Annotated in this window: 56 protein-coding genes, 1 tRNA gene and 3 pseudogenes (2 of these 60 running past the window's edge); 32 read left to right on the forward strand and 28 right to left on the reverse strand. The window is 67.7% G+C overall.

What is annotated here, in order from left to right; translation table 11 throughout:
• Positions 1–320 carry the 5' portion of an Lrp/AsnC family transcriptional regulator gene (locus V5F63_RS17625; protein WP_209484442.1) on the reverse strand. 157 nt of this gene lie to the left of the window's left edge, so only the first 320 of its 477 coding nucleotides appear in the window; its start codon is at positions 318–320; its stop codon lies beyond the left edge, outside the window.
• Between the two features lie 128 nt (positions 321–448).
• On the opposite strand from V5F63_RS17625, the gene alr reads away from it, so the two are divergent.
• From alr to V5F63_RS17655, 6 genes are all read left to right on the forward strand, one after another.
• Entirely contained in the window at positions 449–1,588 is a 1,140-nt protein-coding gene (alr, locus tag V5F63_RS17630) for an alanine racemase (RefSeq protein WP_394100735.1), read from the forward strand.
• A complete protein-coding gene (locus tag V5F63_RS17635) occupies positions 1,506–2,885 on the forward strand; it encodes a D-amino acid dehydrogenase (RefSeq protein ID WP_394100734.1) in 1,380 nt (459 codons plus the stop codon). The genes alr and V5F63_RS17635 overlap by 83 nt, the downstream gene beginning before the upstream one ends.
• Positions 2,886–3,094: 209 nt before the next feature.
• Complete coding sequence (locus V5F63_RS17640; RefSeq protein ID WP_394100733.1) at positions 3,095–3,457, forward strand: thiol-disulfide oxidoreductase DCC family protein; 363 nt, start codon at positions 3,095–3,097, stop codon at positions 3,455–3,457.
• A complete protein-coding gene (locus V5F63_RS17645) occupies positions 3,454–4,137 on the forward strand; it encodes an SDR family NAD(P)-dependent oxidoreductase (RefSeq protein WP_394100732.1) in 684 nt (227 codons plus the stop codon). Before V5F63_RS17640 ends, V5F63_RS17645 begins: the two co-directional genes overlap by 4 nt.
• Positions 4,138–4,165: 28 nt before the next feature.
• Positions 4,166–4,333, forward strand: a complete 168-nt coding sequence (locus V5F63_RS17650; RefSeq protein ID WP_209484450.1) for a DUF2256 domain-containing protein — start codon at positions 4,166–4,168, stop codon at positions 4,331–4,333.
• Positions 4,330–5,868: a cryptochrome/photolyase family protein gene (locus V5F63_RS17655; RefSeq protein WP_394100731.1), complete on the forward strand. Its 1,539-nt coding sequence runs from the start codon at positions 4,330–4,332 to the stop codon at positions 5,866–5,868. The genes V5F63_RS17650 and V5F63_RS17655 overlap by 4 nt, the downstream gene beginning before the upstream one ends.
• Before the next feature lie 2 nt (positions 5,869–5,870).
• Here V5F63_RS17655 and V5F63_RS17660 read toward each other — a convergent pair whose 3' ends face one another.
• Both V5F63_RS17660 and V5F63_RS17665 read right to left on the reverse strand, forming a co-directional pair.
• On the reverse strand, positions 5,871–7,283 hold the full coding sequence (locus V5F63_RS17660; protein ID WP_394027976.1) for a sensor histidine kinase N-terminal domain-containing protein: 1,413 nt from the start codon (positions 7,281–7,283) through the stop codon (positions 5,871–5,873).
• Entirely contained in the window at positions 7,283–7,948 is a 666-nt protein-coding gene (locus V5F63_RS17665) for a response regulator (RefSeq protein WP_209484458.1), read from the reverse strand. The genes V5F63_RS17660 and V5F63_RS17665 overlap by 1 nt, the downstream gene beginning before the upstream one ends.
• Positions 7,949–8,153: 205 nt before the next feature.
• Here V5F63_RS17665 and V5F63_RS17670 point away from each other — a divergent pair, with 205 nt between their 5' ends.
• From V5F63_RS17670 to V5F63_RS17700, 7 genes and pseudogenes are all read left to right on the forward strand, one after another.
• A complete protein-coding gene (locus V5F63_RS17670; RefSeq protein WP_394100730.1) occupies positions 8,154–9,275 on the forward strand; it encodes an ABC transporter substrate-binding protein in 1,122 nt (373 codons plus the stop codon).
• A 206-nt stretch (positions 9,276–9,481) separates the two neighbouring features.
• The gene (locus V5F63_RS17675) at positions 9,482–10,804 is read left to right on the forward strand and encodes an MFS transporter (RefSeq protein WP_245327205.1); all 1,323 of its coding nucleotides are present in this window, start codon (positions 9,482–9,484) and stop codon (positions 10,802–10,804) included.
• 380 nt (positions 10,805–11,184) lie between these two features.
• Positions 11,185–11,811, forward strand: a pseudogene (locus tag V5F63_RS17680) (extracellular solute-binding protein); the annotation flags it as partial.
• A 2-nt stretch (positions 11,812–11,813) separates the two neighbouring features.
• A pseudogene (locus V5F63_RS17685) lies at positions 11,814–12,035 on the forward strand (cupin domain-containing protein); the annotation flags it as partial.
• Positions 12,036–12,063: 28 nt separating this feature from the next.
• The gene (locus V5F63_RS17690; RefSeq protein WP_394100729.1) at positions 12,064–12,990 is read left to right on the forward strand and encodes a 2-hydroxyacid dehydrogenase; all 927 of its coding nucleotides are present in this window, start codon (positions 12,064–12,066) and stop codon (positions 12,988–12,990) included.
• Positions 12,991–13,001: 11 nt separating this feature from the next.
• Positions 13,002–14,043 (forward strand): annotated as a pseudogene (locus V5F63_RS17695) (aldehyde dehydrogenase family protein).
• 34 nt (positions 14,044–14,077) lie between these two features.
• Complete coding sequence (locus tag V5F63_RS17700) at positions 14,078–15,151, forward strand: tartrate dehydrogenase (protein ID WP_394100728.1); 1,074 nt, start codon at positions 14,078–14,080, stop codon at positions 15,149–15,151.
• 122 nt (positions 15,152–15,273) lie between these two features.
• Here V5F63_RS17700 and V5F63_RS17705 read toward each other — a convergent pair whose 3' ends face one another.
• The 8 genes from V5F63_RS17705 to V5F63_RS17740 form a co-directional block, all read right to left on the reverse strand.
• Positions 15,274–16,026, reverse strand: coding sequence for a TetR family transcriptional regulator (locus V5F63_RS17705; protein ID WP_394100727.1), 753 nt, complete (start codon positions 16,024–16,026; stop codon positions 15,274–15,276).
• Between the two features lie 162 nt (positions 16,027–16,188).
• Positions 16,189–16,671 (reverse strand): GAF domain-containing protein, encoded by a 483-nt coding sequence (locus V5F63_RS17710; protein ID WP_394100726.1) that lies wholly within the window; start codon positions 16,669–16,671, stop codon positions 16,189–16,191.
• Complete coding sequence (locus V5F63_RS17715; protein WP_394100725.1) at positions 16,668–18,164, reverse strand: amidohydrolase family protein; 1,497 nt, start codon at positions 18,162–18,164, stop codon at positions 16,668–16,670. Before V5F63_RS17715 ends, V5F63_RS17710 begins: the two co-directional genes overlap by 4 nt.
• Complete coding sequence (locus V5F63_RS17720; protein ID WP_209484474.1) at positions 18,161–19,237, reverse strand: ABC transporter ATP-binding protein; 1,077 nt, start codon at positions 19,235–19,237, stop codon at positions 18,161–18,163. The genes V5F63_RS17715 and V5F63_RS17720 overlap by 4 nt, the downstream gene beginning before the upstream one ends.
• A gap of 2 nt (positions 19,238–19,239) precedes the next feature.
• The gene (locus tag V5F63_RS17725; RefSeq protein WP_394100724.1) at positions 19,240–20,094 is read right to left on the reverse strand and encodes an ABC transporter permease; all 855 of its coding nucleotides are present in this window, start codon (positions 20,092–20,094) and stop codon (positions 19,240–19,242) included.
• On the reverse strand, positions 20,091–20,933 hold the full coding sequence (locus V5F63_RS17730) for an ABC transporter permease (RefSeq protein ID WP_209484479.1): 843 nt from the start codon (positions 20,931–20,933) through the stop codon (positions 20,091–20,093). The genes V5F63_RS17725 and V5F63_RS17730 overlap by 4 nt, the downstream gene beginning before the upstream one ends.
• Before the next feature lie 67 nt (positions 20,934–21,000).
• Entirely contained in the window at positions 21,001–22,095 is a 1,095-nt protein-coding gene (locus V5F63_RS17735; protein WP_209484481.1) for an extracellular solute-binding protein, read from the reverse strand.
• Between the two features lie 284 nt (positions 22,096–22,379).
• Entirely contained in the window at positions 22,380–22,880 is a 501-nt protein-coding gene (locus V5F63_RS17740; RefSeq protein WP_394027968.1) for a dehydroquinate synthase/iron-containing alcohol dehydrogenase family protein, read from the reverse strand.
• Here V5F63_RS17740 and V5F63_RS17745 point away from each other — a divergent pair.
• Positions 22,870–23,040 (forward strand): hypothetical protein, encoded by a 171-nt coding sequence (locus V5F63_RS17745; protein WP_245327207.1) that lies wholly within the window; start codon positions 22,870–22,872, stop codon positions 23,038–23,040. The genes V5F63_RS17740 and V5F63_RS17745 overlap by 11 nt on opposite strands.
• Before the next feature lie 95 nt (positions 23,041–23,135).
• Here V5F63_RS17745 and V5F63_RS17750 read toward each other — a convergent pair whose 3' ends face one another.
• From V5F63_RS17750 to V5F63_RS17775, 6 genes are all read right to left on the reverse strand, one after another.
• A complete protein-coding gene (locus V5F63_RS17750; RefSeq protein WP_394100723.1) occupies positions 23,136–24,014 on the reverse strand; it encodes a manganese catalase in 879 nt (292 codons plus the stop codon).
• A gap of 28 nt (positions 24,015–24,042) precedes the next feature.
• Positions 24,043–24,555: a ferritin-like domain-containing protein gene (locus V5F63_RS17755; protein ID WP_209484487.1), complete on the reverse strand. Its 513-nt coding sequence runs from the start codon at positions 24,553–24,555 to the stop codon at positions 24,043–24,045.
• A gap of 163 nt (positions 24,556–24,718) precedes the next feature.
• Positions 24,719–25,537, reverse strand: a complete 819-nt coding sequence (locus tag V5F63_RS17760) for an SDR family NAD(P)-dependent oxidoreductase (RefSeq protein WP_394100722.1) — start codon at positions 25,535–25,537, stop codon at positions 24,719–24,721.
• 11 nt (positions 25,538–25,548) lie between these two features.
• Positions 25,549–26,718, reverse strand: coding sequence for a zinc-dependent alcohol dehydrogenase (locus V5F63_RS17765; RefSeq protein WP_209484491.1), 1,170 nt, complete (start codon positions 26,716–26,718; stop codon positions 25,549–25,551).
• A 373-nt stretch (positions 26,719–27,091) separates the two neighbouring features.
• Positions 27,092–27,310 carry a hypothetical protein gene (locus tag V5F63_RS17770; protein ID WP_209484493.1) on the reverse strand — a complete coding sequence of 73 codons (219 nt, stop codon included), beginning with the start codon at positions 27,308–27,310 and terminating at the stop codon, positions 27,092–27,094.
• 207 nt (positions 27,311–27,517) lie between these two features.
• Positions 27,518–28,423: a LysR family transcriptional regulator gene (locus V5F63_RS17775; protein ID WP_394100721.1), complete on the reverse strand. Its 906-nt coding sequence runs from the start codon at positions 28,421–28,423 to the stop codon at positions 27,518–27,520.
• 143 nt (positions 28,424–28,566) lie between these two features.
• On the opposite strand from V5F63_RS17775, the gene mmsB reads away from it, so the two are divergent.
• The 3 genes from mmsB to V5F63_RS17790 all read left to right on the forward strand — a co-directional run bounded on the left by mmsB (position 28,567) and on the right by V5F63_RS17790 (position 31,321).
• Positions 28,567–29,445, forward strand: a complete 879-nt coding sequence (gene mmsB, locus V5F63_RS17780; protein ID WP_394100720.1) for a 3-hydroxyisobutyrate dehydrogenase — start codon at positions 28,567–28,569, stop codon at positions 29,443–29,445.
• A gap of 79 nt (positions 29,446–29,524) precedes the next feature.
• A complete protein-coding gene (locus V5F63_RS17785; protein ID WP_394027964.1) occupies positions 29,525–30,733 on the forward strand; it encodes an ABC transporter substrate-binding protein in 1,209 nt (402 codons plus the stop codon).
• A gap of 39 nt (positions 30,734–30,772) precedes the next feature.
• On the forward strand, positions 30,773–31,321 hold the full coding sequence (locus V5F63_RS17790) for an amino acid synthesis family protein (protein ID WP_209484501.1): 549 nt from the start codon (positions 30,773–30,775) through the stop codon (positions 31,319–31,321).
• A 182-nt stretch (positions 31,322–31,503) separates the two neighbouring features.
• Here V5F63_RS17790 and V5F63_RS17795 read toward each other — a convergent pair whose 3' ends face one another.
• A complete protein-coding gene (locus V5F63_RS17795) occupies positions 31,504–32,394 on the reverse strand; it encodes an AraC family transcriptional regulator (RefSeq protein ID WP_394100719.1) in 891 nt (296 codons plus the stop codon).
• A 132-nt stretch (positions 32,395–32,526) separates the two neighbouring features.
• On the opposite strand from V5F63_RS17795, the gene V5F63_RS17800 reads away from it, so the two are divergent.
• Positions 32,527–33,282, forward strand: coding sequence for an SDR family oxidoreductase (locus V5F63_RS17800; RefSeq protein WP_209484505.1), 756 nt, complete (start codon positions 32,527–32,529; stop codon positions 33,280–33,282).
• Between the two features lie 94 nt (positions 33,283–33,376).
• Here V5F63_RS17800 and V5F63_RS17805 read toward each other — a convergent pair.
• The 3 genes from V5F63_RS17805 to V5F63_RS17815 form a co-directional block, all read right to left on the reverse strand.
• Positions 33,377–33,452: transfer RNA gene (locus tag V5F63_RS17805), tRNA-Thr, on the reverse strand.
• Positions 33,453–33,605: 153 nt separating this feature from the next.
• Positions 33,606–34,013 (reverse strand): DUF4332 domain-containing protein, encoded by a 408-nt coding sequence (locus V5F63_RS17810; protein ID WP_209484507.1) that lies wholly within the window; start codon positions 34,011–34,013, stop codon positions 33,606–33,608.
• An 89-nt stretch (positions 34,014–34,102) separates the two neighbouring features.
• Positions 34,103–34,483, reverse strand: a complete 381-nt coding sequence (locus V5F63_RS17815; protein WP_394100718.1) for a hypothetical protein — start codon at positions 34,481–34,483, stop codon at positions 34,103–34,105.
• 190 nt (positions 34,484–34,673) lie between these two features.
• On the opposite strand from V5F63_RS17815, the gene V5F63_RS17820 reads away from it, so the two are divergent.
• From V5F63_RS17820 to V5F63_RS17840, 5 genes are all read left to right on the forward strand, one after another.
• Positions 34,674–36,485: a helicase HerA-like domain-containing protein gene (locus V5F63_RS17820; protein WP_394100717.1), complete on the forward strand. Its 1,812-nt coding sequence runs from the start codon at positions 34,674–34,676 to the stop codon at positions 36,483–36,485.
• A gap of 279 nt (positions 36,486–36,764) precedes the next feature.
• Positions 36,765–37,196, forward strand: coding sequence for an ANTAR domain-containing protein (locus tag V5F63_RS17825; protein WP_209484511.1), 432 nt, complete (start codon positions 36,765–36,767; stop codon positions 37,194–37,196).
• A 111-nt stretch (positions 37,197–37,307) separates the two neighbouring features.
• Complete coding sequence (locus V5F63_RS17830) at positions 37,308–38,723, forward strand: M20/M25/M40 family metallo-hydrolase (protein WP_394100716.1); 1,416 nt, start codon at positions 37,308–37,310, stop codon at positions 38,721–38,723.
• Between the two features lie 104 nt (positions 38,724–38,827).
• A complete protein-coding gene (locus tag V5F63_RS17835; protein WP_209484515.1) occupies positions 38,828–39,823 on the forward strand; it encodes a zinc transporter ZntB in 996 nt (331 codons plus the stop codon).
• 127 nt (positions 39,824–39,950) lie between these two features.
• Entirely contained in the window at positions 39,951–41,360 is a 1,410-nt protein-coding gene (locus V5F63_RS17840; RefSeq protein WP_394100715.1) for an esterase-like activity of phytase family protein, read from the forward strand.
• A gap of 86 nt (positions 41,361–41,446) precedes the next feature.
• Here the strand turns inward: V5F63_RS17840 and V5F63_RS17845 are convergent, their stop codons facing one another.
• Positions 41,447–43,075, reverse strand: coding sequence for an ArnT family glycosyltransferase (locus V5F63_RS17845; RefSeq protein ID WP_394100714.1), 1,629 nt, complete (start codon positions 43,073–43,075; stop codon positions 41,447–41,449).
• Positions 43,076–43,433: 358 nt separating this feature from the next.
• Entirely contained in the window at positions 43,434–44,030 is a 597-nt protein-coding gene (locus tag V5F63_RS17850; protein WP_209484521.1) for a superoxide dismutase, read from the reverse strand.
• A gap of 203 nt (positions 44,031–44,233) precedes the next feature.
• Between V5F63_RS17850 and V5F63_RS17855 the strand changes: the two genes are divergently transcribed.
• Both V5F63_RS17855 and cobT read left to right on the forward strand, forming a co-directional pair.
• The gene (locus tag V5F63_RS17855) at positions 44,234–45,088 is read left to right on the forward strand and encodes a hypothetical protein (protein WP_394100713.1); all 855 of its coding nucleotides are present in this window, start codon (positions 44,234–44,236) and stop codon (positions 45,086–45,088) included.
• A 230-nt stretch (positions 45,089–45,318) separates the two neighbouring features.
• Complete coding sequence (gene cobT / locus V5F63_RS17860) at positions 45,319–46,341, forward strand: nicotinate-nucleotide--dimethylbenzimidazole phosphoribosyltransferase (RefSeq protein ID WP_394100712.1); 1,023 nt, start codon at positions 45,319–45,321, stop codon at positions 46,339–46,341.
• A gap of 1 nt (position 46,342) precedes the next feature.
• Here the strand turns inward: cobT and V5F63_RS17865 are convergent, their stop codons facing one another.
• Positions 46,343–47,422: a sensor histidine kinase gene (locus tag V5F63_RS17865; protein WP_394100711.1), complete on the reverse strand. Its 1,080-nt coding sequence runs from the start codon at positions 47,420–47,422 to the stop codon at positions 46,343–46,345.
• A gap of 114 nt (positions 47,423–47,536) precedes the next feature.
• Between V5F63_RS17865 and V5F63_RS17870 the strand changes: the two genes are divergently transcribed.
• The 4 genes from V5F63_RS17870 to V5F63_RS17885 all read left to right on the forward strand — a co-directional run bounded on the left by V5F63_RS17870 (position 47,537) and on the right by V5F63_RS17885 (position 50,132).
• On the forward strand, positions 47,537–48,028 hold the full coding sequence (locus tag V5F63_RS17870) for a thermonuclease family protein (protein WP_394100710.1): 492 nt from the start codon (positions 47,537–47,539) through the stop codon (positions 48,026–48,028).
• Positions 48,029–48,126: 98 nt separating this feature from the next.
• A complete protein-coding gene (locus V5F63_RS17875) occupies positions 48,127–48,738 on the forward strand; it encodes a glutathione S-transferase family protein (RefSeq protein ID WP_394100709.1) in 612 nt (203 codons plus the stop codon).
• Positions 48,739–48,742: 4 nt separating this feature from the next.
• Entirely contained in the window at positions 48,743–49,486 is a 744-nt protein-coding gene (locus V5F63_RS17880) for an MBL fold metallo-hydrolase (protein WP_209484532.1), read from the forward strand.
• Positions 49,437–50,132: a uracil-DNA glycosylase family protein gene (locus V5F63_RS17885; RefSeq protein WP_394100708.1), complete on the forward strand. Its 696-nt coding sequence runs from the start codon at positions 49,437–49,439 to the stop codon at positions 50,130–50,132. The genes V5F63_RS17880 and V5F63_RS17885 overlap by 50 nt, the downstream gene beginning before the upstream one ends.
• Before the next feature lie 232 nt (positions 50,133–50,364).
• On the opposite strand, the gene V5F63_RS17890 is transcribed toward V5F63_RS17885, so the two are convergent.
• Both V5F63_RS17890 and V5F63_RS17895 read right to left on the reverse strand, forming a co-directional pair.
• The gene (locus V5F63_RS17890; protein ID WP_209484536.1) at positions 50,365–50,907 is read right to left on the reverse strand and encodes a hypothetical protein; all 543 of its coding nucleotides are present in this window, start codon (positions 50,905–50,907) and stop codon (positions 50,365–50,367) included.
• 92 nt (positions 50,908–50,999) lie between these two features.
• Complete coding sequence (locus V5F63_RS17895; RefSeq protein ID WP_209484538.1) at positions 51,000–51,458, reverse strand: carboxymuconolactone decarboxylase family protein; 459 nt, start codon at positions 51,456–51,458, stop codon at positions 51,000–51,002.
• A 136-nt stretch (positions 51,459–51,594) separates the two neighbouring features.
• Here V5F63_RS17895 and V5F63_RS17900 point away from each other — a divergent pair, with 136 nt between their 5' ends.
• From V5F63_RS17900 to V5F63_RS17910, 3 genes are all read left to right on the forward strand, one after another.
• Entirely contained in the window at positions 51,595–52,089 is a 495-nt protein-coding gene (locus V5F63_RS17900; protein WP_209484540.1) for an RrF2 family transcriptional regulator, read from the forward strand.
• 223 nt (positions 52,090–52,312) lie between these two features.
• On the forward strand, positions 52,313–52,804 hold the full coding sequence (locus V5F63_RS17905; protein ID WP_209484542.1) for a YciE/YciF ferroxidase family protein: 492 nt from the start codon (positions 52,313–52,315) through the stop codon (positions 52,802–52,804).
• 56 nt (positions 52,805–52,860) lie between these two features.
• A complete protein-coding gene (locus tag V5F63_RS17910) occupies positions 52,861–53,502 on the forward strand; it encodes a UdgX family uracil-DNA binding protein (protein WP_394100707.1) in 642 nt (213 codons plus the stop codon).
• On the opposite strand, the gene V5F63_RS17915 is transcribed toward V5F63_RS17910, so the two are convergent.
• Together V5F63_RS17915 and V5F63_RS17920 are read right to left on the reverse strand one after the other, a co-directional pair.
• Positions 53,465–53,623 (reverse strand): hypothetical protein, encoded by a 159-nt coding sequence (locus tag V5F63_RS17915; RefSeq protein WP_209484545.1) that lies wholly within the window; start codon positions 53,621–53,623, stop codon positions 53,465–53,467. The genes V5F63_RS17910 and V5F63_RS17915 overlap by 38 nt on opposite strands.
• 13 nt (positions 53,624–53,636) lie before the next feature.
• Positions 53,637–54,084, reverse strand: partial view of a hypothetical protein gene (locus V5F63_RS17920; protein ID WP_394100706.1) — the 3' portion only. 38 nt of this gene lie beyond the right edge of the window; only the last 448 of its 486 coding nucleotides appear in the window; its start codon lies off the right edge, out of view — the gene reads right to left on this strand; its stop codon occupies positions 53,637–53,639.

Below are 54,084 nucleotides of genomic sequence, written 5' to 3' on the forward strand. Positions count from 1 at the left end.
TAGTCCGCGCCGCCCGTCATCAGGTAGCACTCGCGGACTTCCGGATACTTGCGCACGGCGTTCTCGAACCGGCGGAGGAAGTCCTCGGTCTGCCGTTCGAGGGTGATGTCCACCATCACCGACATGCCGGCTTCCGCGGCGCCGCGATCGACGATGGCCGTGTAGCCCTTGATGGCCCCACTGGTTTCCAGAATGCGAATGCGTCGCAGGCAGGAGGATGGGGACAGGCCGACCTCGGCCGCGAGATCGGTGGTGCTGATGCGCGCGTTCAGCAGCAGCTGGCGAAGGATGGCTTGGTCGATGGCGTCCAGGCTGCGCATGCGCGATTCTTTCAAACTCTGCCTGATTTTTTCATCCGGGCGATCATAACCAAGTTATCGCGCGCACAAAGCCCGGATTGTGCGCGGTCTTTGCGCTAGCTTTGCTGTCGGTCGCGAGAGGGCGGACGATGCACGGCACGATCTCACATATCGACACCGGCGAGGCGGCGGGTGGCGTGCTCACCATCGATTGCGGCGCGCTGACCGATAATTACCGCCTGCTGCGCGCGCAAGTCGCGCCCGCCCGCGCCGCGGCGGTGGTGAAGGCGAATGCCTACGGCCTTGGTGCGCTGGATGTGGTGCCCGAGCTGATCGCCGCCGGCTGTCGGGATTTCTTCGTCGCCCATCTCGGCGAAGCGCTGGAGCTGCTGCCGACGCTGCGCGAAGCGCATGGTACTCCGGGCGAAGCCGAGCCCCACCTCTACGTGCTGAACGGCCTCATGCCCGGTTCGGAGGCGACATGCGCGGCGGCCGGCATCATCCCGGTCATCAATAGCCTTAGCCAGTTGGCGCGCTGGGCGGGCACGGCGGCTGCGCGGGGCGAGAAGCTACCTGCCGTGCTGCAGTTCGACAGTGGCATGTCCCGGCTCGGCATGGCGCCCGCCGATGCGGAGGCCATCATCCGCGACGGCCTCGCCGACACCCTCGACATCCGCGCCATCATGAGCCATCTCGCCAGCGCGGACGAGCCGGACAATCCCCAGAACGACGATCAGCTGCGCGTCCTGCGCGCCATCGCGGCGGCGTTTCCCGATGCCCTGGTGTCCTTCGCCAATTCCGGCGGCGCTTTCCTCGGCGCGGACTATCACGGCGCGCTGGCGCGGCCGGGCATCGCGCTTTACGGCGGCGCACCGACGGCGGCCCGCGAGAACCCCATGCGTCCCGTGGTGCGGCTCGATGTGCGGGTGATCCAGACGCGGAGCGTGCCGGCCGGTGCCCGCATCGGCTACGGCGGCGCTTTCGTGGCGACCTCCCCGATGCGCCTCGCCACCCTGGCCGTCGGTTATGCGGATGGCCTGCCGCGCTGCCTGGGCAACCGGGGCGCGGCGTGGTTCGAGGGGGTGCGCCTGCCCATGGTCGGCCGCGTCTCCATGGACAGCCTCATCGTCGATGCCAGCGCTTTGCCCGAAGGCGCGCTCGTCGAAGGCGCGCTCGTGGAACTGATCGGGCCCCATCAGAGCCTCGATGAACTCGCGACCGCCGCCGGGACCATTTCCTACGAATTGCTCACCCAGCTCGGCCGCCGCTACCACCGCCGCTACCGTTGAGGCGCGCCACCGCATTGCAAAGAGAAGCCCCATGAACATCGTCGTGCTCGGAGCCGGCGTCATCGGCGTCACCTCCGCATATTATCTCGCGAAAGCCGGCCACACCGTCACCGTCATCGACCGTCAGCCCGGGCCGGCGCTGGAGACCAGCTTCGCGAACGCTGGCGAGGTCTCGCCCGGCTATTCCTCGCCCTGGGCCGCGCCCGGTGTGCCGATGAAGGCGCTGAAGTGGCTGTTCATGAAGCACGCGCCGCTGATCCTGCATCCCACGGCGGATGCCGCCACCTGGCGCTGGATGCTGGCCCTGCTGCGCAACTGCACGAGCGAGCGCTACAAGGTGAACAAGGGCCGCATGGTGCGCCTTGCGGAATACAGCCGCGACCGCCTCGCCGACCTGCGCGCCGAAACCGGCATTGCCTATGACGAGCGGATGCAGGGCACTTTGCAGGTGTTCCGCACGCAGAAGCAGCTCGACGCCATCGCCAAGGACATCGAGGTGCTGCGCGCCGATGGCGTGCCGTTCGAAGTGCTGGACCGCGCCGGCTGCGTCGCCGCCGAGCCGGGGCTGGCGCAGGCGGCGGAGCGCATCGTCGGCGGCCTGCGCCTGCCCGGTGACGAGACCGGCGACTGCTTCAAGTTCACCGAGGCGCTGGCGGAGCTGTGCCGGGGGATGGGCGTCACCTTCCGCTTCGGCGTGAACATTCGGGGACTGAAGCAGGCGGGCGGCCAGAGGACCGGCCGGGTCACGGCGGTGGAGACCGCCACGGGCGACGTTGTCGGCGATCTCTTCATCGCCGCGCTCGGCAGCTACACGCCGGCGCTGCTGGGGCCGCTCGGGCTGCGGCTGCCCATCTATCCGGTGAAGGGCTATTCCATCACCATGGCGGTGATGGACGAGGCCCGCGCGCCGGTCTCTACCGTGATGGACGAAACCTTCAAGGTCGCCATCACCCGCCTCGGCTCGCGCATCCGCGTGGGCGGCATGGCGGAAATCGCCGGCTTCAACCGGGATCTCAACGACGCCCGCCGCAGCACCCTCCTGCACTCGGTGGGCGACTTGTTCGCCGGAGCAGCAGACACCCGGGAGGTCAATTTCTGGACCGGCCTTCGGCCCATGACGCCGGATGGCACGCCCATCATCGGCGCCACCTCCTGCCCGAACCTCTACATCAACGCCGGTCACGGCACGCTCGGCTGGACCATGGCCTGCGGATCGGGCGCGGTGCTGGCGGATCTGGTCAACGGCCGCCGGCCCGCCATTGAGGCCGCCGACCTCGCCCTTTTGCGCTACGGCTGAGGGCGGGGAGCGTCCCATCGGGACCACGGCCGCCATGCCCGGCTTGTCGCCGGCTCGGTCGCTTACGGCGGCACGAAAATCGTCGCCCGGACGATCCGCCCGCCGCAGCCGGTCGTACCATTTGCGATGTCCACGCTGCGTCCCGATCGAGTTGACCGCATGATCCGCGCCTTCCCGGCGAACGCTGCCTGTCGCGAGGGAGCCACGCCATGTCCGCGGTGACGGTCTGGTACGATTCCGCCTGTCCGCTCTGTCGGCGCGAGATCGCCCTCATGCGGCGACTGGACCGGGACGCGCGGATCACCTTCGTCGATCTGCATTCGGGAACGGGCTGCCCACTCGATCAAGGCGCCATGCTGGCGCGTTTCCATGCCAGCGAGGATGGCCAGCTTCTCTCCGGCGCGGCGGCCTTCGCCGCCATGTGGCGCCAGATCCCCCGGCTGCGCTGGCTTGGCCGGGCGGCGCGCAACCCCCGCATTCTGGCGCTGCTGGAACGGACCTACATCGCCTTCCTGCGCATCCGCCCGCGCCTCCAGGGCCTTGCCCGGCGCCTTGAGGGAGACCGCGCGTGAGGCTCGCCGTGGTGATCGGGGCGCGCGGCGGCATCGGCACCGCGCTGGCGCGGGCGCTAGACGCGACCGGCGCGTTCGATGCCGTGGTGGGGTTGTCGCGGCACTCGTCGCCATCGCTCGACCTGTGCGCGGAAGAGTCCATCGCCGCGGCCGCCGCGCAGGTGGCCGAGCTTGGCACACCCCATCTCGTGCTGGACGCCACCGGGCTTCTCTCCGATGCCGACCTCAAGCCGGAAAAGTCGCTGCGTGCCATCGACCCCGCCGCCATGGCCCGCGCCTTCGCCATCAATGCGATCGGCCCGGCGCTGCTGATGAAGCATTTCCTGCCCCGCCTGCCACGCGATGCGCCCGCTGTGTTTGCCACGCTGTCCGCCAAGGTCGGCAGCATCGGCGACAACCGGCTCGGGGGTTGGTACAGCTACCGCGCCTCAAAGGCGGCGCTGAACCAGCTGGTGCGCACCGCCGCCATTGAGCTGGCGCGGACCCATCCCCGGGCCATCTGCGTCGCCCTCCATCCTGGAACCGTGGACACGCGCCTGTCGCGCCCCTTCGCCAAGACGGGTCTCGACACGCTCACACCCGAGACGGCAGCGCGCGACATCCTCGCGGGTCTCGCGCGGCTGCGGCCGGACGACAGCGGCGGCTTCTTCGACCGCCACGGCCAGCCGCTTCCGTTCTGATCCACCCGCGCCGCCGAACAGGTCCGCCATGCCGCGCATGCGCAAGAAAGCCGAGCTGCCCACCCGCACCTGCCGCGCCTGCGGCCGGCCCTTCGCCTGGCGGCGCAAATGGGCGCGCGACTGGGACCGGGTGCTCTATTGCTCGGACCGCTGCCGCGTTGCCAAGAGCGGGCCGCAGACTGAGGGGCGAACATGAGCGGAAACCTGCGCTTCGTGCTGGGCGATCAGCTCACCCGCGACCTCTCGGCCCTCGCCGACATCGACCCCGCCCGCGACGCGGTGCTGATGGTGGAGGTGGAGGCCGAGGGGCGCGCCGTGCCGCACCACCGGCAGAAGATCGCCTTCCTCCTGTCCGCCATGCGCCATTTCGCCGAGGCCCTGCGCGCCGAGGGTATCCGCGTGGATTACGTGCGCCTCGACGATCCGGACAACACGCAGGACTTTACCGGTGAACTCGCCCGCGCCGTCGCCCGCCACGGGCCGAAGCGCGTCATCGTCACTGAGCCCGGGGAATGGCGGGTGGAGGAGATGATGCGGGGGTGGGCGCAGTCCCTGCCCGTCCCGGTCGAGATCCGCGCCGATGACCGTTTCTTCTGCTCCCGCGCCGATTTCGCCGCGCTGGTCCGGGCCCGCAAGACCGGGCGCATGGAGTTCTTCTACCGCGAGATGCGCCGCCGCACCGGCTACCTCATGGACGGCGACACGCCGGTGGGTGGCCAATGGAACTTCGATCCCGACAACCGCAAGGCCCTGCCCCGTGGCACGCGCGTGCCGGAGCGCCGGCGCTTCCCGCCGGATGCGATCACGCGGGAGGTGCTGGCGCTCACCGCATCGCGCTTCGGCACCCATTTCGGCGACCTTGAACCGTTCGGATGGGCCGTGACCCGCGCGGATGCCCTGCTGGCGCTGGACGATTTCATCGCCGTCGGCCTGCCCCGCTTCGGCGACTATCAGGATGCCATGAAGGCGGGCGAGGATTTCCTCTTCCACAGCCTGATCTCGCCCTATCTGAACTGCGGCCTCCTCACCGCCCGCGAGGCCTGCGACCGGGCGGTGGAGGCCTTGGGCGATGGCGCGGCGCCGATCAATGCGGTCGAGGGCTTCATCCGCCAGATCCTCGGCTGGCGGGAATTCGTGCGCGGCATCTACTGGGCCGAGATGCCCGGCTATGCCGACGGCAATCACCTCAATGCCACCCGCCCCCTGCCCGCGCTCTACTGGACCGGCGACACGCCGATGCGCTGCATGGCGGAATGCATCGGCACGACCCGCCGCCATGCCTATGCCCACCACATCCAGCGGCTGATGGTGACCGGCAATTTCGCCTTGCTGGCGGGGATCGAGCCGGCACAGATCGAGGCGTGGTACCTCGCCGTCTACGCCGATGCCTATGAATGGGTCGAGCTGCCCAACGTCCACGGCATGGTGATGCACGCGGACGGCGGGCGCCTCGGCTCCAAGCCCTATGCGGCCTCCGGCGCCTACATCCACCGCATGTCGGACTATTGCACCGGGTGCAGCTACGATCCGAAGGTGAAGCTCGGGCCGGGCGCCTGCCCGTTCAATTATCTCTACTGGAACTTCCTGATCGAGAACGCGGCCGTGCTTTCGCCCAATCCGCGCATGGCGATGCCCTACCGCACCCTCGCCCGCATGCCGGCGGCGCAGCGGGCCGAGATCGTCCAAGCGGCCCGCGTCTTCCTGGACGGCCTTCCGACAGACTGGGGGTGAGGTCAGACCGGGATGGGGGAGAGCGGTGCCAGCGGCGCGCGCAGGGTCACGCGCAGGCCACCGAGATCGGGGCTGCGGTCGAGGGCGATCGAAATATGAAGGAGGTCGGCGATGACCTTCACGATGGACATGCCGAGGCCGCTGCCGGGCACGTCCGGCCGGTCGGGCACGCGATAGAAGCGCTGGAACACGCGCTCCCGCTCGGCCTCCGGAATGCCCGGCCCGCTGTCCTCGATGGTCACGAGCGCCATGTCGTCCTCGCGCCGGGCGGAGAGGACCACCTGACCACCGGCGCCGGAATACTTCACCGCATTGTCCAGAAGGTTGCCCAGCAATTCGGATAGCAGCACGGTGTCCGACACCAGCGGCAGGGGCCGATGCCGGATGAGGCAGGAAATCTGCGTGTCGGCCGGAATGCCCGCAATGCGGTCGGCGATGACGTGCTCGATCACCTCGCCCATGTCACAGGGCGTGCCGCCCGCCGCCGCCACGGCGCTTTCGTCGGCACGGGCGAGGGTGAGCAACTGGGTGATGAGCCGCTCCAACCGTTCCGCCCCCTGATCCAGCTCGGCCAAGGCCGTGTCGCGCAGCTCGGGATCGGAACTCTCCCGGCGCAGGAGATCCACATGCACGCGCACGATCGCAAGCGGCGTGCGCATCTGGTGAGAGGCATCTGCGGTGAAGCGGCGGAGAAGCTCCGTCGCCGAGCGCAGGCGCTCGAACATGGCGTTGATGGCGGTGGCGGGCGCCACGGCCTCCTGCGGCACATCGGACAGATCGAGCGGCCGCAGGTCGCGCCAGTCGCTGACGGCGCGGTTGTCGATCTGCCGGCTGAGATCGACGAGCGGCATTAGTCCGCGCTCGACGGATACCCACGCCAGCACCGCGATGGCCAGGATGAGCGCGGCTTCCGCGAGGCCGAGGTTCCGCAGCATTTCGTTGCGCAGCTGGTTGCGGGCAAGCCGGGTCTCGGCGACGGCGACGATGACCGGCGCCTCGACGCCATAGACGTGACGGGACACCGCCGCGACCCGCACGGCATTGCCGCGATAGGTTTCGTCCCAATGGGCGGGCTGGCCGGGCTCCACCGCCGGCATCCGCCCGAGGGGCAGATCGGGATAGCCCGTCACCGGCCCGGCGTCGGTCGCGACGAGGTAATAGACATTGTCCTGCGTCTTGGTTTCGAGCATGCCCAGCGCGACCTGCGGCATGTCCACCACCACCTCGCCGCTCTCCACCGCGAGCCGCTCGGCGATGGCCATCAAGGAGCCGTCGAGCAGGCGATCGTGGGAGCTTTCCACCACCGAAGTGATGGTGAGGTAGCCGCCAGCCCCGATGGCCACCGCCAGCAGGAGCACCGGCGCCAGCAGGTTGAGGAGAACCGCGCGCTTCAGCGAGCGGCGGGTGGCGCGCATCAGTCCTTCTCCAGCATGTAGCCGAGGCCGCGCACGGTGCGGATTCGCAGCCCGCTTTCCCCAAGCTTCTTGCGCAGGCGGGCGATATACAGCTCCAGTGCGTTCGGGCCCACCGCATCGTCGAGCCCGAACACCTCCGAGATGAGCCTGGCCTTGGGCACGAGCTTGCCAGCCTGCAACAGCAGAAGGTGCAGCACCGCAAGCTCGCGGCGGCGCAGATCGAGCGGGTTTCCCTCGAGCCGCGCGACATGCTGCGCGGTGTCGAACTGCAGCGGCCCGAATTCCAGAACGGCGTCGCTGACACCGAAGCCCCGGCGCACCAGCGCCCGCACTCGCGCCTCGAACTCGGCGAGGGCGAACGGCTTATTCACGTAATCGTCTGCGCCGAGGTCCAGCGCCTTCACCTTCTCGCTCACATGGTCGCGGGCGGTGAGGATCATTACCGGCGTCTTGAGGCCCGCGCGGCGGATCGCTCGCAGCACGTCATATCCGCTGCCGTTGGGCAGGCCGAGATCGAGCACCACCAGATTGTAGGCCTCGCGCGTCGCCAACCCGACCGCATCGGCCGCATCGGCCTCGTGATCGACCGCATAGCCGAGGGATGCGAGGGAGCGCTTCAGTCCGCTCGCCAGCGCCCGGTCGTCTTCTACGATGAGGATACGCATCAGGACGTCTCCCGGCCGGATTGCAGATGGCCGCAAGGCGTGAACGCCCCCGTCTCGGAGCGGGAAGGATGCCCCATACGTGACCACACCCGTCGCATCGCATAATGTAGACCGGCGAACGGAAGCAAGTTCAAGAGACGGGGCGGACGTGCGTGCGGGAGGCGGGTGGATGGCCCCGGTGAGCGGCGATGGGGAGCGGAGCGCCATGTCTGTCGCGCGGCGCAGTCCCGCAGCGCGGCGGCGGAAGGCCCGGACCTTCGCGGCGGGACTTTTCCGTGCGGCGTTGCTGGCCGCAACCCTCGTTGCAGCGGCGGCCGGCCCGGCCCGAGCACAACCCCTGCGCTCGGACGAGGTTTCGGTGGGTACCGGAACCGCCGGCGCGCTCACCGTCCTGTCCTCCATCGATCCGGTGGAGATGGGTGAACTGCTGGAACACTGGCGGGCACGCTATCCGGACATCAAGCTGACCTACCGGCACAAGAACTCGCTGGACATCTATTCCGACGTGGTCGAGTGCAACGAGGCGCGGCCCTGTCCCGATCTCGCCTGGAGTTCCGCCATGGATCTCCAGATCAAGCTCGTCAACGACGGCTACGCCGCCCGCCACGAACCCGCCGCCGCGGCCGTCCTGCCCCCATGGGCGGTATGGCGCAACGAGGCCTTTGGGGTCACGGCGGAGCCCATCGTCCTCGTCTACAACAAGATGCGTGTTCCACCGGAAGACGTGCCGCGCACCCATGCCGATTTCATCCGTCTCCTGCGCGAGAAGGGCGCCGCCTACCGGGGGAAGATCGCGGCTTACGACCCCGAGCGCAGCGGAACCGGCTATCTGTTCTGGAACAGCGACGTGCGCATCACCGCCGACACCTGGCAACTGGTGCGGGCGCTGGGCCGGACCGCGCCGAAACTCTATTCCTTCGCCCACACCATGCTCGATCGCGTGTCGGACGGCGACCAGTTGTTCGCCTACAACACCATCTCCTCCTATGCGCGGGCACGGGCACGGGAGGAGCCCGCCATCGGCGTCGTGGCCTTCGAGGACTACACGCTGGTGATGACGCGCATCGCGCTCATTCCCAAGCAGGCGCCGCACCCCGAACAGGCCCATCTTTTCCTGGACTTCCTGTTGTCCCGCGAAGGCCAGGAGGATCTCGCGCGCCGGGCCTTCGGCACGGTGCGGCTCGACATGCCACCGCCCGCCGAAGGGGGCGCCGATCCCGCCCGGCTGCGTCCCATCCACGTGGGGCCGGAGCTTCTGGCCTACCAGGACCAGTCGAGGCGCCGCATCTTCTTCCGCGAATGGCGCAAGGCCCTGGAAGGGCAATGATCGACCGCCGCGCGCGCCGGACGATCGTCGCGCGGGACGTGACAGGTTCTTGACAGGTTCTCCCCCCTAGGCTCCCGCCGATGCCGCCATGCGATGGGCTGCGCTATGTCTCCGCCAGAGACTGGCGGGCTGCAGGCGGCCGGACGAAGCAACAACAAGCAGCGCAGAAACGCCGCGAGCGGCTGCGCCGGCATGGGAGACAACGCATGGTCGGGCCTTCGGCAGCCGCCGTTCCACCCACCGCGACCGCAGGCGTGCCTGCGATCAAGTCGAGGACCGCAGCCATCCTGCGCTCGACGAGCGGCAATTTCCTCGAGCAGTTCGATTTCTTCCTGTTCGGCTTCTACGCGACGTCCATTTCCAAGGCGTTCTTCCCCACCGGAAATGAAGTCACCGAACTGCTGCTCACCTTCACCACCTTCTGGCTCGGCGCGCTGATGCGGCCCGTCGGCGCCATCGTCCTCGGCGCCTATCTCGATCACATCGGCCGCCGCAAGGGCCTGATCGTGACCCTCGGCATCATGGCCGCCGGCACGGTGCTGATCGCGGTTTGCCCCACTTATGCGCAGATTGGCATCGCGGCGCCGCTCATCGTGCTGTTCGGCCGCCTGCTGCAGGGCTTCTCGGCGGGCGTGGAACTGGGCGGCGTCTCGATCTACCTGTTCGAGATCGCGACGCCGGGAAACAAGGGCTTCTACACCTCGTTTCAGTCGGCCAGCCAGCAGGTCGCCATCTTCTTCGCCGCCATCATCGGCTTCTCGCTGAGCCAGCTGATGCCGCCCGAGACCATCTCCGCCTGGGGCTGGCGCATTCCCTTCTTCATCGGCTGCGCGATCATCCCCTTCATCTTCTTCATCCGCCGCACGCTGGAGGAAACCCCCGAGTTCCTCAAGCAGAAGAAGCACCCGACCCAGCGCGAAGTCTTCGCCGCGATACTGGCCAACTGGCGGATCGTGCTGCTGGGCATGATGCTGACGGCCATGACCACGGTGACCTTCTATTTCATCACCGTCTACACCCCCACCTTCGGCAGGAACGTGCTGAAGCTGTCCATCACCGACAGCCTTCTCGTCACGCTGCTGGTGGCCACCACCAACTTCATCTGGCTGCCCATCGGCGGCGCCATCTCGGACCGCGTGGGCCGTCGTCCGGTGCTGCTGGCCATTGCCATCCTGGCGCTGGTGACGGCCTATCCCGCCCTCGCGTGGCTGGTGGTGGAGCCGACCTTCAACAAGATGCTGATGGTGGAGCTGTGGTTCTCCCTGTGCTTCGGCGTGTACAACGGCGCCATGGTGGCGGCATTGTCCGAAGAGGTGCCAGCGCATGTGCGCACCACCTGCTTCTCGCTCGCCTTCGCCCTCGCCGCCGCTCTCTTCGGCACGTTCACGCCCCTGGTCTCCACCTGGCTGATCGACATGACCGGCAACCGTGCGGCGCCCGGCTTCTGGCTTATGGCGGCGGCCGCCTCGGGCCTCATCGCCACCATCCTCATCTATCGCGGTCGCAGCACGCCGCTCGTGCGACATTAAGCGGAAGGACGCGACGCTCCCGAGCGTCGCGCCCACCTATCGGTTCAAGGCGCCCGCAATCCGCCCGCCCCCCGAATGCCGATTCAGGCTGCGTTACGCCAAGCGCCTTGAACATGGCTCCGGCCCGGTCGACGGGCCGGATCAAATCGATAAAATCACATCGGAGGAAAGAACATCGCGACACGCGGGGTTTGCACGCTTCTGGTCGGCCTTGCACTGGCCCTGCCTGCTTCGGCGCAGGCCGATGAGGTGCGGGTGATAATCTCGGGCGGCCTCTCCGCCGCCTACAAGCAGTTGGTGCCGCAGTTCGAGCGCGAGACCGAGCTCAAGGTTTGACCGCTTATGGGCCGTCCATCGGCACCACCGAGAACGCGATTCCGGTGCGTCTCAACCGGGGTGAGTCGGTGGACGTGCTCATCATGGTGGGCGAAGCGCTCACCGGCCTGACCGAGCAGGGCAAGTTGGACAAGGTGTCGCGCGTCGATCTCGTCCGCTCGCCCATCGGCGTTGCCTTGCGCGCCGGCACGCAGAAGCCCGACATCTCCACCGTAGATGCGCTCCGCACCGCCTTGCTCAACGCGAAATCCGTCGCCTACTCGGACAGCGCGAGCGGCATCTATGTGGAGAATGAGCTATTCAAGCGCCTTGGCATCGAGGCCCAGACCAAGGCCATCCTCAATCCGGCGGCCAAGCTGCTCGGCATCACCATCAACCAGGACAGCGCGCCCGATGCGTGGCCGGTTCTGAAGACCCGGGCCGCCACCGGCAAGGCCATCTGGGACGTCATCGATTCACCGACCACCATCTGCATCCGCGGCGGCGAGCAGGGCATGGTCGAGAAGCTCGACTTCTCGAAGATTCCCAACGCCGCATCCATGCCGGCGCAGTACAAGACCCCCTATTCGGTGGCCTACGAGTTCTATTCCTCGGTGCTCGCCTACAACAAGAAGAAATTCGCCGCCAAAGCGCCGCAGACCTGGGCGGACTTCTGGGGGCCGGCCACAAGGACATCCGCACCGGCATCTGGGAGGCGACGCCCGGCGTCACGCGCTCCATCAAGGGCGGGACCTGGGAATATTGCACGATCCTGTCCGGCGTCGTGGAACTGACCGAGGATGGCGGCACCCCGCGCCGCTTCCGCGCGGGCGACACCTTCGTGCTGCGGCCGGGCTTCGTCGGCACCTGGGAAACGATCGAAACCGTCCGCAAGCTATGGGTCGCCGTTTCCTGATCTCTCACCATCCAGTTAGGTCCGTCCCATGGCACTGCTCTACATGGCCGATCCCGCCCGCGGCGAAGTCTGGCGCCGGCTGATCGGCGAAATGGCGCCCGACATCGACGTGCGCATCTGGCCGAACATCGGCAACCCCGCCGACATCCGCTGGGTCGCGGTGTGGGACGTGCATGTGGACCTGACCGCCACGTTCCCGAACCTCGAAGTGATCTTCTCCACCGGCGCCGGCGTGGATCACCTGGATTTCTCGCGCATCCCGGCGCGGATTCCCGTGGTGCGGATGGTGGAGCCGGGGATCGTCGAGGGCATGGTCGAGTATGTGACCATGGCCGTCCTCGCCCTCCACCGCGACCTGCCGACCTACATCGACCAGCAGAAAAAGCACGTCTGGGCGCAGCACTATGAAACGCCGGCGGCGCAACGGCGCGTCGGCATCATGGGGCTCGGCTCCCTGGGACAGGCGTCGCTCGCGGGCCTCGCGCCGTTCGGCTTTCCGCTTGCGGGCTGGAGCCGGTCGCCGCGGGCCATCCCGAACGTGGAGACCTTCGCCGGCGAGGCCGGGCTCGGAGCGTTCCTCGCCCGCACGGACATCCTCGTCTGCCTCCTGCCGCTCACCGCCGAAACGCGGGGCATTCTTGATGCCCGCCTGTTCGCCCGGATGCCGGCGGGCGCGCGCATCGTCAACGCGGGGCGCGGCGGCCATGTGGTGGCGGACGATCTGGTCGCCGCCCTCGATGCCGGCACCCTCTCGGGCGCGGTGCTCGATGTCACGGAGCCGGAGCCTCTGCCGCCGGAGCATCCGTTCTGGAGCCATCCGCGCATCCTGCTGACGCCCCACGTCGCGAGCCTCACCCGGCCGGAAACCGCCGTCATCAGCCTCCTCGAAAATCTCCGCCGCCATGCCGCGGGCGAGCCGATGATCGGCCTCGTGGATCGCAGCCGCGGCTATTGAAAGACCTCGCCATGTCCCCCGCCGCTGAAAACCCGCTCGCACTTGCCGATCCGAGCCTCCTCGTCGAGGCGGCCTTCATCGGCGGGCAGTGGTGCGCCGCCGATGACGGCGCGACGCTCGTCGTCGAGGACCCGGCAACCGGCCGGCCCGTAGGCACAGTGCCGGCCTGCGGTGCGGCCGAGACCCGGCGCGCCATCGCGGCGGCGGAGGCCGCCTTTCGCGCCTGGCGCACGGTGCCGGCCGCCGAACGGGCACGCCTTCTGGAGCGATGGAACGACCTGATCCTCGCCAACGCCGCCGATCTCGCGCGGATCATGACGGCGGAGCAGGGCAAGCCCCTCGCCGAGGCGGAGGGGGAAGTGCGCTACGGCGCGTCCTTCGTGAAGTGGTTCGCGGAAGAGGCCCGAGGGGGCCATGGCCTCCAAGTTTCGCAATGCCGGACAGACCTGCGTGCGCGCCAACCGCATTCTGGTGCAGGCCGGCATCCATGACGCCTTCGTCGCCCGCCTCGGCGCGCGCATCGCGGCACAGAAGGTCGGCCCCGGCACAGTGCCCGGCGTCGCCATCGGTCCGCTCATCAACCGCGCCGCGGCGGAGAAGGTGCACGCGCACGTCGCCGACGCGCTGGCGAAGGGCGCGTGCGTGGTGCAGCAGAGCGTGACCTCCAACGAAGACGGAAACTTCGTCGCCCCCCTCCTCCTCACCGGCGCCAGCACCGATATGCTGCTGGCCAATGAAGAAACATTCGGCCCGGTGGCCCCGGTGTTCCGCTTCGAGACCGAGGCAGAGGCGATCGCCCTCGCCAACGGCACCCCCTATGGCCTCGCCGCCTATTTCTTCACCGAGGACATGCACCGCGCCTGGCGGGTGGGAGAGGCGCTGGAATTCGGCATGGTCGGGCTGAACACCGGCGCCATCTCCATGGAGGTCGCGCCCTTCGGCGGCGTGAAGCAGTCCGGGCTCGGCCGCGAGGGCGGCTATCTCGGCATCGCCGAATATCTGGAGCCCAAGGCTTTCCACATGGGCGGCCTGCGCCTTACAGCGCCCGTCTGACCCCAACCACACACAAATCGCAGGAAACGTGACCATGGCCGCAAGACACCATCGCATCGCCGTCATCCCCGGGGACGGCATCGGCAAGGAAGTGATGCCCGAGGGCGTGCGCGTGCTGGAGACGGCGGCGGCGCTCTATGGTTTCAGCCTCGATCTCACCTGGCACGATTTCGCGTGCTGCGACTATTACGCCCGCCATGGCGAGATGATGCCGGCCGACTGGAAAGAGCGGGTCGGCACCTCGGACGCCATCCTGTTCGGCGCGGTGGGCTGGCCCGACACGGTGCCGGACCATGTCTCGCTCTGGGGCTCGCTGCTCCAGTTCCGGCGGGAGTTCGACCAGTATGTGAACCTGCGGCCCGTGCGGCTGATGCCGGGCGTGCCCTGCCCCCTCGTCGGCCGCAAGCCGGGCGACATCGACTTCTGGGTGGTGCGCGAGAACACCGAGGGCGAATACACCTCCATCGGCGGACGCATGTATCCCGGCACATCCCGCGAACTGGTGATCCAGGAAACGGTGATGTCGCGCCACGGCGTGGACCGCGTCTTGAAATTCGCCTTCGAGCTGGCCATGCGGCGGCCGAACCGCCACCTCACCTCGGCCACCAAGTCCAACGGCATCGCGATCACCATGCCCTATTGGGACGAGCGGGTGGAGGCGATGGCGGCGACCTACCCCGAGGTGCGCACGGACAAGTACCACATCGACATCCTCACCGCGCAGTTCGTACTGCATCCGGACCGGTTCGACGTGGTGGTCGCTTCCAACCTGTTCGGCGACATCCTCTCCGATCTTGGCCCGGCCTGCACCGGCACCATTGGCATCGCGCCCTCCGGCAACATCAACCCCGAGCGGACCTTCCCGTCCCTGTTCGAGCCGGTGCACGGCTCGGCGCCGGACATCGCCGGGCGTGGCATTGCGAACCCGGTGGGCCAGATCTGGTCCGCGGCCATGATGCTGGAGCATCTCGGGGAAGTGGACGCCGCCGCTGCCATCGAGCGCGCCATCGAGCGGGTGCTGGCCGATCCTGCGGGGCGCACGGCCGACATCGGCGGTTCAGCCGACACGCAGACCTGCGGCAAGGCCATCGCCGACGCTCTCGATTGACCGCTGGTCGCGAGAGACGTGCCTTTTTCATCCGGTCAAAGGCTCCGCGGCCATGAGGTCGCGGAGCCTCATCTGGCAGCCGGGAAGCGTCGATCCCACGAGAGTTTCGCGGGCTTCTCGCGCTACGGCGAAATCGATCCTGACTGACCTTCGATAGCCGAAACGAACGACAGTATCGTCTGCACAACGATCGATTTTCTCTGGTCGAGCCATTGGGGCTCTGAAAAGTCATGCTGGAACATGCTGCTCAGGGTATGCCGGTTTGACACATGGATGAAGCACAGACCTAAAATGGAAATGTATAGGCTTTCCGCGTCGACATTCTGTTTGAATATGTTCTGCTCCTGCCCAAGCGTGAGAATATTGCTGAGCGAGTCGAGCAGGGGCCGCGTCATGTGAGGGATCGTGGCTGAGCGCTGGGCCGTCCGGCCCATCATGAGATTCTCATTCATGATCAGACGCACGAAATGCGGATCGGTACTGAGAAAATCGAACGTCAGCTCGATCAGGGCCGCCAGCGCCGATCGTGGATCGGTGCCGGTGACATCGAGCGTCTGCTCGCGGTCGCGGATGATCTTGTAAGACGCTTCAAGCGCCGCGAGGTAGAGATCGTCCTTGTTGCCGAAGTAATGATAGATCATGCCGACATTGACATCGGCGGACGCCGTAATGCGTTCGATCCGGCTGCCGCTGTAGCCGTGCTGGGCGAACTCAGCCATCGCCGCTTCGAGAATGCGCTGGCGCGTGGCGGCGGCGTTGCGCTTTCCCGGCGAACGCTGCCGCGCATTTTTCGTCGCCTTGGCCGCGTCCGCCGGCTCTTCGTGTGCCGAATTCTTCCGGCGTTCTCCGGCTGGCTTGGATGAGGCGGTCGTCATCGGTTCTCCAGCCGAATGGCTCCGTCCGAGACGTTCCGCGCGGCGAAATCCCTCACGTCCATATCCTTGCGGCGCTGTCCCATGATCGAAAGTCCTTTCGGCGCATCATTGGCGATGCGGATGGGAGGAATGGCCCCCTGCGAGCCCTGCCGCGCGCTCCGTTCAGATGTCCAACGGCACCCCCGGCGTATCGCGCACGGCATCACGAGCGGCCTCCAGCGCGGCGATGATGGCGGGCTCGAACACGCGGGGTCCTTCGGCGAAATGGGCGGATACCCAGCCGAACAGATAGTCGTCGCGCCCGATCAGCGGCGCCACCATCTGCGAGCGGGTTCCGAAGATGCGGATCAGCGCCGGCGGCGGGGCAAGATCGGGATCGGCGAAGACGTCCCCCTGGATCAGGGCGCGCCGGTTCTTCTCGATCCAGCGGACACTCCGCGCCCGACGATGATCGACGGCGCTATTATCCATCATCGAGGCGGCGCCCAGCGCCAGCACCTCGGCGCAAGGTACGTTCACGCTGAGGCCGAGCGCGGGATAGTCGAGGCGCACGGTGCAGCGTATCGCGCCTGTCTGTTCCATCAGCGTGGCGAGGATGGGGGAGAAGGCTGCACGCAGTGCGGCAGCGTCGGTGGTGGCGATCATGGCGCGACACTCTCCGCGAGTTCAAGACGCCCCTGCGCAAGGCCGACGCAGAAATGCTTCACGAACGGCTCGATGGCGGCCAGCATCTCCTTGCGCGGAGCGTTGGCGGCAAAGATCTCGCGCGCGCGGTCGTTGAGCCGTGCGCGCAGCGCCGGATAGTCGATGGTGGTCAAACGTCCGTCCTCCACCACCGTGCGGCCGCCGACCATGACGCGGGTGATGCTGCGCCCCTCTTCGGCGAAGACGAGCTGGTAGAGCGGATCATTGAGCGGCGTGAAGTTGACGCTGCCGAGGTCGAGAAAGACAAGATCCGCCGCGAGACCCGGCCGGATGTCGCCGGTGATCTCATGCAGGCCAAGCGCCCGCGCGCTGCCGCAGGTCGCCATTTCGAACACATCGCGCGGCGAGAGCCAGTCGTCGGGATCGAACGAGGCGGTGCGGGAGAGATAGCAGGCGAGGCGCATGACCTCGAACAGGTTCTGGTGGTCCGAGCAACTGCAGGCGTCCGAGCCGAGGCCGACGCGCACGCCGGCCGCCACCATGGCCGGCACGTTCGCGATGCCGCTGCCGAGCCGGAAATTACTCGACGGATTGTGCGCGACCGAGCAGCCGCGCCGTGCCAGCAGTTCGAGATCGGCGTCATCGAGCCAGATGCCGTGGGCGGCGGTGAAATCGGGGCCGAGGATGCCGAGTGCATCGAGGTGAGCAGTGAGGCTCATGCCATAGCGGGCGCGTCCGGCGATGGCCTGGATCTTCGATTCCGCCAGATGAGCATGCATCGGCGCGCCGTGGGCATTGGCCAGCGCGCGTGCTCCCGTCCAGAACGCGTCCGAGCAGTGCAGCGGGATGGTGGGGGCGAGGCCCGGGCGCACCCCTAACCGATCATGCGGCCATTCCCTCAACATGCGCTCGCAGGCTTCGAGGTTGGCGTCGACGCCGGCCATGCGGATGGTGTCGATCTCGGCCCGCGCATGGTCCGGCAGCGCATCGCGCAGGCCGGGGATCGCCTGCCAGAAGGTGCGATCGGCCAGCATCGGGGCGACAACGGCGCGCATGCCGGCGTCGATATAGCCGGCGGCGGTGGCGAACATGCCGTCCGGCGAGGGCTGCGGAAGCTCCAACACCAGATCGTAACAGGCGGTGCAGCCCTTGAGCAGCATCTCGGCGGCCGAGGCCTGGGCCAGCAGATGGCGATCCGCAAGGTTCTGGCCGCCGCCGGTCCATGGGCCGTTGTGGAGATGCAGTTCCAGCGTCCAGGCGCGCGAGACGCCCTTGGCGATGGCGAGATGGCTGTGCGTGTGCGCGTTGACGAGGCCGGGCATGATCAGCCGGTCGTTCGCGCCGACCAGCTCGGCCTCCTCGGGCAGCGCGGCACCGGGCGCGACGATGGCGGCGATCCGCCCATCCTGGATCAGAAGATCGGCCGCGCGTACCTCCCCCTCCGAGGGAAACGCCACAAGGCCGCCGCGTATGGCGAGCGGGCGCTGTATCATGGCTCCTGCCTCCGCCCCGCAAGCACGATGCCGTCGACGATGCGCAGGCCGAGCCTGACGCGCGCGCCCGGTGCGGGAAGCTCGCGTCCGACATTCTTCTCCAGCGACTGGACCGACGTGCCATCGGCGAGGCGCGACCAGATGCGCAGATCCGCACCGATGGGATCGTGCCGCTCGACCAGCGCGTCGAGCATGATTTCGGCCTGGTCGGAGGAGTTGAGGAGGGCAAGGCGCTCGGGACGGATGCAGAGTGTCACCGGGCCGTCCGCAACGTCACGCGGAATGACCGGCAGAAGCCCAAGAGCCGTCTCCACGGTCGCCGCACCGCCGCCGCGGCGGGAAAGCGTGCCACCGATCCAGTTGGAATGGCCGATGAAGTCGGCGGCAAACAGCGTGCGCGGGCTTTGATAGAGCGCGTGCGGCGTGTCGATCTGCTCGATCCGCCCCTTGTTCATCAGCACGATGCGATCGGCGAGGCCCATCGCCTCTTCCTGATCGTGGGTCACGATGATCGACGTACAGCCGAACCTGCCGAGGATGGTGCGGATCTCCCGGCGGAGCTGGAGCCGCAGCTTGGCGTCCAGATTGGACAATGGCTCGTCGAGCAGCATGATATCCGGCCTGGTGACGAGCGCCCGGGCCAGCGCGACGCGCTGCTGCTGGCCGCCGCTGAGCGCGCTTGGCCGGCGCTCCTCGATGCCGGGCAGTTGCACCTGCTCCAGCACCTCGCGGATGCGTTGGCTGATCTCGGCCCGCTTCACGCCCCGGTTCTTCATGCCATAGGCAATGTTCTGCGCGACGCTCATATGCGGGAACAGCGCGTAGTCCTGAAACACAAGGCCGACATTGCGCTCGTAGGGCTGGCGTGTCGCCATGTCGGCGCCGCCGATGACGATGCGTCCCTCATCCGGCCACTCGAAGCCGGCGATCATGCGCAGCGTCGTCGTTTTCCCGCAGCCCGATGGACCGAGCAGCGCAACGATTTCGCCGCGATCGACGGAGAAGCTCACATTGTCGACGGCCGCAGTGGTGCCGAAACGCTTGGTGATGTTCTGGATGTCGAGAACAGACATGCTCAGCGCCCGTATACGCCGCGCCCGACCACCACATCGAGCCCCGCGACGCGGTCGAGCACGACGATGAGCAACACGGTGGCGACGATGAAGATGACCGACAGTGCCGCGATGGTCAGGTCGAGGTTCGCCCGCATCTGCGCGAGAAGCGCGACAGGCAGGGTGAAGGTGAAGGCGTCGGTCAGGAAGATGCTGATGCCCACATTGTCGAAGGAGGTGACGAAGCCGAACACGGCGCCGGCGATGATGCCGGTGCGGGCCAGCGGCAAGGTGATCTGCCACAGCGCCTTCCAGGGCGGCGAGCCCAGGCTGAGCGCCGCCTCGTAATAGCTCGCCTTGATGCCGACCAACGAAGCGGCGGTGGTACGCATGACATAGGGAAAGGTGATGAGGATGTGCCCCATGATCAGCCGTGTCATGCCATCGATGATGCCCAGCCGGCTGGCGAAGATCAGCATGCCGAAGCCAAGGACGACATTGGGCACCACCAGCGGCGACAGGAGCGCCGCCTGCAGCAAGGCGCGGCCGCGGAAGGTGGCCCGGCTGAGCGCGATGGCCGCCAGCGTGCCGACAACGGTCGCCACCAGCGTCGCCACGGTGGCGATGATCAGGCTGTTGACGAGGCCGTCCTGATAGTAATTGTCGGCGAGGAAGCGCTCATACCAGCGCAGGGAGAACGCGCTGGGCGGGAACGGGCCGATGAAGCTGCGCGCATCGAATGACAGCACGATCGCGACAAGGACCGGGATCAGCGAGAAGGCGATGAACAAGGTGACGAGCGAAAGGTAGGCGGCCTCGAACAGGGCATCCGCCATGCGCTTGCTGAGCAACCGTCCGTTCACATGGGGGTCGCTCATTTGCCCGCCTCCTGCCAATTGGCGCGTACGAGGTGCAGCAGCCCGTAGAACAGGGCGACGGAGACCACCATCATCACGATCGACAGCGCGGCGCCGCCGGGGAAATTGGCCACTTCCGAGAAGCGCGAGTAGATGAGGTTCGACACGAACAGGATAAAGCCGCGCCCCACCAGCATCGGCACCACCAGATTGCTGAGGCAGAAGGCATAGGCGATGATGCCCGCCGATAGAATGCCGGGCAGGCTCATCGCCACCGTGACCTGGAAGAAGGTTTTCCAGCGCGGCGCGCCAAGCGACATCGCCGCCTCCTCAAGCCGCGGATTGATGTTCTGCAGCGTTCCGACCAGCGTGAGGGCGACCAGCGGCAGCGTCGTGTTCATCAGGCTGAGCACCACCATCAGCTCCGCACCGTCCGGGCTGGCAGGGGCGATGCCGAACAGGCGTCCGAACCCCGAGAGCGGGCCGAGCGGGCCAAAGCTCACGGCGATGGCGTAAACCCGCACGATGATGCTGAGGAAGAGCGTTCCGACCAGGCCGCCCATCAGCACCCGGCGCATGAGCGGCCCAGCCCGCCGGGCGATGAAATGCGCCATGGGGAAGCCCAGCACCATGGCAAGGCCGGCGCTGATGAAGCTTATGCGGAACGTGTCGAGGAAATAGCGCGCGTATTCCGGCGCGGCGATCTGGGCGTAGTTGTCGAGGGTGAGCGCACCGGCATCGTCGCCGCCGATGCGCCCGCCCACGAACGGCTTCAGGCTCTCGTGACCGAGCACCAGAAGGGGGCCGAGCAGCAGCGGCGCCACGATGATGAGCGCCGGCCACAGGAGAAGCGCCGTCAAGCCGTCGCGCCGTTTGCCGCCCGCTCGTGCCATGTCGCCGTTCGCCCCGTTTCCCCTCCCCTCCCGATCAGCCGCGCCGCACCAGCGGCACGATCTCGCGCTCCCATCGGGCGTTCCACTCGTTCACCACCGAGCCGAGATAGGCGAAGTCTGCGAAGTAAGCGTATTTCTCCAGATCGCTCGGCGCGAAATACCAGTCCGCCAGCATCGGATTGGGCTTGGCGGAGGGCTGGGTCGGCCCGGAGCCGAGATTCATGTTGTAGAGCTCGTTCATCTTCGGCTCGGCAAAGAAATTGGCGAACTCGAAGGCGGCCTTCGCGGGCGAACCCTTCAGCACGCAGAAGCCTTCATTGTAGAGGAACACCTTGTTGCCCGGCATCCGGTTCTTCAACTTGACCGGAAAATTCTTGGCGGTGGCGAACCAGCCGCCGTTGTTCCAGAAGCCGACCGAGTACTGGCCGCTTGCCATCGCGTTGATATACTCGGAATTGTTGGTGGCGATCATGCCGATCTGGCCCTTCGACGCCAGTTCCTTGACCAGCTCCCAGCCCGGCTCGGCGTTCCGCTCATTGCCGCCGCGCTGGAGCGCGCAGCTCACGATGAAGAGCCCGGTCAGCCCGATGGGATAGGGCACGCACAGCTTGCCCTTGAACTCCGGACGCAGCAGGTCTTCAACCGAATTGAAGCCGCCCGGCAGCAGGTCCTCCCGATAGCCCCAGAACGCGCCGGCCGTGGAGAGCGGCACGCTCATCTTCTGGCCCTTGTCGTTCTTCTGGATGAACTGGTCGGGGATGGTGGCGAGGTTGGTGACGATGCTCTCGTCGATCGGAAGGAGCCAGTCTTCCTTGATCATCGCTCGGAAGACCGGATCCCACACCGAGAGTACATTGTATTGGGTGTTCGGCCAAACCGCCTTGATCTTGGCGACGACAGCCGCCGCGCCGCCGGAGTGAAGCTCCCAGGCGATCTGCGTGGGGTTCGTCTTGTTGAAATCGGCTGCGATCTGCTTTGAGACCTCGATCCACTGCGCGCCCCACTGCACCACGAGCAGCCGGTCGGCGGCGCGCGCGGGGGTGATCAGCCCGCCGGGAAAGGCGCCGGCGGCTGCGAGGCCGGCGCCGGTCAACAGGTTACGGCCGAAGGCGCGACGGGTCAGCGACATGTCCGAAATCTCCGGCTGTACGGCGGCGGCGGGGCGTGTAAACAAATTAAGTGCTTACTTAGTTTGTGCAGGCCGCCACGCCCGGTAAAGCTGATTGATTGGCCAGTCGTTACTCCATTAAATGATTGTTTTAAATCACTAAATATGGGGTATGCCGCTGTGCTGGGCGGTCACTTTCCGACCCGTGCCCAAATTTCGATCGTTCGTCGTCTGCGGGGCATTCGGGCGGCCGGCTGCCGCGCAAACATCCCTCGCGAGGTGGTGGAGCGTGGGGGTCCGAGCCGTCAGGCAACGTTGTCACGCGCCAATTGCCCCCCATCCCAGGCGATCTCGTAGAGACGGACGATCTCGTCTTCGGTGGGAATGCGCGGGTTGTTCCCCGGCGTGCCAGAGGCGAGGGCCTGGCTGGCCATTTCCGGGCGGAGGCGGAAATAAGTGTCCTCGTCCAGGCCATAGGCCTTGGGTGTGGGCACCTTCAAGCGGTCATTGAGATCGCGAAATCCCCGCACCAAGGCTCGCCCGGCCTCTTCGTCTCCCGTGGCGCCCGTCGCCCAGCCGAGTGCACGGGCGGCCGCCGCGTAGCCCGCAGGCGCGGCGGAGAGTGAGTATTCCGTCACCAGCGGCAGGAGCATGGCGTTCGAGAGGCCGTGCGGCACATGGAAGAAGGCGCCGATGGGCCGGCTCAGCCCGTGGATGAGTGCGGTGGACGTGTTCGACACCGCGAGCCCCGCATGGGTCGCGCCCAGCATCATGGCTTGGCGGGCGGCGCGCTCGATGACGATCAAGACGCCGGGCCGTGAGGTGGAAGGCCCCAAGCAGATGCAGCGGATCGTGGAAGCGATCCGCGCGGGCAAGGCCGAGGACGCGCATGCGGCCGCCCTCCAGCACGTGGCGAGTGCCTCCGTCATTGCGCAACGCCTGCTGCAGGAGCGGGCCGGCGGATAGTTCAATACTTGAGGCGCAAAACCGCATGCGCCGCCCGAAGGCGGCTTCGCACGGCCGGGGGGCCGTTCGGCACCCCGGCTTCATTCTAGAAGGTGTTACTCGGCGGCGGCCGGCGGCATCGGCACGGCCGCAGTGCCGTACATGCGGGGGTCGGCCTCGCCCAGGATTCCATCGTCTTCGGCAAGAGGGCGAATCTGCTCATAGCTCAGTTCGCCCTGACCGTCCGGCGAAGGCCCCTTGGCCCAGCGCCCGGCCTTGCTCGAGGTGCCTTCGGAGGCGTCGATGTAGAGGTAGGAGACATCCTGCATCTCCATCTCGCGCGGGAAGTTGGCCGGCACCGGCGTGCGGTCGAAGCCTTCCTCCTCCAGCTCCTTGATGGCGGCGAGCCATTGGTTCTGGTGCATGGTGTCCCGCGCGATGAGGAAGGACAGCATGTCGCGCACGCCGGTGTCGCTGGTGAGATTGTAGAGCCGCGCCACCTGAAGCCGGCCTTGGCTTTCCGCCGTGAGATTGAAGCGAAAGTCGGCGAGGAGATTGCCGCTCGCGGTCATGTAGCCCGCGGTCCAGGGATTGCCGGCACTGTCCACCGGACGCGGGCCGGAGCCGGCGACTATGGCATGCTGCGGGTTCATGCCCGCCATGATCGCGTCCTCAATACGCGCACCGCCGAGGATGGCGCCCACGGCGGAATCCTTTGCCGCGTTCTCCTGTGCCTCCACCGGTGAACTTTCGAGCAGGCGCGCGATCATGGTGGCGAGCATCTCCACATGGCCGATCTCTTCGGTCCCGATGTCAAGGATCATGTCGCGATACTTCTGGGGCCCCCGGCAGGACCAGCCCTGCCAGAGGTAGCTCATCATGACGCTGATCTCGCCCCACTGCCCGCCGAGCGGCTCCTGAAGAAGCTTGGCGAACAGAGGATCCGGCGCGTCGGGCTTCGCGTGATACTGCAGTTGCTTGCGATGGATGAACATGACGGTGTCTCCTTAGGAAATCGCTGCGTCAGCGGTTCGCCTTCTCGCCGGCGGACTCCAGCGCGATGTAACGCTGCGTGACCTGCGGCAGGTGCATTTCCAGCCATTCGGCCATGGCCTGCTCTTCTTCCAGCGAGGCCTTCAGCAGCGGCACCGCCGCAAGCGCGCCGCAGGTTTCGGCCATGGTGATGAGGGAGCGGTAAGCCGCGATCTCGTAATTCTCGAAGGCGTAGTCCGCGAAGGAGTTCTTCAAGATCTCGTCGCCCGCCATCGAATGGCCGAGGGCGGCCATGTTTCCCATGAACGACGCCGCGACATCTTTGAAAGTGGAGTTGTCCTCGCCAAGGCTCCCAAGGATATCGTCCAGCCGCTTGAGCTGGCCGTTGGTCTCTTCCACGTGCGTCCGCAGCCGCGCGGAAAGTTCGGGGTAGTTTTCCAGCCGGTCGATCTGCCGGTTCATGATGGAAAGCGCTTCGTTCTCCACGGCGTGGGCATTCCTTAGCCCCACGACGAAGAGATCTCGGGTCGGGCTCGTCGCCATTTCCGTCTCCACTTGTGTTCAGGTTTTCGGGACCGACTAATCGTGCCGCAGCCACCACATCGGGAAGGCTTGGGACCCGTTATTGTTCCTAACGTCAAGTTTGAAGTGAGCAAATACAGCTAATGCTGCGAATTATTCGGCGGTTATGAGGTATTGTTCCGCTTCAGCCCTCACCTGATCCCGGCTCGGCCATCTTGCGGTGCTGCTCGGCCAGTACCGCTGCCGGCGTGACATTGGCGATCGCGCTCTCGATGCGGTTCTTCCAGCCGGCGACCACATCGCCCTCGCCCGACATCATCGCCTTGTATCCGGCGCGCGCCACATCGGCGGGGTCGTCCTTCTCGGCCTGCCCGACCTGCGTGTCCATCAGGTCCGCACGCTGGAAGAATTCGGTCTCAGTCGGGCCCGGCATCAGGCAGGTGATAGTGATGCCGGTGTCCTTCAGTTCGTTGCGCAGGGCCCAGGCGAAGGAATCGATGAAGGCCTTGGTGCCGTTGTAGACCGCCTGGAAGCTGCCCGGCATGAAGCCCGCGATGGAGCCCGTGATGAGGATGCGGCCCGTCCCCTCCCGCCGCATGGCGTTGCCGATGCGATGGATGAGATAGATCGTGCCGGTGACGTTGGTGTCCACAACATGCCGCGCGGCATTGAAATCCTGATCGAGAAAGCCCTTCCCGAGTCCGTGGCCGGCGTTGGCACAGAGCACCTCCACAGGCCGTCCGAGGCGCTCGACCTCGCCGCAGAGCTTGTCCACACCCTCGGTGGTAGCGAGATCGGTCTGGAGCGAATGCACCTTCGCGCCCGCCGCGCTGAGGGCCTCCGATGCCGTCACGATGTCTGGCTGGTCGGCGGCGATGACGAGATCGAACCCGTCCTGCGCCAGCAGCAGCGCCAGTTCGTAGCCGATGCCCGACGACGCGCCGGTTACGACCGCAAGAGGCCGCGTCCCAGAAGCTCGGGTATGGGGAATGGCCTGGGCCATGGCATGTCCTTTCAGGGCTTGAGGACGACCTTGATGCAGCCGTCCTTCTTGTCGCGGAATTGGGCGTAAAGATCCGGACCGTCCTCGAGCCCGGCACGGTGGGTGATGACGAAGGACGGGTCGATGTCGCCGTTCTGGATGCGCTCCAGCAGGATTGGCAGGTAACGCTGGACCGGGGTCTGGGCCATCCGGAAGGTGAGGCCGCGATTTATGGCAGAACCCATCGGGATCTTGTCCAGAAAGCCGCCATAGACGCCGACGATGGAGACGACACCGAAGTTGCGGCAGCATTGGATGGCCTGCCGCAGCACATGGGGCCGATCGGTGCCCATGAAGGCCGCCACCTTGATGCGGTCGATGCGGGCGTAGAGGGACGATGAGGCATCCGCCTCCGTGCCCACGGCATCGATGCAGGCGTCGGCGCCACGGCCGTTCGTCATGTCGCGGATGCGCTCGTAGATGTCCTCGCCGAGGAAATCCAGCGTTTCCGCGCCGCCGGCCCGCGCCAGGGCAAGGCGCTCGGGCACTGTGTCGATGGCGATCACACGCTCCGCGCCCAGCAGGAAGGCGCTGCGGATGGCCATCTGACCCACCGGGCCGCAGCCCCACACCGCAACCGTCTCGCCACCCTTCAGCTCGCAGAATTCGGCGGCCATGTAGCCAGTCGGGAAAATATCGGAGAGGAAAAGCACCTGCTCGTCGGTGAGCCCGTCCGGCACCTTGATGGGGCCGACATCGGCATAGGGCACGCGCAGATATTCCGCCTGCCCGCCCGAGTATCCGCCCAGCATATGAGAGTATCCGAAGAGGCCGGCAGGCGAGTATCCCCACATCTCTTCGGCCATCTTGTGGTTGGGATTGGAACGCTCACAGCCCGAATAGAAGCCGCGCCGGCAGAAGAAGCATTCGCCGCAGGAAATGGTGAAGGGGACCACCACGCGGTCGCCCACCTTCAGGTTGGACGCGCCGCTGCCGACCTCCACCACCTCACCCATGGTCTCGTGCCCCAGCACGTCGCCATGCTCCATCGAGGGGATGACACCATCGTAGATGTGCACGTCCGAGCCGCAGATGGCGCAGGCCGTGACCTTGATGATTGCGTCCCGCGCATGCTGAATCTGCGGGTCCGGAACCTGCTCGCAGCGGATGTCGCCTTTGCCGTGGAAGGTCAGTGCCTTCATCAATTATCTCCTGATGCGTGGGCCGGAGCTTGATGAATGGCGGAAAGAGGTCGCGGCTCGCCGCTCGCTCAGGCCGGCTCCTGGAGGCCAACGGCGAGAGGAAGCACTTGTTCCTCCGGCAAGGCTTGTCTGTACAAGCGGCCGACCCATGTGTCACATAATAAACTGAACCGGCGCCATAGAATTTGCGATGAAAAAGCAAAGCTTCTTGAACAGATCTTTGCGGCAGACGGCGGCCGAGTGACCTGCGCGAGACGCACGTCGAAGAAGCGCGCGCAGAGCAATCAAATCGGCGCGTGCTCAAGAAAAGCTGAGCCTTCGCGTTCGCCGTTATCGCCGCGCATCACGGCAACTGCGGCGCCCCGGTTGGTCTTCAGGATTTCCGATCCGAGAGGGCGTAGCCGCGCTTGACGGCCTCCTCCAAGAGCTGCTCGACAGCGACAGGATCGCAGGCCAGCCGCTCGACGAACAAACCTCGGGGCTTTTCCCAGGTCGTCATCACCAAACACGGACGCATCTGAGGCGAATGGCTGGGCTCGGATGCAATCGAGACCATCAATCCATCCGACAATACGAGGTTGGCGGGATCCATTCGTGGGGATCAGTGGCAGACACCCCTGCGGCCATCGGGGCTGCCATTGCAGTGTGCGGCTCATGGTCAAACTCGGGGTTCTCGCGCTGGACGCCGTCCTGCGCAGGCGGCCGATGAAATGCTCATACGCAAGGCAGGACGCTCCGATCCCATCGGTCAAACGCGCAATCAGCCAAGGTCAACACTGATCTGCGGCGCCTCGCCGCCTTAAAGGTTCTGCGCGGCCGGCTGCATCAGCAGGGTGGCTTCGTTGGCAAGTTCCTGCGTGATGAAATCCGCGGTGATGCGCACGCGCGCGATGTTCTTCTGCTCCTCATGGACGATGATCCACCATGACCGCACGAGGCGCACGGCATCCGGCAGCACCAGCCTCAGGTCCGGACAACCAGACGCCAGGAAGTAGGGCAGGATGCAGACACCGAGCCCCGCCCGCGTCGCGTGCATCTGGGCAAAGAGGTTCGAGCTCTGGAAGGCGGCATCGATGCCGGTGGCGACCTCGCCGAGATAATCGAGCTCGCGGGTGAAGATGAGATCGTCGATGTAGCTGATGAAGCGATGGCGGCGCAGGTCGTCCACGCTGCGGATCGCTGGCTTCTCCGCGAGATAGGCGGCGCTGGCGAACACGCCGAGCCCATAGGTCGCCATCTTGCGGGTCACGAGACGACCGCGCTCCGGCATGGTCAGGGCAATGGCGATGTCGGCCTCGCGCTTGGTGAGGTTGAAGGAGCGCGGCGTGGCCACGAGCTGCACCTTCAACGCCGGGTTCTGGTCCAGGAGGCGGGTGAGGCGCGGCGACAGGAAATAGGCGCCGAAGGCATCCGGCGCGCCGATGCGCACCGTTCCGGAGATGGATACGTCGCGTCCCGATATCTCGTCCTGCGCGGTCTGGGCCTGAAGCTCCATGGCTTCCGCGGCCTCCAGCAGGCGCAGTCCAGCGTCGGTGAGCGTCAGCCCGCCCGGCGCGCGCACCACGAGGCGGGTCCGGATCTCGGCCTCCAGGCCGGCCAGGTGCCGGCTCACCGTGGAATGCTTCACACCGAGCATCTTCGCCGCCGCCGACAGCGTGCCGCCGCGCGCCACCGCAATGAGCGCCCGCAGATAGTCCCAGTTCATGCCGCGCTCCGCTGCCCATTTCTGCACAACTATGGCGGAAACATAAGCAGCGCCTGACCGCAGAGGAACAGCTAATCGTCGTTGCGGCACATTCGCGCGCGGCTCTTCAGAGGCGTCGGTCGCGTGAGAAGGGGATTTTCGGCGTGGCACATATCGTCTTCATCGGCCTCGGCAACATGGGCCGCCCCATGGCGGCCAACCTCCAGAAGGCCAATCATTCGGTCACCGGCTTCGACCTGTCGGCCGAGGCGCGCGCGGCAGCCGCCGCGGCGGGGCTGAAGGTCGCTGCGTCGGAGGACGGACTGTTCGACGGCGCTGACGTGGTCATCACAATGCTGCCGAGCGGTGCCGCGGTGCGCGCGGTGTGGTCGCGAGCGTTGCCGCAGATGGCGCCAGGCGCGCTGATGATCGATTCCTCCACCATCGACGTCACCAGCTCCCGCGCCGCCCATGATCTGGCCGCGGCGGCGGGACTGCTGTCCCTCGACGCGCCGGTCTCCGGCGGCACGGAGGGCGCGACCGCCGGCACGCTGACCTTCATGGCGGGCGGCACGGACGAGGCCTTCGCCGTCGGCCAGCCGCTGCTCGCGGCCATGGGGCGGCGCATCGTGCATTGCGGCGGGCCGGGCAATGGCGAGGTCGCGAAGATCTGCAACAACATGATCCTCGGCGTCTCGATGATCGCCGTCAGCGAGGCGTTCAACCTCGCCGAATCCCTCGGCCTCTCCCATCAAGCGCTGTTCGAGGTGGCTTCCACCTCCTCGGGCCAGTGCTACGCCCTCACCACCCATTGCCCGGTGCCTGGCCCGGTGCCCACCGCCTCCGCCAATCGCGGCTACACGCCGGGGTTCGCCACCGAGCTGATGGCGAAGGACCTTCGCCTCTCGCAGGAAGCCGCCGACGCCAGCGGCTCCCGCACTCCGCTCGGCGCGGCGGCGGAGGACATCTTCGGGCGCTACGCGGCCAATGGCGGGCGCGGCCGGGACTATTCCGCGGTCATCTCCTACCTGAAAACCCTCTGAACTTCGGCGCCAAACGAAGCTCAGGGACATAACGGGGAACCCGCAAGCAGAACGAACAAAAAATATGGGAGGAAACAAGATGAAATCACGCATCCTGATGGGACTTGCCATTCTACTTGCCGCAACCACCGCGGCCAGCGCGCAAGCCCCGAAGACGGTGAAGATCGGCGTCCTCAACGACCAGTCCGGCGCCTATGCCGACATGGGCGGTGTCGGTTCCGTCATCGCCGCGCAGCTCGCCATCGAGGATTCCGGCCTGAAGCAGAAGGGCTGGACCATCGACGTGCTTTCCGCCGACCACCAGAACAAGGCCGACATTGCCGCCAACGTCGCCCGCGGCTGGTTCGACGTGGACGGCGTCGACATGATCACCGACGTGACGAATTCGGCGGCGGCCCTCGCGGTGAACCAGATCACGCGGGACAAGAACAAGGTGATGCTGGCCTCGGGCCCGGCCACCTCCGATCTCACCGGCAAGGCCTGCTCGCCCAACACCGTGCACTGGACCTCCGACACCTGGGCCTTCGCCCACGGCACCGGACAGGCGATCGTGAAGACGGGCGGCGACACCTGGTTCTTCCTCACCGCCGACTATGCCTTCGGCCAGGCACTGGAGCGCGACACGGCCGACGTGGTGGAGAAGAACGGCGGCAAGGTGGTCGGCCGCGTGCGCGTTCCGCTCGGCACATCCGACTTCTCGTCCTTCCTCGTGCAGGCGCAGGGCTCGAAAGCAAAGATCGTCGGCCTCGCCAATTCAGGGGCGGACACCACGAACTCCATCAAGCAGGCAGCTGAATTCGGCATCGTGGCCGGCGGCCAGAACCTCGCCGGGCTGCTCATCTACATTTCCGACGTGAACTCGATGGGCCTGCCGGTCGCGCAGGGACTGATCCTCACCTCGCCCTTCTATTGGGACATGAACGACAAGACCCGCGCCTTCTCCCAGCGCTTCGCCGAGAAGATGCGGGGCGCCAAGCCCACCATGGTGCAGGCCGGCGTCTATTCCGCGACCCTCAACTATCTGAAGACGGTGGCGGATCTGGGCGATGCCAAGGATGGCCGCAAGGTCGTGGACGCCATGAAGGCCAAGCCCATCAAGGATCCTCTGTTCGGCGAGGGCCGCATCCGCGCGGACGGGCGCAAGATCCACGACATGTACCTGTTCGAGGTGAAAAAGCCCGCCGAATCCAAGGCGCCGTGGGACTACTACAAGCTGCGCGCCACCATTCCAGCCGAGGAGGCCTTCCGCCCGCTCTCCCAGAGCGAGTGCGCCCTGCTGAAGAGCTGACCGCGGTTTCGCCCGTCATCCAAGTCCGAAGGAAACATCATGTCATTGCTGAAAGTCCGCAAGCTCGTGGTGCAGGTGGAAGAGACCCACGAGGAAATGGGCCGCGAGGTTTCCCCGCCCAGCCGCAAGGTCACGGTGGCGGCCGTCATCGCCAACCCATACGCGGGAACGTATGTGGAGGATCTGACCCCGCTCTACGATCTGGGCGCGGAGGTCGGCGGCCTAATGGCGACCCGCGGCGTCGCGGCGTTGGGGATCGCGCCGGACGAGGTGGTGAGCTACGGCAAAGGCGCCGTGGTCGGGGTCAACGGGGAGCTGGAGCACTCCGCCGCCCTGCTGCATCCGCGGTTCGGCGCACCGGTCCGGGCCGCGGTCGGCACGGGCAAGGACATCATCCCCGGCACCAAGAAGATTGGCGGGCCGGGGTCGCCGCTCCTGATGCCGCTCACCAACAAGAACAACATCTGGAGCTTTGACGACATGGACTCGGCGGAGATCGCAATCCCTGACGCGCCGCGGCCGGACGAAATTCTTATCGCCTTGTGCCTCGGCGTCGGCGGGCGCCCGCTCCACCGCATCGGCAAATAGCTCTTCGTTGGTTGCGGCGGCGTCGGCGATGGGGAGGCGGTTCCCCACCCTTCCAGACGTCCCTGGCGCCCCCGCTTAACCGGGCCTGCGCGCGCAATTGCTCGCGCGCAGGCCCGTGTTTTTGCTTTGGGGCCCAGTAGCGTGGGCGGCGGACCGTACTCGCTCCGCCGAGGCTTTTGCCCTCAGGCCGCCACCGAGCCCCTGCGCCGCGCGGCCTCGATGTCGCGCACCGGCGGCGCGCCGAACATGCGACCATACTCCCGCGTGAACTGCGGCACGCTCTCGTAGCCGACGTCGAAAGCTGCGGAGCTCGCGCTCATGCCCTCCCACAACATGAGGCGCCGCGCCTCGATCAGCCTCAGCTGCTTCTGGAACTGGAGCGGCGAGAGCGAGGTCACCGCCCGAAAATGCTCGTGGAAGGAGGAGGTGCTCATCCCTGCCGCAGCGGCCAGACGCTCTACCGGGAGCCGCTGCCGGAATTCAGTTCGCAACACGGCCACCGCGCGGGCCACGCGATGCACATGGCTTTCGGGCCAGCCCAGGCGGCGGATCGCCGACCCGTGACGGCCCGCCAGGAGCCAATAGTGCATCTCCCGCACCAGTTGCACGCCCAACACCGGCAATGACGCCGGGCGCTCGAGCAGGCGCATCAGCCGAAGCGCCGCATCCGCCACCTCCGCGTCCGTGGGATCGATCCGGACCGGCGCATGGTCCACTTCCTCCGCCGCTGACATCTCCGCCACGAGCCCCGAGATCACGGCGGGGTCGAGTTCCAGCACCAGGGAGAGATAGGGCGCAGCCGGCGTTGCTCGGGTGATCTGGCTCACCGTCGGCACATCAGCCGTGATGAGGAGGGACTCGCCGGCGGAGAAGGCGAAGCCCTGATTGCCCTGGGCCACGTGCTTGCTTCCCTGCAGCACGAGGCAGACCAGGGGGCGCGAGATGTCCGCGATAAGGTCGCTCGGCGCGGTGGCCCGCACGGTGGCAAGCCCTAGAATGGGCGTTGCCGCGATTCCTTGGGCATTGGCATGCGCTTCCGAGAAGCGGCGAACAGCATCGAGCAAGCCGGTCATGGAGCAAACGTAACCCGGACTTCCCGCCAACGCACCCCTTTCGGAGGATTAGGCAAGGATCGCCGAGCATCCGGCAACTGCCGCCGCGTCGTCGGAGCGAAAACCGTCTCGTCCAACAGATGGAGACGGACCATGACCAAGATTGCCCTTGTCACTGGAGCCAGCCGCGGCCTGGGCCGCAACACCGCGCTCAGCATCGCCCGCCATGGCGGGGACGTGATCGTGACCTATCAGAGCCGCGCCGAAGATGCGCAGGCGGTGGTCAGCGAGATCGAGGCGCTGGGCCGCAAGGCCGTTGCGCTGAAGCTCGACACCGGCGATGTGACGACCTTCCCGGACTTCGCCGAGCACCTGCGCGCCGCCCTCGCCGAGACGTGGCAGCGCCAAATCTTCGACCACCTCGTGAACAATGCCGGCCACGGCGACTATGCGCTGATCGGCGAGACCAGCGAGGCGCAATTTGACCGGCTGGTCAATGTCCACTTCAAGGGGGTCTATTTCCTCACCCAGACTCTGCTGCCGATGCTCGCGGATGGCGGGCGGATCGTGAACCTCTCCTCCGGCCTCACCCGCCTGTCCTATCCGGGCTATGCCGCCTATGCGGCGGTGAAGGGCGCGGTCGAGGTGCTGACCCGCTACATGGCGAAAGAACTCGGGGCCCGCGGGATCGCCGTCAACACGGTCGCGCCCGGTGCGATCGAGACCGACTTCGGCGGCGGCGCGGTGCGGGACAATCCCGAGCTGAACAAGAGCTTCGCCGAGATGACGGCCCTCGGCCGGGTCGGCCTGCCTGACGACATCGGGCCGATGATCGCCAGCCTCCTCTCCGAGGACAATCGTTGGGTCAACGCGCAGCGCATCGAGGTGTCTGGCGGCCAGGGCATCTGACGGCCGGCGCAAGGGACCTCTGGACCGGTGACGATCATGCGAGCCTTATGTTCGCAGGATTTCTTTACGTCAGCGAACGGCGGTTTCGAGGCAATGGTGCCGCGGAAGGGATTCGAACCCCCGACCCACGCATTACGAATGCGTTGCTCTACCAGCTGAGCTACCGCGGCACGCGCGCCCTCTATTACGGGGAGGCCGCGCCCTTTTCAAGGGTCGGCGCAAAGCATCCCCGCAAGGTGTTGCGGCGAGCCAGCCGGGAGGGCTGGGCGGCGGCCCGCGCCGGCAGGTCTTGCGGGCGCGGGCGGCAATGGGGCGGGAGGGGTTCAGTAGGTGAGAACGGGCGGCAGTTCCTTGGCCTGCGCCACCCACTTCTCCACCATGCTCTCGGTGGGCAGGGCGCGGACCAGCTTGCGCTTGGCGTTCGCCTCGGCCATGGCCTTGGTGAGGTTGGCGGGCACGCGGGCCTTGAGTTCCTTCACCGTATCGACGCCCGCCGCCTCGAGCAGCTCGGAATATTCCTCGCCCACGCCCTTGATGCGCATGAGGTCGGCCATGTTGGCCCATTTGAGGATGCGGGTCTCGTCGATGCCGGTGGCCGCTGCCAGCTCCTTGCGCAGCTTGGGCGACTTGGCCCGCTCCAGCAGCCCCTCAGTGGTGGTAATTCCGGCGGCCTTGAGCTTCTCGGCATAGACCGCGCCGACGCCTTCGATCTCGATGATGGGATAGGACATGAGACCCCCCTCAAACCCGGCTTGTGCATGCCGGCAGCAAGATCAGGCCACAACCGTGGGCCGAGTCAACTGCCCGGCTTCCCGGCGCCTCAGACCACGTGGGTGAGGCCGGGCACCGAGCGCACCAGGAGGTTCACGGGTTCCGCGCCGACAGTCTCACGGGCATAGGCCACGGTCTCGCGCACGGCGAGCTGGACCTGCGGCATGGTGAGCCCGTGGGCCATCATGCGGTCCGCGACCTGCATGAGCCGCGCCATGCCGCCGAAATGCCGCTCGGACTGGGCGGTGGCGTCCTCGCGCGGCGCCGCATCGGCGAGCGCCCTGGCCCAGGGGTGGGTCTGATAGAGGGGCGCCATGGCCTCGGCCGGCGCCTCGCGGGCGAGAAACTGGATGACGATGGCCACCAGGGCCGCGGCGGTCGGGGCATCCACCTCGACCCGCTCGGTCAAACGCGCAATCAACTCGTCCATGCCATCTCCTTGCGCCGCATCGCAGGCGAGACTGGCCTGAACATTGCCGGGCATGGCGCGCTTTCGCAAGCGAGAGCGGTGCCGGAACGGGCTTGCCCCTGTCCCGAAGGCGGGCGAAAACTGCCCGATGACGCGGCCGGACCCGACGCGCGATTCGGCTGGACCGCCTGCCCCGAGCGAGGACACCGCCATGGCCAAGAGCCGAGGGACGAATTTCGGGACCGGTTCCGGGTTACCCCCCGAGACGAGCGACCCGGCCGGGGCCGCGCCGCCGGCCGGCCCCTGGAGCCGCACGTCCGTGCCGCGCACCTCCTCCGCAGCGTCTTCCGGCGGGCGGGCGCCGGCGCCCGAGAGCGACGGCCGCGTCCTCGTGGGGCGCAGCTTCCTCGGCCGGGTCGAGGCGACGGCGACGCACGCCAAATCCAAGGACGAATATCTCACCCTGCGCCTCGCCAACCGCCACGGCCTCGTCACCGGCGCGACCGGTACCGGCAAGACAGTGACGCTGCAGGTGCTGGCGGAAGGCTTCTCGCGGGCCGGCGTTCCAGTGTTCGCGGCCGACATCAAGGGCGACCTCTCCGGCGTCGCGGCCGAGGGCGAGGCCAAGGACTTCCTGCTGAAGCGGGCCGAGGAGGTGGGCATCGCCTACACGCCGGACAGCTTCCCGGTGATCTTCTGGGACATGTTCGGCGAGCAGGGCCACCCCGTGCGCGCCACCATCTCCGAGATGGGCCCCCTGCTGCTCGCCCGCCTGATGGGGCTGAACGAGACGCAGGAGGGCGTGCTCAACATCGTCTTCCGCATCGCCGACGAGCAGGGCCTGCTGCTGCTCGACCTGAAGGATCTCAGGGCCATGCTGGCCAACGTCTCGGCCAATGCGGCGACCCTCACCGCCACCTATGGCAACGTCTCGGCCCAGAGCGTCGGCGCCATCCAGCGCCAGCTGCTCGTGCTGGAGAACCAGGGCGCGGACAAGTTCTTCGGCGAGCCCGCCCTCGACATCGCCGACATCATGCGGGTGGACCGCGCGGGCTACGGCACCATCAACATCCTCGCCGCCGACAAGCTCATGGGCTCGCCCCGGCTTTACTCCTGCTTCCTGCTCTGGCTGCTCTCCGAACTCTTCGAGCGGCTGCCGGAGGTGGGCGATCCGGAGAAACCCAAGCTCGTCTTCTTCTTCGATGAGGCCCACCTCCTGTTCAACGAGGCGCCCAAGGCGCTTCTGGAGAAGGTGGAGCAGGTGGTGCGGCTCATCCGCTCCAAGGGCGTGGGCGTCTATTTCGTCACCCAGAACCCACTCGACGTGCCGGAGACCGTGCTGGCCCAGCTCGGCAACCGGGTGCAGCACGCGCTGCGCGCCTTCACCCCGCGCGACCAGAAGGCGGTGAAGGCCGCCGCGGAGACCTTCCGGCCCAATCCGGATCTCGACACCGCCAAGGCCATCATGGAGCTGGGCAAGGGCGAGGCACTGGTTTCCATGCTGGAGGGCAATGGCATCCCTTCCATGGTGGAGCGCACGCTGATCCGGCCGCCCTCCGGCCGCATCGGGCCGCTCACGCCGGCCGAGCGGGCGGCCATCATGGCGAAAAGCCCGGTCGGGCATCTCTACGACACGGCGGTGGATCGCGAATCGGCGTTCGAGATGCTCCAGGCCCGGGCCGAGGAGAAGGCCCAGCCGGCGGAGGAGGCCGCGCCGTCCTCGGGCGGCGGCAGCATTCTCGACAGCATTCTCGGCGGGGTGCTGGGCACCGCCACCGGCGCGCCGAAGGTGGAGCCCGCGCCGCGCGGTGGCGCGCCCCGGCAGGGGTCCACGACGCCGCCCGTCCCGACCACGACGGGACGATCCACCGGCACCGGCGCGCCCGCGCCCCGGCCGAGCACGCGCATGTCCACCACCGAGGTGGTGGTGCGGCAGGTGGCCCGATCCGTGGCGACTCAGGTGGGCTCCCAACTGGGAAAAGCCATTTTGAGAGGTATCCTGGGAAGCATCAGCAAGCGCTGACGGAGCCGCCCAGGTTGCCCTCGGCGGACCGCTCTCGTCATGGCATGGCTCAAGGTGTTGTCGCACCGCGCAAAGGTACCTAACTGCAGCTTGGCTTTAACCTGGCGACGCTTCGGCTTCTACGCGGTGGAAAGTGTTGCTTCAGAAGGCTCGCAGCGGTAGTGTCATAGCGTGTCGGCGAGATTGCGGGGTCGCGTCGGCAGAGATGCTCAACGCGCGTGCCCGAGCCTTCATTCCTTGCGGATTGGAACCGAGGCGCGCCATGACCTGGAGCGCCTCATGAAGGTGTTGCCCACTGCCCGCATCGTTCTCCTCGATGCCAATATGGAACGTCGCCAGGCGACGCGCCTTGCCCTGTCCGCCCTCGGGGTGGGTGCGGTGCGCGAAGTCGCCTCCATCGACGAAGTAACCGATCCTGCCGCCCAGGGCACGGCCGACGTGCTCGTGGTGCAGGTGGACGATCCGGAGGATGCCCCTGCCAATCCCTTCCGCTTCGGTGCCGGCATTCCCGCCGTGCTCGTGGCTGAAGTGCCCGCGCAGCAACTGGTGCGGGCCGCCGGCCGGTCCGGCTATGACGCCGCCCTCGGCACGCCCATCGCGCCACGGCTGCTCTATCGCCGCATCGGCTCGGTCCTCCAGCGCGCGCGCCGTCTAGGGCGTCCTGCCTCCGCAGTGATCTCCACGCCCGCCGATCTCGTCACCGCCGGCTGACCTGGCGCCGGACCGTCTGGCACCTTGCCAGACGGTCCCCGTCCCTCCAGCATTCCCCTGATTCCGGGTCCATCGTGGCCCGGAACACAAGGTGCGCTGGTGGAGGACGACATGGCGGACGGTGATCGCGCGGGAACGCGCCCGGTGGAACTGGAGCCTGTTCTCAAGGCCGTGGACGCCGGTCTCGACGCGGCTCTGGCGCGCCTCTTCGATTTCCTGCGCATCCCCTCCATCTCGACCGATCCGGCCCACGCGGGTGCCTGCCAAGACGCCGCGCAATGGGTGGCGGGCGAGCTGGAGGCGCTGGGCTTTGCCGCCACCGTGCATCCCACCGCCGGCCACCCGGTGGTGGTGGCCCGCACCGACACCGGCGCGCCGCGCCGCGTGCTGTTCTACGGCCATTACGATGTCCAGCCGGTGGACCCGCTCGACCTGTGGGAGACGCCGCCGTTCGAGCCGCGTCTCGGCACGACCCCGGACGGGCGACGCACCATCGTCGGGCGCGGGGCCTGCGACGACAAGGGGCAGGTGCTGACCTTTCTCGAAGCGCTCCGGGCGTTCCGGGCGACGCGCGGTGCCTTGCCCGTGGACGTCACCGTGCTGCTCGAAGGCGAGGAGGAGTGCGGCTCGCCCAACCTCCCCGGCTTCCTCGCGGCGCACGCAAGCGCGCTTTCGGCCGATCTCGCGCTCGTCTGCGACACCGGCATGTGGGACCAGCGCACACCCTCCATCACCAGTTCGCTCCGCGGCATCCTGCACACCGAGCTGACCATCGAGGGCGCCGACCGCGATCTGCATTCCGGCCTCTTCGGCGGCGCGGCGCGCAATCCCATCCATGTGCTGGCGACCATCCTCGCCGATGCCCATGACGGCGAGGGCCGCGTCACCCTCCCCGGCTTCTATGACGATGTGCGCGAGCCGCCCGCCGAGGTGCGCGCCCGGTGGCAGGCGCTGGGCCTCACCGCCGAAGCCTTCCTGAAGCCCGTGGGCCTGTCCGTCTCCGCCGGCGAGCGCGATCGGCTGGTGATCGAGCAGATCCAGTCGCGGCCGACCTTCGAGGTCAACGGCATCTTCGGCGGCTATACCGGTGCCGGCACCAAGACCATCATCCCCGCGCGGGCGACCGCCAAGATCTCCTTCCGCCTCGTGGCGGACCAGGACCCGGCCAAGCTGCGCGCCGGCTTCGAAACCTTCGTGGCGGCGCGCGTGCCGGCGGATTGCCGGGCCGTCTTCCACTGGGGCGAGGGCGCGCGCGCCTTCCTCGTGCCGCCGGAAAGCCCGGACCTCGGCCACGCCGCCGGCGCGCTCGCGGCGGAATGGGGCGTTGCCCCCGTCACCATCGGCTCGGGCGGCTCCATCCCGGTGGTCGGCCAGTTCAAGGACCGGCTGGGGGTGGATACGCTGCTGATCGGCTTCGCCCTCGACGACGACCGCGTTCATTCGCCCAACGAGAAGTATGATCTCACGTCCTTCCACAAGGGCACGCGCAGCTGGGTGCGGATTCTCGATGCACTTGCGCAGCGGTGAGTTGCGCCAGCTAACGCGCAGCGGTGCGTTCACGTAACGCCAGACTTTTTCGCGTCGTGCAATCGTGCGAGGGAAGGCGCTTAACGTCAGTGACGGAACCTGCCATGGCCGCTCCCGCCCCCACCATCGACACGCAGGGTCTCCTCTCGGCGTGGTGGTTCGACGGCAAAGGCGCGGCCGGCCGCATCCGCCCGGAAGAGGCAGTGGCCGCGACAGCGCCGGAGGGCGGCTTCATCTGGCTGCATTTCAAGCACCTGCCCCGGGCGCCGCAAACCTGGCTCCGGCAGGACATCGGCCTCGATGCACCCGCGGTGGAAACGATGGCCGAGGACCAGTGCCGGCCGCGCTGCGTGATGTTCGCGGACGGTGCCCTGCTTTCCCTGCGCGGCATCAACCTGCAGCGCAACGCCCTGCCCGAGGAGCTGATCACCGTTCACCTGTGGGTGGATGCCCGCCGCATCGTCTCGGTTCAGCACGAGTTCCTCTCGGCCATCGCCGACTTCGAGGATGCGCTCGGCCGCGGCCGCTGCCCGCGCACCCAGGGCGAGTTCGTGGCCGATCTCTCCATGCGCCTCGTCGAGCGGGTGGACGCGGTGGTGACGACGCTGATCGAGGAGGCGGATGAGCTTGAGGATGCCGTCCTCGTCACCGAGACATCCGAGCTTCTGCCCAAGCTCGCCGTGCTGCGCCGGGTGGCCATCAAGCTGCGCCGCCACATCGCGCCCCAGCGCGAGGCGCTCAACCATTTCGCGCTGGAGGATGACCCCTGGATGGGGCCGAAGGACCGGAACCGCCTGCGCGACGCGGCCGACCGGGTGGCCCGCTTCTCCGAGGAACTGGACAGCGTGCGCGAGCGCGCGGCGGTCATCCGCGACCAGATGGTGGACGCCCGCGCGGAGCAGATGAACAAGTCCATGCTGGTGCTCGCCGTCGTGACGGTGGTGTTCGCCCCCATGACGCTCATCTCTGGCATGTTCGGCATGAACGTGGGCGGCATCCCCGGCAGCGGCGATCCCGCCGCCTTCTGGGCGCTCAGCGTGTTCCTGCTGCTGCTCGGCTTCATCCTGTTGTGGAGCTTCCGCCGGATGAAGTGGATCTGACGGGAACCGGGGCAGCCGGGTCGCTGCCACGGCCCCGTCTCAGGTCACGCAAAGTTCGCGGCCCTGTCGCCGCTGCGTCAACGACCATGCCGCAGATGCGGTGCGCACGGACCTTTGGAGGTTTCCCATGCGCACCCTGAAATGCATCGCCCTCGCGCTGCTCGCCGGCGCCGCCTTCGTTTCTCCGGCCCTGTCCCAGACCGCCGCCAATCCGGACAAGCCCGCCGAAGGCACCGCCTTCCCGGCCGTCCTCGCCGGCCATGTGGTCCTGCCGGCCGCGACCTTCGTCCCCGCCCCCTCTGACGCGCCGGATGCGCTGAAGACGTCGGGCAAGTTCACCACCGCCGACCGCGCGCGCATCGACGTTATCGGCAGCGTCAAGGGCGTCAGCGTCCTGTCCAATCCCGCTACCCCGCGCGAGACCGGCCTTTCCCTGCCGTTCGAGGGTCAACCGGTACAGGGCTTCTCCGGCATCGTCTCGGAGGGCGACGGCAATTTCCTGGTGCTCACCGACAACGGCTTCGGCTCCAAGGCCAACTCCCCGGACGCCATGCTGATGGCCCACCGGCTGAAGATGGACTTCAAGGCCGGCACCATCGAGCGTGTCAAGACCATCTTCCTCAACGATCCGGACCGGAAGGTGCCCTACCCCATCACAATGGAAGGCACCGCCACCCGCTATCTCACCGGCTCGGACTTCGATCTCGAATCGATACAGCGCGTCGGCGACAGCCTGTGGTTCGGCGAGGAGTTCGGTCCCTTCCTCATCGAGACCGACCTCGACGGCAAGGTGAAGGCGGTGTTCGAGACCAAGGTGGACGGCAAGGTCGTGCGCTCGCCTGACCATCCGGTGGTCACCACCCCCGGCGCGCCGGACGGCAAGGTCGCATTCAGCGTCTACCGCTCCAAGGGCTTCGAGGGCATGGCGCTTTCCCCGGACAAGACCAAGCTCTACGCTCTGCTGGAAGGCCCGATCTTCGACGCCGCGACCGGCGGCAAGGAGAAGGCGGGCGAGAACGAAGTGCTGCGCATCGTCGAGTTCGATCTCGGCAAGCGCGAGTGGACCGGCCGCTCGTGGAAGTATCCGCTGGCGGTGGCGGGCAACGCCATCGGCGACTTCAACATGATCGACGACACCCACGGCCTGATCATCGAGCGCGACAGCCTGGAAGGCTCCCGTTTCAAGGCCTGCGCCGCCGGAAAGGCGGAGCCCACCTGCTTCGACAAGCCGGCCCAGTTCAAGCGCGTCTACAAGATCGCCTTCTCTCCCGAGACCGCCGGCCAGGTGGTGCGCAAGGTCGGCTACATCGACCTGCTTGCCATAAAGGACCCCAACGGCAAGGCCAAGCAGGGCGGCACCGAGGGCGTGCTGGACATGCCCTTCTTCACCATCGAGGACGTGGTGATGGTGAGCCCCACCGAAATCGTGGTGGGCAACGACAACAACCTGCCCTACTCCGCCGGCCGGACCCCGCAGAAGAACGACGACAACGAGTTCGTCCTGCTCAGCGTGCCGGAGCTTCTCGTCGCCAAGTGAGGGTAAGGGCGCACACTCTCCTGCCGCAGAAAAGCAGAAGGCCGGGCGCGAGCCCGGCCTTTTCGCTGCTCCGATGCCGGATCGCCCTACTGCCCGGCGGCGAACACGCTCGGGAACGGGCGGCCGCGCACGTCGTACACGGTGGCGTAGGTGACGCCCTCCCGCTCCACCTTCACCAGCAGCGGCGCCTTCACGTCGGCGCAGTAGAACTCGCCGAGGCGCATGTAGAAGTCGGCATTCTTGCTGTCATAGGTCGTCTCGTAGCGCGGGCCGAGTTCGGCGGCGGCGGCGAAGTGCGGACCGCAGACGGCGACGCGCAGCTTGCGGCCCTGCGGCAGGGTCCGGCGATGCTGCTCCACGTATTCGTCCAGCTCCTCCGTGGCCTGCTTGAAGGCGAGGCCCCAGTAATCGAGCATGAACTGATCGTCCGCACCCTTGATGCCGCCGACGAAGTGGTTGTAATAGGTGTATTCATAAGGGTGCAGGTTGTGGAAATCCACCGCCGGCACCACGACGCCCACCGCGAAGGTCGCGGCGACGGCCGCTTGGGCCAGGCGCGGCAGGCCCTGCGCCTTCTGCCAGAGCCAGGACGCGGCGCAGCCGCCCAGCAGCGCCAGCGCCGGCGTCACGAACACGAAGTGGCGGATGCCGTTGTACATCACGGGCCGGGTGACGACCGTGAGCAGCACCGGGAAGGCGGCGGCGGTGAAGATGAGCACCAGCCGGGCGCGCTTCGCCGGGGTGTCCTTGCCCACGAGCGCCGAGACGATGGCCCCCGCCGCGCCGGCCACCGCAAGGCCGAGGAACAGCTCGGGCATCTGCACGGAGAACAGCGTCGGCACATAGGTGCGCGGCATGTCCGGCACGAGGATGGGCCGGCCCTCGAACATCTCGCGCCACGGCACTTCCCAGAAGTGGGAATAATACTTCAGCGCCACGAGCGGGTTGAGCGGCTCCGCGACGCCCCAGGGCCAGACCATGCCCAGCACGAAATAGGCGAGCGGCATGGCCAGCAGCAACAGGCCGGTGAAGCGCAGGGTGCGCAGCAGGGCGGGCTTGATGCCGAGCCGCACGCATTCCACCGCCAGCACGAAGGCGATGGCCGCGGAGAGATAGACGCCGCAGAGCAGGCCGAGCACGCGCGTGCCGACGGCAAGGCCGAGGAAGAGGCCGAAAAGCGTGACGGTGCGCGGCGACGGCTGGGGGAATTCATCGAACGCGCGCACGCAGGCATAGAGCACGCCCGCCACCGCGACGGCGAAGGGCGCATCCTTCGCGTTCATGAACATGTGCCCGTAGTAGAGCGGGCAGATCATCAGCAGGGCGACGGCGGCAAGTCCGCCCCAGGGGCCGGCAAGGCGCCGCCCGGTCCGCCACACCAGCAGGAAGCCGATGATGCCGACCAGCGCGCCCAGCAGGCGGCGGATGTCGAACACATCGACGAACGGCAGGGCCTTGGCGATGGCCGCCGCGGCGAGGTCGAAGCCGCCGCCGTAGTAATAGAGGTTGACGAAGGAAAAGACTTTCCGCTCCGTCAATCCCGACGAGAAGTAGGAATAGAGCAGATCGCCATACTGGGAGTGGGTGAAGTCATCCCAGCCGAGGCCGTAGTCGGAGAACGTGAGCGCGGCGATGACCGCCACGCCTGCGATCAGGACAACGGCGCAGGCGTCCGCGATCGCGCCCGGCCGACGTTCGATTTCAAGGAACGACATTGATGGAGGATCCCGAACCCAACTCCGTCGCGCCGTTTCCAGGATCGCTCCCGGGCCCCCAGCGCGGCACTCCACCATCATACCGCAGGTGGCTACGCGGAACACAGCTAAGATGGAGTAGAGGCGGATCGCAACAAAATTATGCCTGGCGCTGCAAAAAAATAAGGCAGCTTCGGGAACAAATGAGGCAGCAGAGCTGACGGACGGTAAGTTAAGGCGGCATCTTGTTCTTGCGAGGCAGAGTCAATCACTCGCAGGAAAAGAAAAACGACGCCTCGCAACTCGCGGGCGCCGTCAGGGCTTCGCAGCAGGCTTGCGCCACCCCCTCGCGGAGCGGCGCAAGCCCGGCGGAAAAGGGTCAGCCGGCCTTGCTGTAAAGCTCGGCCACGTAGTCCCAGTTGATGAGGTGCTCGACGAACGCCTTCAGGTAGTCGGGACGGCGGTTGCGGTAGTCGATGTAGTAGGAGTGCTCCCACACGTCGACGCCGAGCAGCGGGGTCGCGCCCTGCACCAGCGGGTTCTCGCCGTTGGCGCTCTTCATGATGGAGAGCTTGCCGTCCTTGAGCGCGAGCCACGCCCAGCCCGAGCCGAACTGGCCGACACCGGCGGCGATGAAGTCCTCCTTGAACTTCTCGACCGAGCCGAGGTCCTCGATGATCTTCTTTTCCAGCTCGCCGGGGATGGGTCCGCCGCCGTTGGGCTTCATCCAGTTCCAGAAATGGAGGTGGTTGTAGTGCTGGCCGGCGTTGTTGAAGAGCGGGGCGTTCTTGCCGAACGAGCCCACGACAATCTCCTCAAGGGTTTTCCCTTCAAATTCAGTTCCCTTTAGGAGATTGTTGCCATTGTTGACATAAGCGAGATGATGCTTGTCGTGATGGTATTCCAGCGTTTCGCGCGACATGTAGGGCGCAAGCGCGTCATAGGCATAGGGCAGGTCGGGCAGCGTGAAGGACATGAAACATCTCCGCAATCTATCCGGCGTCTCGCCCGGGGCGAAATCGCTGCCCCGGCGGCATACCGGGTATACGACATGTCCGAGCGTGGACCTAGATAGGGTTGCGTTCGCCATCAAACAACCTTGAAGCGGCCGATTTTCGCGGCGAGGTACCACCTTTGATTAAGAACGGCTAAGGCCGGCAAGCGGAAGTGGGGTGCGAGATGTGGTGGTTCCTGGTCCTTCTCGGCGTTCTCATCGCTCTGGCCGGGCTCGCGGTCATCGGCCTTGGGGTGACGATCTACGTCTCGGCCTTCGGCAATACGCTGATCACCACCGGCGCGGTGGCCGCCTCGGGCGGCTTCGTCATCACCGCCATGGGGCTGGTGCTGCGCCAGCTGGACCGGCTGACCCGGCAGATCGAGCGCTCCTATCCCGCCGGCGAGGACGAGGCCGAGGAGCCCGCGGCACCGCCGGCCGCCCGCCCCGCCCGCGCTGGCCGCAACGCGGCGCCCCGCCTCTCCGTGGATGATCTCGTCGCACCGGAGCAGGACGCCGAGCCCCCCGCGCCGGCCGCCCGCGACCGCGCCGAGCGGCCCCAGGAGCGCAACCAGGAGCGGAACCCGGAGCGCACCGCCGAACGGGCGGCCGAGCGGCAACCGGAGCGTCCGCCGGCGCCGCGTCGTCCCGCCGCCCCGGCCTCGCTGCCGCCGCCCGAGGCCGGCCAGCCGGCCGATCCCATGCTCGATGCGCGCCGCCAGCGGCTTCAGCGCGGCCCGGAGCCGGCACCCGAGGCGCCGGCCGCCCCGCCCGCGCCGCCCCGCCCGCGCACCGGCTATGAGCCCCCGCCCCGTCCTGCCCGCGCGGCGCCGCCCGAGCAGGCCGCCATCGCCCCGCCTGCCCCGGCGCGTGAGCCGGACGAGCCGCGCATCCTGAAGTCCGGCATCGTCGGCGGCATGGCCTATACGCTTTATTCGGACGGCTCGATCCAGGCCGAGCTGCCCACCGGCGTCGTCCGCTTCGCCTCGCTGCAGGAGTTGCGCGACCACGTCTCCCAGGCTCAGCAGGGCGACCGCTGAGGCACCCCCACCGTCCCGCGGGCGGCGGGGCGGATTTGCCGGATCGGGGCGCCCGCTCTATTGAGCGGCAGCGTTCCCCGCCCGGCGATGCCGGTGGTTAGAGCACGATCCGATCAAGTTGAATCAACTTGATCGGTGAATCGCCCTCTCAACTCAAGAAAGAGAACGCGTGATCCGATCTGATTGTGACGCAATCAGGTCGGCGCGTGCTCCAGAGGTCATTCCGCCCGATGTTCCCGCAAGATACCGGCTCGCCCTTCGACGACATCCGCCAGCTCGTCGCCACCCTGCCCGGCCCCAATGAGGGCGCCCGCGAGGCGGCGCTGGCCCGGCAGGAGCAGTTGGTGAAGCCGCCCGGCGCGCTCGGGCGGCTCGAAGCCATCGCCGCCCATCTCTCCGCCTGGCAGGGCAATTCCATGCCCACCGTCAACCGCCCCATGGTGGCGGTGTTCGCCGCGACCCACGGCGTGGCGGAGCTGGGCGTGTCGCCCTATCCGGGCGCGGTAACCAAGCAGATGATGGCCACCTTCACCGCCGGCAAGGCGGCGGTGAACCAGATCTGCGCCACCTTCGACGCCGGGCTCAGGGTGTTCGACCTCGCCCTCGACTATCCGACCCCCGACATCACGACGAACGCCGCCCTTGACGAGAAGGCCTGCGCCGCCACCATGGCCTTCGGCATGGAAGCCATCGCCGGCGGATCTGACCTGCTGTGCCTCGGCGAGATGGGCATCGGCAACACCACCGTCGCCGCCGCCCTCTGCCACGGCCTTTATGGCGGCACGGCCGAGGAGTGGGTGGGCGCCGGCACCGGCGCCGCCGGCGAGGTTCTGGATCGCAAGATCGCTGCCGTCCGCGCCGCCGTTGCCTTCCACAAGGATCATCTCTCCGATCCGCTCGAAGTGCTGCGGCGCCTCGGCGGGCGGGAGATCGCCGCCATCGCCGGCGCCATCATCGCCGCGCGGCACGAGAAGGTGCCCGTGGTGCTGGACGGCTATGTCGTGACCGCCGCCGCCGCCGTGCTCCATGCCATGAACCCGTCCGCGCTGGACCATTGCCTCGCCGGGCACGTCTCGGCGGAAAAGGCCCACCGCCAGCTGCTGGACCGGCTCGGGCTGGTGCCGCTGCTCGATCTCGGCATGCGGCTCGGCGAAGGCTCGGGCGCCGCGCTCTCCATCGGCGTGGTGAAGGCGGCCGTCGCCTGCCATCGCGGCATGGCGACCTTCGCCGAGGCCGGCGTCTCCGAGGGCTGAATCAGGCGCCGCGCAGGGTGCGGGCGGGCGGGAACGTCACCCGCGCCCGCGTCCCGCCACCCGCGCGGCGGGCCAGCTCCAGCTCTCCGCCATGAAGCGTCGCGAGGCCCCGCGCGATGGCAAGGCCAAGGCCCGCGCCCCGGCCGGTCGCCAGATCGAGCCGGCTCTCGCGGGCGTGGGCGGCACCCAAAGGCAGCTCGCCATCCGCGATGCCCGGCCCGCTGTCCTCGATGACGAGCATGGCGCCGCCATCGGGGCCGAGCCCGGTCACCAGCCGCACCTGTCCCTCCAGCGGCGTGAACTTCACCGCATTCGTCAATAGGTTGAGCGCGACCTGCCGGATCGCCCGCTCGTCGCCCCACAGCCGCACGGTTGCGCCCTGCTCCAGCGACAGGCGCAGCCGCCGCTCGGCCGCGAGGGGACGCATCATGGCGAGGCAATCCTCGGCGAGCGCATCGAGGCGCACGGGCGTCTCCACCAGCGTGCGGTGGCCGCTCTCGATGCGGGCGAGATCCAGCAGATCGTCGGCGAGCGCCAGCAGGTGCCGGCCGGCGCCGTGGATGTCGCGGGCGTAGCCGCCATAGGCCGGAACGCGGTGCGGACCCAGCACCTCCTCCGCCATCATTTCGGAAAAGCCCATCACCGTGTTGAGCGGCGTGCGCAGCTCGTGGCTCATCTCGGCGAGGAAGCGCGACTTGGCGAGGCTTTCCGCCGCCACCCGCCGGCTCTCCGCCTCGGCCTCCGATGCCCGGGCCTCGGCCGCGGCCCGCGCCGCATCGAGGCGCCGGACGTGCCGGCCGACAAGAAAGACGCCGATGGCGCCGACAGCGGCGCCGAGCAGCGCGAGGGCCGGTCCGGCGACCGCGCCACCCGCCAGCGCGACCCCGGCGACGGCCGCGATGGCGATGACCATGAGTTTCGCGGGGATCACCGCCGGAGCCGCGAATCCTTCCCCCGCCTCCGCCGGCTCCGGTTGGGAGGCCGCGGCAGGACCGAGGGGGAGGCAGAGGGGGCCGGACATGCGGCGGGAACCCTTCGCGGACGGAGTGTCGGTGGAATCGACCACCCTGCGGAACGTCACCTTGGCTCCGACTCCTGCGGCAGGTGGGTTAACGATTGGTTAACGCCCTCGCCCCATCCTCCCCGCCGGATGCGCCGCACCCGTGCGGCGGCCGAGGCCGGACCCATCAAGCCCATGCGTCTGTTCGATATTCTGCGTGCCGCCTTGATCCTCGCCGTGCTCGCTGCCGCAGTGGAAATGCTCTCGCGCGCCGAGCATCTGGAAGGCCGGGCGGAGGCGGTGGACGGCGACACGCTGGACATTGCCGGCACGCACATCCGCCTCTCCGGCATCGATGCACCGGAGCTGCGCCAGACCTGCGAGCAGGAGGGCCGCGCCTGGCGCTGCGGCGAGGCGGCGCGGGCGGCGCTGGAAGAGGCGCTCGCGGGCGGGACCGTTTCCTGCCGCGCCGAGAAGCGCGACAAATACAGGCGGCCCCTCGCCCTTTGCACCGTCAGCGGCACCGACCTCGCTGCGCTGATGGTCCGTGAGGGACTGGCCGTCGCCTATCTCGGTCATGCCTACCAGAGCGAGGAGGCAACAGCACGGGCGGCACGGCGGGGCTTGTGGGCCGGCAGCTTCCAGCGTCCCGCCGACTACCGGGCCGAGCATCCGCGCGGCCCGTGATCGTGGAACGGGCGGGCGGAACCGGCGCACCCTTGCGCGGTCGCCGCAGGCATGGTTTTTCGCTGGCCACAACAACCACGCCGGGGAGGCGCGACGCCATGAAGCTCTATGACACCAACCGTGCGCCGAACCCGCGCCGCGTCCGCATCTTCCTGGCGGAAAAGGGGATTTCGGTGCCGCTGGTGCCCATCGACCTGGGCAAGGGCGAGCACAAGAGCGCCGAGTTCACTGGCCTCAACCCCCGCCAGCGCGTGCCGCTCCTCGTGCTCGACGACGGCACGGCCATCGCCGAAACCATCGCCATCTGCCGCTATTTCGAGGCCTTGCAGCCCGAGCCCAACCTGTTCGGCCGCACGCCGGAGGAGCAGGGGCTGGTGGAGATGTGGCAGCGGCGGGTGGAGCTGGACCTGTTCTATCCCATCATGATGGTACTGAGACACCTCAACCCCGCCATGGCCCAGATGGAGGTGCCGCAGGTGCCCGAATGGGGCGAGGCGAACAAGCCCAAGGTTCTCGCCGCGCTTGGCTTTTTCAACGACCAGCTGGCCGACCGGGCGTTCATCGCTGGCCCCCGCTTCACGGTGGCGGACATTACCATGCTGGTGGCGGTGGATTTCCTGCGGGTGATCCGCACCGAGGTGTCCGAGCACCAGACCCACCTCAAGCGCTGGTACGATGTCGTCTCCCAGCGGCCGAGCATGAAGGCCTGAGATCATGAAGCTTACGGTTGTGGGGTGCGGCGATGCGTTCGGCTCGGGCGGGCGGGGAAACTCCTGCTACCGGATCGAGACGGACGGGCATGTCGCGACCCTCGACTTCGGCGCGAGCGCCCTCGTCCAGATGCACCGGCTCGGCCTGGAGGCGCAGGGCGTGCGGCAGGTGTTTCTCAGCCATCTGCACGGCGATCACTTCGGCGGCCTGCCCTTCCTGCTGCTTGACGGCCAGTTCGTCCACCGCCGCAGCGAACCGCTGACCATCATCGGCCCGCCCGGCACCGGGGCGCGCCTGGATGCGGCCATGGAGGTGCTGTTCCCGAGGATGGCCACCAATGCCTGGCGGTTCGATTTCGAGGTGAGGGAGGTCGAGCCCGGCTCGACCTCCCGGCACGGCCCCCTGACCCTCACCACCGCCGAGGTGCTCCACGGCTCCGGCGCCCCCTCCACCGCGCTCCGGGTCACGGACGGCAAGCGCACCATTGCCTTCTCCGGCGACACGCAGTGGACCGACGCGCTGCTGCCCATCGCTGCCGGGGCGGACCTCTTCATCTGCGAATGCTTCGCCTTCTCCGGCAGCCCGCACGGCCACATGGCCTACGAGACCATCGCGGAAAAGCGCGAAGCGCTGGGGGCGAAGCACATCCTGCTCACCCACATGGGCGACGAGATGTGGGCGCGGCGGGGCGAGGTGGATGAAGCCCATTTCACCGTGGCCGAGGACGGGCTTGAGCGCGACCTCTGACGGCGATCTCGACGCGCTGGTCGCGCGCATCCGCGCCTGCCGGGTCTGCCGCGAGGCGCCGCGCGGGCCGCCCCTTCCCCACGAGCCCCGGCCGGTGCTTCAGGTGTCCGCCACCGCCTCCATCCTGATTGCGAGCCAGGCGCCGGGCACGAAGGTGCACCTCTCCGGCCTGCCCTTTACCGATGCCTCCGGCGACCGGCTCAGGGCCTGGATGGGGGTGGACAAGGCCACCTTCTACGATGCCGCCCGCATCGCCATCGCCCCCATGGGCTTCTGCTTTCCGGGACAGGATGCGGCGGGGGGCGACCTGCCGCCGCGGCGGGAATGCGTCGCCACCTGGCACGACACGCTGTTCGCCAACCTGCCGCCGTTCCGGCTGATCCTCGCCGTGGGGCGCCCGGCGCAGGCCTATCACCTGTCGCGCCTCGGGCTCGCGGCGCATCTGAAGCCGAGCCTGACCGAGACGGTGGCCAATTGGCGGGCGGTGCGCGCGGCGGGGGAACAGCTCGCCCATCCGGTGGCGGTCTACACCCTGCCCCACCCCTCGTGGCGCAACACCGGCTGGCTGAAGAAGAACCCCTATTTCGACGCCGAGCTGGTGCCGCAGCTTCAGGCGGACATCGCGCGGGCGCTCGGGCGGGGGTGAAGGGCGGCGGAGCGCCGGCCCCGGACCCCACGCGCCCACGGCCGTCGTCCTCCGACTTGATCGGAGGACCCATGGCGCCACACCCCCCGGCGCGCGGATGCGGGTGCCAGCGGCGGGATGGGCCCTCCGATCAAGTCGGAGGGCGACGGAGGAGAGAAAACGACTCTCGCGCCCCGCACGCATGAAGCGGCTGGATGGCTTCCGGCTGCACCTTCGCTTGTCCGGTTTCCCCTCAGATCCGCAGGCGCGCCCACAGCACGAAGCCGGCCAGTGCAACCGCCACGGCGCCGACCAGCGCGACGAACAGCGCCGACTGGTCCAGCCACGCCACGGCCGGCACGCACAGGGCCATGAACACGCCGTTCAGGCCCATGCGCCACGACTGGGTATGAACACCGGCCACGAAGGTGCCCAGCGCCAGCAGCAGAAGCACGATGAGGCTGGTGGAATCGGCGTCGGCCACCGCCTGCACGCTCGGCAGGAACACGAGGTTCATGGCCGCGAGGAAGGCGCCCCAGTGGAGGAGCTGCGTCACCACCAGCCGGATGCGCTGTTCCTTGAGCGCCGCGCGGCGCCAGCCAGCGAAGATGCCCACGGCGCAGCTTGCCAGCGCGACGAATTCCCAGAAGGCGACGAGGGGGCGGCGGGTCATCGCCACATAGGCGATGCCGCCCACCGTCAGCGCGAGGATGGCGAGATACGGCCCCTCGCGCAGCCAGAAGTCGCGGCCCTCTCCCGCACCGGCTCCTGGCTGCGTCTTGCCCGCGTCATCCATGCCCGCCTCCGCCACGCTTTCCGCACCGGAATAGCCATAGGGCCGAAACGCACCGGATTGAAGCGCCCCGAGGGGCGCGCGGCGCCGCTCCCTCAGGCCGCGGCGGCGCGATCCACCGGGTGCAGCATGCGCGAGGAGACCGCGATGCGGTTCCACACATTGATGGTCCCGATGGCGATGGTGAGCTTGGCGATCTCTTCCGGCGAGAATTCTGTCGTCACCGCCGCATAGGCGCTGTCGGGAATGCCGGTCTGGGAAATAAGCGTCACGCTCTCGATCCATTCCAGCGCCGCCCGGTCGCGCGGGCTGTAGAGGGGCGATTCGCGCCACGCCGCAAGCATGTGGAGATGCTGGGCGGGAATGCCGTCGGCGAGCGATTCCTTCACGTGCATGTCGATGCAGTAGGCGCAGCCGTTGATCTGCGACGCGCGTAGCTTGACGAGATGCAGGAGCCGCTTCTCCAGCCCCGACTTCATCACCGCCCCGTCCAGCGCCCGCACGGCGGCATAAAGGGCGGGGGCGGCCTCGGCCACGTTCATCCTGGGTTCCATGCGCGCTCTCCAGTCTGCTCAGGGATGTGCGATCCCGCCCGTCTTGGCCGAGAATCATAGACATATTATATCGATGATTATCGGAGTAGGAAAGAGGCCAGCCGGTGATGGACCCGGGGCAGTATCCGGAGCAGGCATGAGGCGGTTGGGAGACGGGGTGGAGGCGGCGCTGCACTGCGCGCTGGTGCTGTGCTGGCTGGAGCCGGGCAAGGTGCTGCCGGGCAAGAGCCTCGCCGAGATGCACGGCCTGTCGGAGAGCTACCTGCTCAAGCACATGCGCGCCCTCACCGAGGCCGGCCTCGTGGAAGCCCTCCCCGGCCCCCGCGGCGGCTATCGGCTGGCGCGGCGCCCGCACGAGATCACGCTTCTCGACATCGTGGAGGCCATCGACGGCAAAGAGCCCGCCTTCACCTGCAGGGAGATCCGCCGGCGCGGGCCGGGCAAGTCCAAGGACCCCTGCGCCTACCAGACGGACTGCTTCATCAAGCGCCGGATGCTGGCGGCGGAAGAGCTGTGGCGCCAGTCCCTGAAGACCCAGACCCTCGCCGATCTCGCGCAGGATGGCGAAGAGCTGATCGACGCCGAGAGCAGGAAGACCGTCGCGGCCTTCGTGCGCGAGGCGCAGCGCTAGAGCACGCGCCGCGCGACGCAACGGAACTCTGCCGCCCGCTGCCCGTTGTGCTCGCAGCCCGAAGCGCATCGCGCTCGCGGGTGATCGCCCAAGGACAACCCGGTCCCACCCGTGCCCCCCGCGGATGGACGCGCGCCATCGCGCGCGCCGGCACGCCATGGTGCGATTTGGGCCTGCGACACGAGAACAACCGGCGGCAACGCCAACCGAAAGGACATCTCCCATGGCACAGTCCAAGACCCTGCAGGACCTCTTCTCCGAGACGCTCAAGGACATCTATTACGCCGAAAAGCAGATCCTGAAGGCGCTGCCGAAGATGGCGCGCTCCGCCCAGTCGGAGGAGCTGAAGGCCGCCTTCCTCACCCATCAGGAGCAGACCGAAGGCCAGATCGAGCGCCTGGAGCAGGTATTCGAGATGATGGGCAAGGCCGCCCGCGGCAAGCACTGCCCGGCCATCGTCGGCATCGTGGACGAGGGCAAGGAGATCATGGAGGATTTCGCCGGCACCGAGGCGCTGGACGCCGGCCTCCTCTCCGCCGCGCAGGCGGTGGAGCATTATGAGATCGCCCGCTACGGCACGCTGATCGCCTGGGCCAAGCAGCTCGGCCTCGCCGATGCGGTCCCTCTGCTGGAGGCAACCCTCAAAGAGGAGAAGGAGACCGACCAGCTCCTCACCCGCCTCGCCTCCGCCAATGTGAACAAGAAGGCCGCCTGAGGCGGTCCATCCGGCGCCCGCTCCGGCGGGCGCCGTTTTCACGACAGGAGCCGGGCATGGCGCAGCCGCCGCTCAATTGGCGCGCTCCAGACGGCCGCGCGGAGGCGCTCGCGGCACTGAATGCGGCCGGGGCGGAGAAGGGGCCGCATTGGGCAGCGTCCACCCGCGCGGTGTTCGGTGAAGGTCCCCTCGACGCGCCACTCGCCCTCATCGGCGAGCAGCCGGGCGACAAGGAGGACGAGGAAGGCCGCCCCTTCGTCGGCCCTGCCGGCAGGCTGCTCGACCGGGCTCTGGAGGAGGCGGGGATCGCGCGGAGAGACTGTTATCTCACCAATGCGGTGAAGCACTTCAAGTTCGTCCAGCGTGGCAAGCGGCGCATCCATCAGAAGCCCGGCGCGGGGGATGTCGCCTATTATCGCTGGTGGCTGGAGGCAGAGCTCGATCTCGTCGCGCCACGCCGCGTGGTGACGCTGGGTGCCACCGCCCTGCTGGCTCTTTCCGGGAAGCCCCTCGCCATATCCCGCCTGCGCGGGCCGGCGCGTCTGCAGGGCCGGGAGGCCTTCGTCACCGTCCACCCGTCCTCCATCCTGCGGGCGCCCGACGCCGACCGGGCGGGTGCCTATGCCGGCTTCCTCGCCGACCTCAGGGCCGCACGCGACCTCAGCGTGGCGGATCTTCCCCCGGCAGGCGCTCATTGAGTTCCTGCCGGCGGCGGCGCCGCTGGTAGGCGCCGAAGAGCAGCGCGGCGAGCAATACGACGGCACCGCCGACCACCGCGAGGAAAAAGAAGCCGCTGGCGGCATCGCTCAGTTCGTTCATGGCTTGGCGCTCCTCAGCTCATCCGCATGGCGGCGAGATAGGCCGCCATGTGCCGGCTGGCCGAATCCACCGCCGCGTCGGTCCCGAGCCGCGCCGCGTCGATGAGGACGTGGGCAGTCTCCTGCAGGGCGGCGGAATGCTCGAGCGTGGCATAGCGCCCGGAGACGAAGGCGCCCGCGTCCGCCAGGGTCCGCAGCACGAGGCCGGGGACCGCCGTCACGGCGAGAGGGATAGGGAGTGGAGCGTCCCAATGGCTCTCGCCCCGGGACTGCGGATCGGGGCCGGGGAGCACGTCGCGCCCGTGGATTGGCGAGAGGGCACTGCCGAAATCCGTCGCCGGCCGCTCGCCGCCGGCCTTGCCCTCATAGACGCTGTCGCTCGGCGCGCCCTCGGCTGCGGAAGCCTGCGCCAGTGGTGGATTGCGACGGTCGCGTTCGCTCTGGAGAAGATCGTCGGGATAG

The sequence above is a fragment of the Xanthobacter wiegelii genome (assembly GCF_043193855.2).
In the GTDB taxonomy this organism is placed as follows: Bacteria; Pseudomonadota; Alphaproteobacteria; order Rhizobiales; family Xanthobacteraceae; genus Xanthobacter; species Xanthobacter flavus_A.

Excerpts from the sequence above, each read along its gene's own strand:
- V5F63_RS17775 (WP_394100721.1), bottom strand. The coding sequence starts at position 28,423 with ATGAACTGGGACTATCTGCGGGCGCTCATTGCGGTGGCGCGCGGCGGC.
- V5F63_RS17880 (WP_209484532.1), top strand. The coding sequence starts at position 48,743 with ATGAAGCTTACGGTTGTGGGGTGCGGCGATGCGTTCGGCTCGGGCGGG.
- V5F63_RS17870 (WP_394100710.1), top strand. The coding sequence starts at position 47,537 with ATGCGTCTGTTCGATATTCTGCGTGCCGCCTTGATCCTCGCCGTGCTC.
- V5F63_RS17835 (WP_209484515.1), top strand. The coding sequence starts at position 38,828 with ATGGCCGCTCCCGCCCCCACCATCGACACGCAGGGTCTCCTCTCGGCG.
- V5F63_RS17670 (WP_394100730.1), top strand. The coding sequence starts at position 8,154 with ATGTCTGTCGCGCGGCGCAGTCCCGCAGCGCGGCGGCGGAAGGCCCGG.
- V5F63_RS17770 (WP_209484493.1), bottom strand. The coding sequence starts at position 27,310 with ATGGATCCCGCCAACCTCGTATTGTCGGATGGATTGATGGTCTCGATT.
- cobT (WP_394100712.1), top strand. The coding sequence starts at position 45,319 with ATGTTCCCGCAAGATACCGGCTCGCCCTTCGACGACATCCGCCAGCTC.
- V5F63_RS17755 (WP_209484487.1), bottom strand. The coding sequence starts at position 24,555 with ATGGCGACGAGCCCGACCCGAGATCTCTTCGTCGTGGGGCTAAGGAAT.
- V5F63_RS17640 (WP_394100733.1), top strand. The coding sequence starts at position 3,095 with ATGTCCGCGGTGACGGTCTGGTACGATTCCGCCTGTCCGCTCTGTCGG.
- V5F63_RS17895 (WP_209484538.1), bottom strand. The coding sequence starts at position 51,458 with ATGGAACCCAGGATGAACGTGGCCGAGGCCGCCCCCGCCCTTTATGCC.
- V5F63_RS17735 (WP_209484481.1), bottom strand. The coding sequence starts at position 22,095 with ATGTCGCTGACCCGTCGCGCCTTCGGCCGTAACCTGTTGACCGGCGCC.
- V5F63_RS17890 (WP_209484536.1), bottom strand. The coding sequence starts at position 50,907 with ATGGATGACGCGGGCAAGACGCAGCCAGGAGCCGGTGCGGGAGAGGGC.
- V5F63_RS17650 (WP_209484450.1), top strand. The coding sequence starts at position 4,166 with ATGCCGCGCATGCGCAAGAAAGCCGAGCTGCCCACCCGCACCTGCCGC.
- V5F63_RS17710 (WP_394100726.1), bottom strand. The coding sequence starts at position 16,671 with ATGATCGCCACCACCGACGCTGCCGCACTGCGTGCAGCCTTCTCCCCC.
- V5F63_RS17915 (WP_209484545.1), bottom strand. The coding sequence starts at position 53,623 with ATGAACGAACTGAGCGATGCCGCCAGCGGCTTCTTTTTCCTCGCGGTG.
- V5F63_RS17675 (WP_245327205.1), top strand. The coding sequence starts at position 9,482 with ATGGTCGGGCCTTCGGCAGCCGCCGTTCCACCCACCGCGACCGCAGGC.
- V5F63_RS17660 (WP_394027976.1), bottom strand. The coding sequence starts at position 7,283 with ATGCGCGCCACCCGCCGCTCGCTGAAGCGCGCGGTTCTCCTCAACCTG.
- V5F63_RS17875 (WP_394100709.1), top strand. The coding sequence starts at position 48,127 with ATGAAGCTCTATGACACCAACCGTGCGCCGAACCCGCGCCGCGTCCGC.
- V5F63_RS17725 (WP_394100724.1), bottom strand. The coding sequence starts at position 20,094 with ATGAGCGACCCCCATGTGAACGGACGGTTGCTCAGCAAGCGCATGGCG.
- V5F63_RS17825 (WP_209484511.1), top strand. The coding sequence starts at position 36,765 with ATGAAGGTGTTGCCCACTGCCCGCATCGTTCTCCTCGATGCCAATATG.
- V5F63_RS17700 (WP_394100728.1), top strand. The coding sequence starts at position 14,078 with ATGGCCGCAAGACACCATCGCATCGCCGTCATCCCCGGGGACGGCATC.
- V5F63_RS17840 (WP_394100715.1), top strand. The coding sequence starts at position 39,951 with ATGCGCACCCTGAAATGCATCGCCCTCGCGCTGCTCGCCGGCGCCGCC.
- V5F63_RS17820 (WP_394100717.1), top strand. The coding sequence starts at position 34,674 with ATGGCCAAGAGCCGAGGGACGAATTTCGGGACCGGTTCCGGGTTACCC.
- V5F63_RS17910 (WP_394100707.1), top strand. The coding sequence starts at position 52,861 with ATGGCGCAGCCGCCGCTCAATTGGCGCGCTCCAGACGGCCGCGCGGAG.
- V5F63_RS17655 (WP_394100731.1), top strand. The coding sequence starts at position 4,330 with ATGAGCGGAAACCTGCGCTTCGTGCTGGGCGATCAGCTCACCCGCGAC.
- V5F63_RS17815 (WP_394100718.1), bottom strand. The coding sequence starts at position 34,483 with ATGGACGAGTTGATTGCGCGTTTGACCGAGCGGGTCGAGGTGGATGCC.
- V5F63_RS17845 (WP_394100714.1), bottom strand. The coding sequence starts at position 43,075 with ATGTCGTTCCTTGAAATCGAACGTCGGCCGGGCGCGATCGCGGACGCC.
- alr (WP_394100735.1), top strand. The coding sequence starts at position 449 with ATGCACGGCACGATCTCACATATCGACACCGGCGAGGCGGCGGGTGGC.
- V5F63_RS17715 (WP_394100725.1), bottom strand. The coding sequence starts at position 18,164 with ATGATACAGCGCCCGCTCGCCATACGCGGCGGCCTTGTGGCGTTTCCC.
- V5F63_RS17810 (WP_209484507.1), bottom strand. The coding sequence starts at position 34,013 with ATGTCCTATCCCATCATCGAGATCGAAGGCGTCGGCGCGGTCTATGCC.
- V5F63_RS17900 (WP_209484540.1), top strand. The coding sequence starts at position 51,595 with ATGAGGCGGTTGGGAGACGGGGTGGAGGCGGCGCTGCACTGCGCGCTG.
- V5F63_RS17720 (WP_209484474.1), bottom strand. The coding sequence starts at position 19,237 with ATGTCTGTTCTCGACATCCAGAACATCACCAAGCGTTTCGGCACCACT.
- V5F63_RS17750 (WP_394100723.1), bottom strand. The coding sequence starts at position 24,014 with ATGTTCATCCATCGCAAGCAACTGCAGTATCACGCGAAGCCCGACGCG.
- V5F63_RS17760 (WP_394100722.1), bottom strand. The coding sequence starts at position 25,537 with ATGGCCCAGGCCATTCCCCATACCCGAGCTTCTGGGACGCGGCCTCTT.
- V5F63_RS17635 (WP_394100734.1), top strand. The coding sequence starts at position 1,506 with ATGAACTCGCGACCGCCGCCGGGACCATTTCCTACGAATTGCTCACCC.
- V5F63_RS17785 (WP_394027964.1), top strand. The coding sequence starts at position 29,525 with ATGAAATCACGCATCCTGATGGGACTTGCCATTCTACTTGCCGCAACC.
- V5F63_RS17690 (WP_394100729.1), top strand. The coding sequence starts at position 12,064 with ATGGCACTGCTCTACATGGCCGATCCCGCCCGCGGCGAAGTCTGGCGC.
- V5F63_RS17790 (WP_209484501.1), top strand. The coding sequence starts at position 30,773 with ATGTCATTGCTGAAAGTCCGCAAGCTCGTGGTGCAGGTGGAAGAGACC.
- V5F63_RS17745 (WP_245327207.1), top strand. The coding sequence starts at position 22,870 with ATGACGATCAAGACGCCGGGCCGTGAGGTGGAAGGCCCCAAGCAGATG.
- V5F63_RS17765 (WP_209484491.1), bottom strand. The coding sequence starts at position 26,718 with ATGAAGGCACTGACCTTCCACGGCAAAGGCGACATCCGCTGCGAGCAG.
- V5F63_RS17705 (WP_394100727.1), bottom strand. The coding sequence starts at position 16,026 with ATGACGACCGCCTCATCCAAGCCAGCCGGAGAACGCCGGAAGAATTCG.
- V5F63_RS17855 (WP_394100713.1), top strand. The coding sequence starts at position 44,234 with ATGTGGTGGTTCCTGGTCCTTCTCGGCGTTCTCATCGCTCTGGCCGGG.
- V5F63_RS17885 (WP_394100708.1), top strand. The coding sequence starts at position 49,437 with ATGAAGCCCATTTCACCGTGGCCGAGGACGGGCTTGAGCGCGACCTCT.
- V5F63_RS17850 (WP_209484521.1), bottom strand. The coding sequence starts at position 44,030 with ATGTCCTTCACGCTGCCCGACCTGCCCTATGCCTATGACGCGCTTGCG.
- V5F63_RS17665 (WP_209484458.1), bottom strand. The coding sequence starts at position 7,948 with ATGCGTATCCTCATCGTAGAAGACGACCGGGCGCTGGCGAGCGGACTG.
- V5F63_RS17905 (WP_209484542.1), top strand. The coding sequence starts at position 52,313 with ATGGCACAGTCCAAGACCCTGCAGGACCTCTTCTCCGAGACGCTCAAG.
- V5F63_RS17795 (WP_394100719.1), bottom strand. The coding sequence starts at position 32,394 with ATGACCGGCTTGCTCGATGCTGTTCGCCGCTTCTCGGAAGCGCATGCC.
- V5F63_RS17830 (WP_394100716.1), top strand. The coding sequence starts at position 37,308 with ATGGCGGACGGTGATCGCGCGGGAACGCGCCCGGTGGAACTGGAGCCT.
- V5F63_RS17800 (WP_209484505.1), top strand. The coding sequence starts at position 32,527 with ATGACCAAGATTGCCCTTGTCACTGGAGCCAGCCGCGGCCTGGGCCGC.